The following is a 55,771-nucleotide window of genomic DNA, read 5'->3' on the forward strand; positions in this document are numbered from 1 at the left end:
CGTTGAGTCCAATTAAACCGCAGGCTCCTCCGGTTGTAGTGCTCCCCCGCCAATTCCTTTAAGTTTCATCCTTGCGGACGTACTTCCCAGGCGGCTCACTTCACGGCTTCCCTACGGCACAGCACTGGCTCGTAGCCAGTGCCACACCTAGTGAGCATCGTTTACAGCTGGGACTACCCGGGTATCTAATCCGGTTCGTGACCCCAGCTTTCGTCCCTCACTGTCGGATCCGTCTTCCTGAGGCGCTTTCGCCACCGGTGGTCCGTCCAGGATTACGGGATTTCACTCCTACCCCAGACGTACCCCTCAGGTCTTCCGGTCCCAAGCCGATTGGTTTCCGCCGGACGCCTGCTCGTTGAGCGAGCAGATTTCCCGACGGACCCTCTCGGCCAGCTACGGACGCTTTAGGCCCAATAATATCGGTCATCACTCGAGCTGCCGGTGTTACCGCGGCGGCTGGCACCGGTCTTGCCCAGCTCTTATTCCTGTACCACCCTACGGTACAGAAAAGCGAGGGCTCTATGCCCTCGCACTTGGAGTTCCCTTATCGCACTGTCGTGCAGTGTAAAGTTTTCGCGCCTGCTGCGCCCCGTAGGGCCCGGAATCTTGTCTCAGATTCCGTCTCCGGGCTCTTGCTCTCACAACCCGTACCGATTATTGGCACGGTGGGCCGTTACCCCACCGTCTACCTAATCGGCCGCAGCCACATCCTATGGCGCCGTAGCGTTTCGAGCTCAACCCAGTTCCAGGGAGAGAGCCGTATGAACTATTAGCCTCAGTTTCCCGAGGTTATCGTTCTCCATAGGGTAGTTTGGCCACGTGTTACTGAGCTATCTGCCACGAGTATGAACTCGTGCGACTAGCATGGCTAAATCGAACTCCAATAGCAATGACCTCCGGCAGGATCAACCGGAATGCTCCCAAGCGTAAGCTCGGGGGGCTTGGCGGGTGCACCGTGTGAACGGTGCATCCATATCACATTGCGTGGTCCGAGTCCGGTGAGCCAATCGGCGTGGCCGATCGAGCGTCACCGAACTACCAAGGCTAACATCAGATTCCATCGTGTACGGCGGACCGCAGGGGTGGAATCCTCATTTCCTTACGGACCTGAACGTTGTCGAGAAGGCCCCTTAAACCCATCGGAGTCGTTCTCCGAGGGCGGCCCCTCGAACGCCAGTCCGTGACTGAGGCACGAGTTGAACGTGCCCCAAATCGCGTCGTCTTTCGCGTTTGTATCCCAATGCCCTGTTACGTATAAGGGCGTCGGTTCGTGCCAACGCCGACGACCGTGTCGGCGGGCGGTTGCATTAGTATCGGAGGCCTCGAGTAGTACATAAGGCCTTCGAACCGAGTCGAACCGTCGCCCGGAGAGCATCGGAGAGTTCCTGCCTCCGAGCCGGATCGCGGCCAGAGGGAGTGGCGCGTCGCGCCACGTTGTTTGCATTCTATCGAAGAGGGATGATACACTTAAGGCCGTCGAACCGTCGGTAGCGTGTGAATAACGTGACGTGAGACGGACTCCCGTGCCGAACGCGCGACCCGCAGCTGGGCGAGAGTGGTACAGGAAGATGTCGCGCGGGCGGAGGCCGACCGGTCATCCCTCGCGTGTGCGTCCGGTCTGGTCGGGATAGTACCGCGCACTCGCCACTCGACGCTCCGGTCACAAACCCCTTTCGAGCCCGCAGGCGACCCGCTCACGAGACACGATAAATAGAGTAGCGTGGTTACGCACGTGCGAGCGCACGTGCGTGAAAGAAGCGATTCAGTCCTCGAGGTGCTCGATGCCCTTCTTCGAGACGTTCGCTTCCGTGATCTCTTCGGGCATCCAGTCCGGTTTGTCGTCCGGGGCCGTCTCGTTCCAGGCCCACCCATCGTAGATGTGGACCTTGTCGGTTCCTTTCTCGCGGAGCCGGATCTCGGTTCGATCCGCTGCATCCTCGCTCGACGCGGGGTCGAGACGACGGGCCGCCTTCAGTGCGGCCTGCCGTGGGGTGTTGCCTGAGAAGACGCTCTCCTCACCACTGTCCTCGCGCAGCGCAAAGTTTCGCTTACCATCTTCACGTACCATGATTGTCCCTCCATGCTCATTGAGCGCATGACCCACCATAAATATATCCCAAAAAACGGGGGACGGCGACGATGTGTTTATAAATCCCGTCCGATGCCGGGTGGATTCCGTCGGTCGAACCCCCCGATTTTCGGCGGTTTCGCGCCGTCGAAACTCTCGCCCGCGGTGCCCTCTGCCGCCAAGGCGTAGAAAACACTTAAGTATATCCTATGGCGAACACACGAGATAGACTACCGCGATGGTACGGAAAAAGAAGTTGAGTCCGAGTGGCGCCAAAGACGAGAACGGCGAATACCACAACGTCCACATCAATCTCCACGAGGACGAGCTCGCAGTCGCAGGCATGGATATCGGCGACGAAGTGTTCGTCCGCGTGCGCGAGGACAAGATAATCATCCAGAAGGCAGACCAAGACGAAGTCGAACACGAGTTCTAACGCCGTACCATCCCCGACGGTTGTTCCGAGAGATTTACCCGCAGCCGCGCCGCTTTGTCCCACATGGACGCGTACGACGTCGCGAGGCCACTCCTGTTCCGTCTTGACGCCGAGACCGCCCACGATATCGTCCACCGGGGCCTGTCGGCCGTCCAGCGGACGCCGGTCGAGCGGCTGCTCGCGCGCCGCTACACCGTCACCGACGACAGGCTCGCTGTCGACGCGTTCGGTCAGTCGTTCCCGAATCCCGTCGGCGTCGCCGCGGGGTTCGACAAGAACGCGGAGGTGCCACGCGCGGTGGCCGCGCTGGGCTTCGGCCACGTCGAGGTCGGGGGCGTCACCGCAGAGGCCCAGCCCGGGAACCCCCGGCCACGCATGTTCCGCCTGGCGAGCGACCGTGCCATAATCAACCGCATGGGCCTGAACAACCAGGGCGCGGACCGCGTCGGCCGCCGCCTCCGCGAGTCCGCCCTCCCCGACGTGCCCGTGGGCGTGAACCTCGCCAAGTCCGAGCACACGCCCACCGAGGAGGCGCCGGCGGACTACCGCTACACCTACGAGCGCGTCGCCGACGGAGCGGACTTCTTCGTGGTCAACGTCTCCTGCCCGAACTCGGAGGGCTTCCGCGACCTCCAGAACCGCGACGAGATGGCGGCCATCCTCGGCGAACTCGTCGACGCGGGCGCGGAGCCCCTCCTGGTCAAGCTCTCGCCGGACCTGCCCGAACCCGCCATCGAGACGGCGCTCGACCTCGTCGACGAACTCGACCTCGACGGCGTCGTCGCGACGAACACCACCACCGAGCGCCCGGACTCGCTCGCGCACCCGAGCGCGGGCGAGGCGGGCGGGCTCTCGGGCGCGCCCATCGAGGACCGCGCCACGGAGATGGTCCGGTTCGTCGCCGAGCGCGTGGACGTCCCCGTCGTCGGGGTCGGCGGCGTCGGCACCGCCGAGGACGCCTACCGGAAGATCCGTGCCGGCGCCTCCCTCGTCCAGCTCTACACCGCGCTCGTCTACGAGGGCCCGGCCCTCGCCCGCGACATCAACGAGGGTCTGCTCGAACTGCTGGAGCGCGACGGCTTCGACTCGGTGGAGGATGCCGTCGGTGCGGACCGGTGACGGTCGGCGGTCGGTGCCGCCCGGATATCAGTAGTCGTCCCTGACGAACGTCTTGACCGTCCGCGCGTTGTCGTCGGAGAACCGCTGTGCGATGCCCTCGATACCGTCACAGCTCGGGTAGATGTAGACGTCATCTTCCTCCTGTAGCATCAGGCTGGCCTTGCAGTCCGTCCCCTGCAGCTCCGCGTCACCGTGGCTAGCGCCGTGGAGGTGACCGAGTTCGTGCGCCATGATCTTGGGAACGGTCTTCGGACTCCAGTACGACGGGAGGTCCTGACAGGCGGCGGCATTCACGCTCGCCGTCTTGTTGTCCGTGCCGACCGCTCCGGGGGCGATTCCGGTGTTGCCGTCGTCCTCGTCCCAGTCGAGGACGACCGCGGCGTCGAGCAGGTCCCAGTTGATCTCGTTCTGGAGCCACTCGTTGAAGTCGGTGTTGCGGCCGTAGACGTCGGAGGCGTCCGACTCGGGGTTCTTGTACCTGTAGTTGAACTGCCAGTCGATCTGGATGTCCGAGCCGTTGACCGCCGTGTTGCTGATCTGCGTCTGGGGCCAGACGGTCTGGAGGTCGTCAGTGTGGTCGGAGAGTTTTCCGAGGTGTTTCCAGCCGTGCTCGTCGTAGTACGCCTGGCTGGCGAACGTCTCGACGGAGATGGTCTCCGACGTGTTCGTCGCGGAGACGCCGGACGACAGGAGGGCGACCGAGCCCAGGGTGCCGGCGCCCGTAGCGAGCAGTCGACGACGCGATACGTCCGTGGAGTGCTGTCGCTCGCGCATGGTGCACCCCCACCAACATATCCAATGGGTATAATTATTGGCTTTTGTCCGGGGCTGCGGAGAGGGCCGGGTGAGACGGGTGACAGCCGCTCGGGAGTACCGCCTCCTTCACCGAAGCGCCTCGAGCTCGAACTCGAACGCGACCACGGGCAGCTCCAGGTCGTGTTCGACGAGCACGGCGGGATGCAGCTCGCCGACCACGCCCACATCCTCGCCGTCCAGCACGACGCTCGCTGTCCGGCCGTCGATGAACGACGGATGGTCGGTCGGCGGCGTCTCCAGTTCGACGTCGAAGTCGCGTGCGAGCGACTGCAGGACGGCCTTGGCGTCCTCGTAGGAGGCGTCGTGGCGGGCGAGGGCCCCCGCGACCGTCTGGCGCTCGGCGACGTAGCTGTCCTCGTCGGCGTCGTACTCGGCGGCGAAGCCGACCTCGGCGATGTCCTGCGGGTACGAGCGGTGGGTGTTGTTCTCGAGCACCATCGCGAGCGACGGGAGCGCCCAGGACCGGATCATCGTGTAGTCCTCGCTGTAGGGCTCGGTGATGGTGACGGGCTCGCCCGCGCCGACGCAGTCGTGTTCGTCGGGGTCGACCCGCATGCGCTCGTAGTTCTCCGCCTCGTTGGTCATGTGGAAGTTGAGCAGGTCGGTGAAGCCCAGGCCCACGAGCTGGTCGCGCACGGCGTCCTCCAGGGTCGAGCGGGCGTGGCGGCCGCCGACCGTGCCCACCTCGGGGTACTGGGGGTCCAGCTCGTTGAAGCCGTAGGCGCGGCCCACGTCGTCGACGAGGTCGAGCGGGTGGAGCACGTCGACGCGGTACGGGGGCACGGCGACCCGGTACCTGAGCGCGCCGTCGTCGCTCTCGTCGGTGACGGCGTCGAGCCCGGAGCGTTCGAGTAGGTCGACGACCTCGTCGGGGTCGAGGTTGACGCCGAGCAGCCCCTCGATGCGGTCGTGGGCGACGTGCTTCTCGCTGGTCGAGAGGTCCGGACGGACGACGTCGACGCCGGGGTCGACGCGCTCGACGCTCTCGTCGGCGTAGACGGGGTCGTCGGGGTAGTCGACGGTGACCTCCTCGATGGTCGCGCCGCGGGCGTCGAGCGCGTAGCAGACGACGTTCAGCATCTTGTCGATGGTCCACTGGTCCGTCCCGGTCATCTCGACGAACAGGTCCCGCGAGTCGGTGCTGACCTCGGTCCGGCGGCCGTTGATGACCGGCGGGAACGAGAACAGCCCGATGTCGTCGTAGATGGCAGGGTAGCGCCCGTAGTCGGCGACGATGTCGGCGTACTCCCGGCCGGTCTGGTGCTCGGTGAGCACCTCGCCCGGGGTGAGCTCGCGGTCGCTGTCCAGCGGGACGAACCGGTCCTCGTCGGCCTCGACGCCGACGTACCGGATGCTGTTGCCGCGCTCGTCGCTGGCGAGCCGACCCTTGAGCATCGTCAGGTCGTGGATGCCGATGGCGCCCTTCACACGCTTGCGGCCCATCGTCGCGTGGAGCTTCTCCTGCAGCTGGATGAGCGAGTCGAGCGCGGCCTCGTCGAGGTTCACGTCCCGGACGACCGCGCCGGTGACGAACGGCCGCTCGTCTGGCACGGACGAGTCGACCTCGATGGTCCAGTCGGCGTCGTTCGTGTTCGGGACGTAGACGCCGCGGTCGTCGCCGTACTGGTAGCGCAGGCTGCGCGCGACGCCCTCGACGGAGAGCCGGTCGAGCCGGTCCGGTGCGAACTCGAGCTGGAACTCGCCGTCCTCGGTCTCGCCCTCGAACTCGAGTCCGAGACCGAACAGGTCCTGCTTCAGCTCCTCGTCGTCTTTCTCGTCGTGGCCGGTGAGCCGGCGCAGCGCGTCGGGGTCGACGTCGACGACGGGCATCAGTGGACCACCTCCTCGGTGCGGAGGAAATCAAGGTCGACGAGCGTCCCGTGGACGTCGCGGATGTCCTCGAAGCCGTGGGTGAGCATCAGCAGCCGCTCCAGCGCGAGCCCCCAGGCCATCACGTCGCAGTCGACGCCGAGCGGGCGGAGCACCTCCTCGCGGAAGATGCCCGAGTTGCCGATCTCGACGATCTCGCCCGTCTCGGGGTGCTCGCCGAACAGCTCGAAGCTCGGCTCCGTGTACGGGTTGTAGTGGGGCTTGAACTGCAGGTCGGTGATGCCGAACTGCTCGTAGAACTCCGTGAACGTGCCCATCAGGTCACGCACCGAGAGGTCCTCGGCCATCACCCAGCCCTCGATCTGGAAGAACTCCAGCAGGTGGGTCGCGTCGAGCGTGTCGTTCCGGTACACCTTCTCCACGCTGAAGTACCGCTGTGGCGGCTCCAGCTCGCCCTGGGCGTGCCCGGAGAGGTAGCGCATCGACAGCGACGTGGTGTGCCCGCGCAGGTCGACGCCGCGAGCCACGTCCTCGGTCCACGGCGAGTGGTAGCCGTCGCCGTCCGCGCCGACGCCGTTGCGGTGGGCGTCCTCGACCCGGTCGACGAGCTCCGCGGGGAGGTCCTGCATCGGCGGCACGTCCAGCGCGAACTGGTCCCAGTGCGTGCGCGCCGGGTGGTCCTGTGGCATGAACAGACAGTCGTTGATCCAGAACTCCGCGTCCGCGTGCGGGCCCTCCATCTCCTGGAAGCCCATCCCGACAAGCACGTCCTTCACGCGGTCCGCGGTCTGGCGCAGGATGTGCTTCTTGCCGCCGTAGCGCGTCTCAGCGTCGGCCTCGACGTTGTACTCGGTGAACTCGACGTCCTGCCACTCGCCGCTCGTGAGCAGTTCGGGCGTGAGCTGGCCGACCGTCTCGCTCTCCTCGACGCCCTCCATCAGCGCCGTCACGCCCTCGTCGGTCAGCGTGACTAGCCGCTCGGTCGACTCCGGAACGGTGACGAGGTCGCGGCTCACGAGCTGCTCGCGCACCGACGCCTCGATGTCGCCGGCGTCCACGCGCCCGTCGGCGAGTGCTGCCAGCACCGTCGCCTCCCCGTCCGCGTCGGGGTCGGCGTCCGGGTCCGCCGTCAGCTCGCCCGACTCGATGCTGCCGTAGCCCTTCCGGGCGTAGTTCGCCAGCGCGATGTCGACCGCGCCGCCTTCGAGGCCGGACGCACCGATGACCTGGCCCATCGAGACCGCGCCGTCGTCGGCCCCGGCCTCGACCGCGGCCCGGTACAGCCGGACCTCCGGCAGCCCCGACTCGACGTACGTCTCGCCCTCGTCGGTGAGTTCGACTCGCTCCTCGGTTCGCTCCTCGACCGTGAGGAGGCCGCTATCCGCCAGCTCGAACACCGCGCCGACGACCGTCTCGGGCTTCTCCCCGAGCTCGTCGGCCAGCGCCGTCACCGACGTCGCGTCGGTGGCGCTCGCGGCTTCGAGCACCGAAACCTGTGTCCCTGGTAGTTGCATTGGTAGTGGATGCTCGCGTCTCTCAGTTAGCTATTCCGGACGAGTGCGCGATTTCGTCGGCCGACAGCGGGTTCGTCGCCGTCTGCCGAGTCCGCCGCGCTCACGCCGACGCAAAAAAGCCGAACCCCAGGGTGTCGCGACGACCGCGCTTGCCTGCGATGCCTCGATGGCGGGATCCGGCTGCCATACCTGTGCTATTCTCTTGCCCCGGCAAAAGCCTTCGGTCGACGTGTGAGTTCGTGTGTGGTAGTCGCGCAGTACTTTGGGTTCGAGGTAACGACGACGACCAGAAACCCCCCTCCCGCTCGACCCGCCGCGACTTGCTGCGCTCCGCATCCGTCGTATGAGCGTCTGCTCGCGGGGCGCGCGCCACCCGGTTGGTCAGTCATCGCTGTGAACTCGAAAACTGCGGGGCGTGAGAACGAACGTGGTTACAGCCGGTCGAGCACGGCCTCGCGGTCGTACTCCAGCGTCAGCTCTCGCGAACGCCCCCGACCCTCGACCTCGGCGTACTCGGTCTCGACGATGCCGAGGTCGTCGAGCTTGTTGACGATCTCGGAGTACCGGGTGTAGCCGAGGCCGGTCCGCTCGTGGAACGTCTCGTAGACGTCGCCGGCGCGTTCTCCCTCGCACTCGGCGATGACCTCGACGAGCGCGAGTTCGGACTCGCTCAGGCCCTCCAGCGAGCGCCGGAGGTGGACGTACTTCGACTTCTCGTAGGCGGCTTTGACGTCCTCCCTCTCGACAGTTCGGGAGGCGCGCATCTCGGCGTGGAGGCCGGCCCGGCGGAGCAGGTCGATGCCGACGCGCAGGTCGCCGGTCTCGGCGGTGAAGTCGGCGACGAGGTCGAGGATCGGTGCCGGAATCACGTCGTCCTGGAAGCCGCGCTTGACGCGCTCGCGGAGTATCTCGACGATCTCGCCCTCGTCGTACGGTGGGAAGTAGATGTCCTCGGGGCGGAAGACGGACTGCACGCGGGAGTCGAGCTCGTCCATCACGTTCAGGTTCGGGTCCGAGGAGACGACGATGACGCCGATGCGCGCACCGGAGTGCTCCTCGTGAGCCCGGAGCAGCGAGTACAGCGTGTCGGAGGCCTCGCTCTCGTAGAACAGGTAGTTCACGTCGTCGAGCGCGACGACGAGCACCTCGTCCTCGTCGACGAGGCGTTCGGTCACCTGCGAGAACAGCTTCTTGAACGAGATACCCGAGGCGGGCGGCTCGTAGTCGAACATCCCCTCGAACAGCCGGGAGAACACCGAGTACCGCGTCGCGTTCATCTGGCAGTTCACCCGGACGGTTCGCACGTCGTTGGTCTCCGCCTGGAGCTCCGAGAAGAGCTTCTGGACGGCCGTGGTCTTCCCGGTGCCGGGCGGACCGCGGACGACGGCGTTGAGCGGACGGGACCCTCTGACGGCGGGACGAAGGACGTACTGCAGGCTCTGGGTCTGCGTCTCCCGATGTTTGAACGTCTCGGGGACGTAGTCGATCTCGAACACCCGCTCGTTGCGGAAGACCGACTCGTCCCACCCCAACATTCCCTCGTCTGGGGGGTCCTCAGCCATCACTTTCACCACGCTACGCCGAGTACTTAGTCCTTCGGCAGACTCGCGTCAGACGCACGAATTCGGCCGAGACGGCTGACGTGAGGTCGCCCCCTCGTCAGTGCAGCTCCGTCACGTTGCTCTCGATGTCGCCCTCGTCTTTCGAGTGTGCTTCGAACGAACAGTCCGCCAGGCTACATCGGAATGCGTTCGCCGTGGACGGGACGATGCGAGCCGGCCCCTCGGACAGACACGGCCGACCCGACCGGTAGCGCGCGCTGACCCGGACCGAAGGCCGATAAGCCGGGGATACCGTCGCCGTCCCTCTACTCGAACTTCTCCAGCAACCGGTCGTAGAACGTCGCCTCGGACTCGCCGGCGAGCTTCTCGACGATGAGTTCCGGCGTCGAGCGCGCGAGGTGGTCCTTCACGGGCGACCGGTTCACGACGAGCTCCCCGTCGACCAGCCCGACGGCCTCGATACCGTCGACAGTCACCTCGAAGTTCGCCGTCTCGCGTATCTCGCCCGCGAGGTGCGAGACGAACACCGCGGACGCGCCGTTCTCGTCGAGCGCCTCGAGGATGCCCGCGATTATCTTCGCCGACGCCCCCGGCTCCGTGATGGACTCCAGTTCGTCGACGAGCACCAGCGAGTCCGCGCCGCCGTCGGCGACATCGGCGAACTCCCGCACCGTCGACTCGAACGCGCCCGCGTCGAGTGTCCCCTGTGTCTTCGCGTGGTAGTGCAGCGACGAGAACCGCTGGAGCCGCACCGACTCCGCCGGCACCGGCAGCCCCATCTGCGCGAGGACGACCACGCTCGCGACGAGGTCGAGCGTCGACGTCTTCCCGCCGGAGTTCACCCCCGAGAGCAGCGCGACGCCCTCGATGCCGTAGTCCACCGGGTCGGCCTCGTCGTGGGGGACGTCGAGCAGGAGCGAGCGCCCGCCCTCGATGGCGACGCCCTCGTCCGCGAACGTCGGCAGCGTGCAGTCGTAGTCGTCCGCGAACCGCGCGACGGCGAGCGCCACGTCGAGTTCGAGCGCCGCACCGACCAGCGCCTCGGCGTCCCCGCGCCGGTCGGCCAGCTCGTCGGCCAGCTCCCGCTTCAGCCGGGTCTCGCGTCGTTCCTTCGCGGCCGTGAGGTCCTCGCGGAGCCGGGAGACGACGGACTCGTCGTGGTCCACCGGGTACGTCGGCTCGTCGCCGAACGCCCGCCGTGCGACCTCGGCCTCGCCCGTGTCGAGGTCGAGGCTCTCGACGAGATGGTCCCGCGCGGCGTCGACCGCGTCGGCGTACTCGTCGGCGAGTTCGCGCGAGAGCAGCGAGTCCACGCCAGCACCGCGTTCGACCAGCGAGAGCAGGTCCGCGCCCTCGATGGTCACGTCGCGCTCCTCGATGGCCTCGCGCAGCCGGTCGTTGGCGACGTTCTCGGCCATCCCGACGGCCGCGTCGAGGTCGTCGAGGGCAGTCGCGAGCCGGTCGACCTCCGCGTCGCCCGCGATGCCGCCGTCCCCGGTCAGCCCCGAGAGTGCGTCCTCGAGCGCGTCGAGGTCACACGGCGCGTCGAGGTCGGTCGCGCGGTGGACCGCGATGGCCGCCCGGATGCGGTCCCGGTTCGTCGCGAAGAACGCCAAGGCACGCTCCGGGACGACCTCCACGGGGTTCGACAGCGCGTTCGGTTCGACCCGCACGTCGCCATCGACCTCGACGCCGGCGAACGTCTCGTCCAGCGCGATGACCGTCGAGTACCCGCGCGCGAGGTCCGCCAGTCCCCGGGCGTCGTCGACGACCTCGACCGGCAGTTCCGGGATCGCCTCGCGAGCCGTCGCGTACGTCTCCCCGTTCGTCGTCGCCAGACAGCGGTCCCGAACCGACACGTCCCGTGGGTCGGTGAGCGGCTCGACGCCCGCCAGCGCGTCGAGCACCGCCTCCGAGACCGTCCGGTCCATCGCGCGCTCGGCGAACGTCCGCACCTCCTCGATGCGTGACTGCGCAGCGCTCGGGTAGAACGTCTCCATGCGCTTGGCCCCGTAGTCGGTGACGGTCCGGGCCTTGAGTTCGTCGAGCATCGCCCGGTACACCTCGCGGGCGCGGTCCGTCGCGAGGAAGCCGCCGGGGTCGTCGTGTTCGGTCCGGATGGCGGCCCGCGCGATGCGTGCGGCCCGCCCCTCGGAGACGCCCGGTGCGCGCGAGAGCGTCGCCACGTCACCCGCCCGCAACGCCGCTTCGGGGTCGTCGAGTTCGGCCAGCGCGTCGGCCGTCTTCGCGCCGACGCCCGGTATCGCCGACAGTTCCATTGCAGGGGTCTATCCGGGGCGAGGCGAAAAAGCTCCCGCCGTCGAGCGCCCGGTATCGTCGCGGCTCCTGCGAGCGAGGGGCGCGGTTTGGAGCGAACGGAAACTAGAACGTGAACGAATAGGCACGTCGAGTGTCGTGCGTGGAATAGTTAAAATATTATATTAAAAAAAATAAATTTCTGTCCAACCCCAGCGTTGACAGTTGTTTTAGATATCACCATTGGCTCCAAAAAGATTTCTTCTATTTCTAGACCCATGGATTATCAAACTTCGACGGGAACGTGTTCAATATTTATATTCCAATTAGTAGCAATTATAACCATAGCAAACCCCCACTATCTATATTCTTAAGTACCAACCCAAAATACAATATCGTTTAGATATATTAAATTGTCCAATATATAAAATTTTATATTTTGTGGTTCAGAATGACCATCCGCCCTCTCATGGATTCGAATAGAAGACGATTCATCCAGGCAATGGTTGCCACCGGCCTGGCAGTGACTGGACTCAGTTTCAGTAGTACCGCGACGAGAACTACCAGGGAGAATCCGACGCTGCTCGTCGGGTCTCTCTCAGACCCAATCAGCCAGTCGGAACGGCTCGAGGCGCGGAATTCCGTGCTCGAATCGACGGATTCCTCCGGTTCTGCCGTTGGATACGCGTCCAACGATGAACCGGTCGTCGCCTATGCGTTCGGTCTCAAAGATGGCGTGCCACAGGAATTCGTCGGAACCGCGAAAACTGAGGCCGAAGCGACCCATCAGATACGGGAAGCCCGGTCGTTCGTCGAAGAGTTCGACAGGCGAACTGTCTTGAACGCATCGGATAGTCCGGTTTCCGTCGAGACCGACGGCCAGTGGTCGTGGCTGTCGAACACCTACTCGTCAGCTGAGGGCAAGTACGGCTCCGTCGACTTCACAGCCCACTTCTGGCGACTGGATGTCGACACCGGGTTCACCGAAATCGCAACCGTAACCGAGGTCAAGGCTGGGGCTTGGCAGGGCTTTACCGACATTCCGTCCTACGCGAAACACGACTGGAACGACGGCACCGTCACCGCTCACTCACCGCATAGTTTTGACTCAGACGGAGCCGGCGAGACGTGGGAATCCAGCATGTACGTCGCCGCAGACGGCACTCAGCACGACATCGACTGGAACTACCAGACGAAGTGGAAGACGATCGAGCAGCAGTACAGTTCCAGTGAAATACAGAACAAGACCGCAACACGGTGGGAACTCAAAGATCGCTGGTCCAGCAACTTCTCCCCGGTTCACGCGACAGGCAGTATCTGTTCATTCGCGGACGAACCCAATAACGCCGAGGTAGTCGGTACAGTCAGTCACGACACCAAATTCCGCACCGGGTTCAGGACCGACCGTGTTCAGGACAACATCGAATTAGAATATTTCAACTACGAATAATGAGTGACGAGAACGAGGCCCCGGAGTTGCAGCGTCGAACCGCCCTCTCAGCAATCGCCGCGACGTCGAGTGCCGCCCTCGTCGGGACGGCGACCGCCAGCCGCGGAGTCACCAGCCGAACCGGCGTTGGTCAGGGCGACGTCGCCGTCTACGTCGACGAGGCGCTCTCGGTCTCCCTGCCCGGACGAGCCGTCACCACCGTTTCCTCGCTGGACGAGGCCGAGTTCGTCCTCCTGGCCACGGAGCCCGGCCTGGACCGGAGCGCGGTCCTCGACCAGCTGGCCGCCGGCACCCCGGTCGGGATGGCCGGTAACGACGCGAACGGTGGCCTGATCCGCTTGCTCTACGACGCCGACGAGGAGGTGGAGGCGATCTTCGACGCCGGGACGCCCCTGCCGGACGACGTGCCGGTCTCCGTCACACTCGGCTACTTCGGCCCGTCCCCCTTCGCGGTCATCGACCCGGTCGAGGACATCTCACAGATGCGTGAGTTCAGTCTCGAAGCGGTGACCGGGCGGCGTCTCGAGACCACTATCAGCACGCAGTACGGCGGCCCATCGGCGAACTTCGACCCTATCGAGGGCCCCTGCAGTGCGCTCGGACGGACCGCGTTCCCGGACGACTTCAACTGTCTCGGTGGCTACCAGATCGACTTCGCCTCGTGTCCGCACGGTGACGTTCGCGTCCGTGTCTTCTGTGGCTACGTCGACGACACCGACGGTAACCGGTACTTCGGCATCGACCAGCAAATAGATCTCTGGCCAGGGACCTCGAACGGCCGCAATGTCGGTGATGCCTGCGGGACGGACTGGCAGAACAACGAACTCGTTGCCTCTAACGACTACATAAATATCTCAAACGCTTCGGCCGAGGTAATTAAATCCAAGCCCCAGTCGACGGAGAGTACTGTCAGCAACGGTACGGAGCTCTCGCTGGGTGTATCCGGAGATGCGGGCGGGATCGGTGGCGAAGCGGCCGCGGCCTGGTCGAGAACCGTCACCGTCAGCGGTGTAAATGTGACCCGTTCCGACGGCAACGACTACTCTGAGCACACCGTGGAGTACAACTCCGGCGGCGACGTGACATCGTCCGCAAAGTTTGACCGGACTGATCTCATCCAGAGCGTAGGCACCGACCTCGGACAGGTGTACATGAGCTCCGACATCGATGTCGAGTTCAAAAAGCCCGGAGGTATCTTGCCGTGGGATGACCCATCCTACGAGACCTTCACCGAGAGCGGCGTCCTGAACTTCACCGTCTAATCGCCGCCGGATGACTCCGCGGGGGTTCCTGGCCGCAGCGTACGTCCCCCACGAAGTATTTCAACCTGGAACAGAAATTACCAATATCATCCCAACCGCCGTTGTTCACACCCATCCTCCGAACATATATGCCCGACGACAGTACACTTCTTACGACCCGACGAAAGCTCCTCGCTGGTAGCGCAGTCACCGCGGGTGCGGTCGCGCTCGGCGTCCGAGCGTCCGACGATGCCCCGCCCCGCTGTCGGGGAGACACCGATCCCCCACACTCCCGCATCGGACCGACGTACAGTACGAGCGGCTGTGGGCCCGCCTACACATTCGGAGAGGGCTGGGAGTGCCTCGTGAACGACAGGGCCGACCTCGGCTCGCGCCCAGACGCCGAGGCCACCCTGGCCACTGCGGTCGCACGCTACGCCGGTGAGTCCACGACGTACCTCGGGGTCGAACAGCAGCTCACCGTCTGGCCCGGGCCGGCCCGCAAACGAATCGCCGACCCGACCAGCGACTGGCCGCTCGACGCGTTCTCGCTCACCACGGAGCTCGGTGGCGACGCCGCGGATTCGACTCGTCTCGTCGCCCGGAACCCCGGAACGACGGGCTGCCGGACGACCTTCAGGACCTGGCTCGGGATCGGGGTCGTCGGCACCGCCGCCGACGCGTACGACGACCTTCCGCCCTGGCGCGGGAGCTACCGCTTCGACAAAGCGACGGTCACGCACACCCCGACCGAGACGGACCGACCCGGCTCGACCCTCGATGTGCGCGTGTACGGCGATGACTTCCGCCGGACCAATCGGACGGTCCGCTACTCGGCGCTGTTCGAGGCCACCGACGCAGCGGTCGAGACGGTCGAGGTCGACTCCGAACTCGTCGTCGACCTCGCGAAATCGGAGCTTGGGGGCCTCCGGACGGAGCGGAAGACCATGACCGACGGGGCGACCGTCACGGCCACGGTATCGAACTCGGACGCGGGCGAGCAGTGACGACCCGTCCCGGCCGGCGGTCACCGCGGGCCGTTCACACCCCGCCGGGACCGTTTTTGAGTGCCCGTCCGTCGGCCCGGGTATGACCGACGCCACCCGCGACACCGACGCCCTCGAAGCCCTCCTCGCCGCCGAACTCGCCACCGAGGCCACGGGCGTCGAGACGCTCTCGGACGGGCTCAACCTCGTGCTCGCGGTCGCGACGACCGACGGCGAGTACGTCGTCCGCCGGCCGAACAAGCTGCGGGACCGGCAGTACATCAACCCGCTCCGGGACGAGTACCGCGTGATGGAGCACCTGCACGAAACGGCGCTGCCGACGCCCGAGCCGACCCTGTACTGCGACGACGAGACCGTCCTCGACGGGGCATTCTTCGTCGTCCCGCGCGTGGACGGCGCGGTGGTCCCGCTGGGCTCGGACCTGCCGGAGCGGTTCCGGCACCCCGAGGCCCGGTGCGACCTGGCCCATCAACTGGTCGACACCCTCGCGGACGTCCACGCGCTCGACACCGGAGCGTTCGCGGCGTGCTGCGACCGCCGGACCCCGCGCGAGCAGGTCGCCGACGGCCTGCGACGGCTCGACGCCGCCGCCGAGGTGACCGGCCGCGAGTTCGCCCGCCTCCGCGCGGTCGGCGAGTGGCTCGTCGAGCACGCGCCCGAGGCCACCGAGACGACGCTCGTCCACGGCGACTACCGTCCCGGGAACGTCCTGTTCGCGGGCGACGAAGTTCCCGAGATAACCGGCGTCATCGACTGGGAGACCGCGCTGCTGGGCGACCCGCTCGTCGAACTCGGCTACCTGCTGCTGCGCTGGGGCGACCCCGACGACCGGCCGGTACCGCTCGACGGCATCGCGGCGCGCTACCCCGAGCACGGGGACGCGGTCGCGGAGCTGCGCGAGCGGAACGAGCGTGGCCTCGCGCCGTTCACGACCGACACCGGCAGCCCGAGCCGGCGGGCGCTGGTGGCACGGTACGAGGAGCAGACAGGGAGGGAATTCGACCACGAGCGGTTCTACCGAGCCAACGCGGCGTTCTCGCTCGCGTCGGTCTGGGTCGACCTGCATCGCCACCGGGTCGAACGGGGTGCGGACTCGGATCTCGAGCCGTACATCGACCACGTGACGCTGCTCGCGGAGCGAATCGTCGACGGGGAGCGGCCGCTGTGACTCAGACGGGGACCGTCGCGTCCGCGTCGGTCCCGTTCCACCGCGCCGAGCCGGTGGCGGGCCACGTCTCGGCGCTGCCGGCGAGCTCGTCGTGGTGCACCTCGTAGACGGTCACCTTGTCGTTCTCGAAGGCGACCGAAATGCCGTCGTGGTGGTGGAACTGCCGGATGTCGCCGCCGTACAGCTCGGTGGCCCGCGGTCCGACGTAGATGTACTGCACGTCGTGCTCGCGGAGGGCGGCGGTCGCGTTCGCCCAGGTGCCGGTGTAGATGTCGTCGACCTGCTCCATGCGGTGGAGGTACGCCTCGCCGCCGCGGTAGTTGACCTGGTGGTCCCAGCCGAGGACGGTCGGGAGCCCGGTCAGCGTGGCCGCCGGCGTGATCCAGTCGTACTCGACGTAGATGTCCTCGGGGTCGTCGGGCACCGGCGTGTCGACGGGTTCGACGATGACGGGGCGGCCCTCCCGGTCATCGAGCCAGTGGATGGCCGCGATCTCCTCGGCCTTCCAGCGCTCGTGGGTGCCGAGCCCGTCGATGGTCGCCGGTGCGCCCTCGTCGTAGGGTGACTTCACCTCGTCGGCGAACGCCAGCGCGACGAACGGCGTGCTCGTCAGGACCACACCGAGCGCGAGGACGGCGACGGCGAGCGTGGCGAGCGACGACCGTGCCCGGGAGCCGCCGTCGGTCGCCGCCGTGTCGACGTGGGTGTGCGGACCGGCGTCGTCGACGGCGGTCGTCTCCGGTGCGTCGGTGTCGGCTGTCGAGTCGCTCGCGAGCACGTCGAACGCCTCCGAGAGCACGAGCGCGGTGATGCCCCCGGCCCCGGCGGCGGCGAGCGTCCAGCCCTGCACCGCCACCTTCAGCGTCGTGTTCCAGCGCGGCAGGTCGTACGGCGCGACGCGGGCGTGGAGCACCTCGAACGAGAGCAGGAGCCCGACGCCCGCGACGACGAGGACGCCCTCGAAGCCCACGCGGTCGGTGCGGACGAGCCACCACATCCCGAGGAGGATGGGGCCGACGACCGCGAACACCGCGAAGTCGACGACGTGGACGAGCACCGCACCGACGACGAGCAGGGCGACCGCCCCGCCGGTGGACACCCAGGTCGACAACGCGCGGATTTCGGGCCAGCTCCGGTAGACGACGAACCCGGCGAACAGCGCCATGATGCCGCCGTAGATGACGAGGAACGGCGCGAGGCCCGTCCGCGGCGGGAGGAAGCCGATGCCGTCGTTCGTCGGGACGTGGCCGAATATCAGGAACGGCGAGGCGAGCGCGACGCCGACGACGCCGACGAGCGCCGCGAACACGCCGGCGAGGACGACCCGCCAGGTCTCGGCGGCGAGCCGACGGCCGACTGCGGCGCCGACCGCGGTGTCGGGCGCGGCGTCCTCCGGGACCGAGTCGTCGCTCGCACCTGCTGCCGTGGCCGGCTCGAACCGCAGTCGCTCGCCGAGTTCGCCGGGCAGCAGCGTCGCCGGGTGCGCGTCCGCGGCGGCCATCGCCAGCCACGCCAGCCCGACCGCCGTGGGCAGCGACCAGGTGTTCATGAAGCCGAAGACGCCCGCGATGAGGCCGATACCGCCGTAGACGAGGCCGACTCTGCGGAGCCGGTGCTCGGCGGGCGTGAGGTAGTACGCCAGCGCGAGCGCGGCGGCGACGAGGATGTAGCCGTTCGCGAGCGCGTGCCCGTGGAGGTCGGACTTGATGAACGAGTACAGCGGGAACTCCTGGAGCGTGCCGGGGACGACGTAGCGGGTGAACCACCAGCCCCAGCTCTCCAAGTGGCCGCCCTCCCGGACGGCGGCCCGCATCGCCTGGTCCATCGTCTCGATGCCGTCGTCGCCGAGGTAGAAGCGGCGGGCGACGAAGCCGAAGGCGGGCTGGCCGTACTCGACGGCCACGTCGATCGGGAGCGCACCCAGCACCAGCCGGACGAACGTCGTGAGCGCGCCCGCGACGGCGACGAAGAAGACGCCGAACGCACCGCCGAGGCGGTACGAGCGGTCACGCAGCGAGGTGACCGTGCCGACCAGCCCGTACGCGGCGACGACCAGCATCGCGTAGAACGCGGGGATGCCGAGGTTGAACGCGTAGCGGGCCGGCGTGTCGGTGAGGAGGGCCATCATCGCGACCTGGAGCTGCGTGCCGTAGTAGTACCGCAGCGGCTCGCCGGCGAACCAGAAGTCCTCCGGCGGGAGCGAGCCGGCCCGGAGCAGCGACTTCACCAGCCCGAAGTGGAGGAACTGCTCCCCGCCGACGGGCGTGATACCGGCGTTGTACGCGCGGAACGCGGTCAGGAACAGGAAGCCGAGCGCGAAGACGACGTAGCTGCCCGCCACGCCGCGCCAGTCCGGCTCGACCCCGCGGTAGAGGGCGAGCCCGGAGGCCACGACGACGACCAGCAGGCTCGCGTACACCGTCAGGAAGCCGAACGTCGCCTGGCCGAGCCAGAAGACGAGGAGGACTGTCGGGAGCAGTGCGGCGGGGATCGCGAACGCCGCCCCGCGTCGGGGGAACCGGCGGAAGACGACCGCCGCGAGGGGGGCACCGACGACGGCGAGGGCGGCGAACACGAGGAGCCACTTGGCGACGACGAACACCTCGAACATACCTACGAACCCGCCACTCGTCGGGCGTAAACTTTCTGGAGTGGGCCACGAACCGCGGTCGCCTACTCCGGATTCCTGGCGGCGGTCGCGCCCGACTCCCGGTAGGCCGTGTCGCCGTCGCAGACGACGACCGGGCCCTCGTCGGTCAGCCGGACCGTCGACACCGCACAGTTGCCCTGGTCGTGCTCGGTGAGTGCTGTGACGAGGTCCTGCCCGCGGAGGTGCCCGAGCAGGACGTACAGCGGCCCGCCGTGGGTGACCACCACCACCGTCTCGCCGTCGTCGAGGGCGGCGACGAGCCGGTTCCACGCGTCGAGCACCCGCTCGCGCGCCGCGAGCAGCGACTCGCCGCCTTCGGGCTCGGTCCGAGCGGCCTCGATACCGATTTCGTGGACCGCGAACTCGGGGTGCCTCTCGAACACCTCCTCGTAGGTGAGCCCCTGGTACACCCCGAAACTCCGCTCGCGCCAGCCGTGCTCGTACTCGACCGGGCAGTCGAGCAGCCGGGCGACGGGACGCGCCGTCTCGCGGGTCCGCCGGAGGTCGGAGGCGACCACCCGACCCACGTCGTAGGCGTCGGTGAGGTGGCGACCGAGTGCAGTTGCCTGTTCGCGTCCCGTGTCTGTCAGCGAGGTCGGTGCCCAGCCCTGGATGCGCCGCTCGCGGTTCCAGGTCGTCTCACCGTGGCGTGCTAGCACCACCGTCGCGTCGTGGAGACCAGACCCCATACGACACAGTTGTCGGGCGCGACAAAGTGTGTACCGCCTCGTCCGCAGGGGGTCTCAGGCGTCGCCGCCGTCCCCGTCGCTCCCGCCCCGCCAGCGAGCGACGAGCAGTCCGACCTCGAAGGCGGCGACGAGCCCGAGGGCCAGTCCGCCGGCCTCGACCTGCGTCAGCGACACCCGCTCGACGACCTCGACCGCACGCGGGTCGGGGGTGCCGAGGTAGCCGACGACGATGGCACCCAGCCACACCGGGACGCGCACCGCCTGGACGGCGTCCCACACCCGGAGGCTCCCGTAGTAGTTCTTGTTCACGTAGGCGGCCAGCTCGAACGCGAAGACGATGGCGGCCCCGAGCAGCAGCGACGTGGCGTCGCCGAGCCCGAGCGTCGCCAGCGTGTCGGTCACCGCGGGCGGCAGCTCGCCGTAGTAGCCCGTCGGGATGGGCCACGGCCCGAGCGCGTAGCCGACCAGTCCCGCCAGCACGTACACCTTCGGGCGGCTGTTCCCGAGCTCCTCGACCGTCGGCACGGGCGAGGTCTCGCGCGTCCACTTCAGCAGCAGCAGCGTCCCCTCGAACAGGCCGATCATCGACGCGGCGACGATGAACGGCGCGACACCCGTCGGGTCGGGCGAGAACAGGAACGAGATGCCCATGAACGCGCCCCAGAACAGCAGCCGCCGGTCCTGGAGCCACTGGCGGGTCGTGATGCCCATCATGATGGCGAGCATGATGAACAGCGGAATCTGGAAGACGATGGCCTGGAACGCCATCAGCGTGATGATGAGGTTGAACGTGTCGGAGAGCGCGAACGCGATGTTCGCCGAGCCCTCCGTGTAGTAGAGGAAGTACTCGAACAGCGCCGGGAGGACGAGGAAGTACGCGAAGGCCATCCCGGCCGCGGCGAGCACGAGGCTCACCGGGACCGAGGCGAGGTAGTAGCGGCGCTCCTTGGGGTAGAGCCCGGGTCGCATGAACAGGTAGGACTCGTAGACGAACAGCGGGAGCGCGACGAGGATGCCCGCCAGGCTCGCCACCTTGATCTTCGTCAGGATGAACTCGAGCGGCGAGTACACGTGCGGTCGGGTTATCTCCGTGGTCGCCGGCAGCAGGTCGTACCACATCGTCGTGATGATCTGCTCGGACGCCGGGATGCCGAGCGCGCTCGCCGCCGCCGCCGCGAGCAGGACGATACCCAGGCGGCGGACCATCTCCTCGATGTGGACCGCCAGCGGCAGCTCCTCGTCGTCTGGCGGCCCCTCGAACTCTTCGTCGTCCTCGTCGAACGGGTCGCTCGGCTCGCCCGCGGGCACGGATTCGCCCCCGATGGCCTCGCTGGGCCTGGTCGCGCCGGCAGCGTGGCCGACCGGGACCTCCTCCCCACCGTCGGCGTCCGCGATGGGCCCGTCATCGGTGTCGGCACGGCGTGGGCCTTCGACGTCTCCCGCCGACCCGTCTCCGGCCGGCGCGGGGTCGTGTGGCCCCATATGGATGTCATCGCCGGTCGCCGGGGACTCGACGGGAACGTCGGCCGTATCGTCGGCCGCGTCCGCCACCGCTCTGGCGGCTGCCTCCTCATCCGACACCTCGGGCTCGTCGCCCCCTGAGTCGGGGTCGTCCGTCGCGTCGGACAGCGACCTGGCGGCGGCCTCTTCCACCGACTCCGCGGAGTCGTCGGCCACGGGATCACCGGTGGAGTCGCCACCGGGGAGGTCGGGTTCGCGTGGCGGCTGCTCGTCGTCCTTCGAGAGCCCCGTGTCGTCCGAATCCTCCGGCATCTACCAGAGGTAGAAGCCGCGCGCGTTATAGACCTTTTCTTACCCCCGTCGGCACCTCGGAGAAGAAGATTGATGTGAAAGAGGTGGAAAGCTACCCCAACGAATGAGTTCCGTCATCGGTGAGGACACCGCCCGAAGCATCAACAGCGGGCGGGAGACAGCCGGCGTGATGCTTCGGGCGCTCCAGAAGCATCTCCAGAAGGTGTTCATCGTGTTCCTCGTCGGGATGCTCGGGACCATCTACTCGCTTCGACTGTTCGTCTGGGAGTTCCTCAGGCAGAACACTCAGCAGCGGATGCCTCCCGAGATCGCACTCCAGGTGGAGGTCATCGCCCGGACGCCCTTCGACGTCATCCTGCTCCAGTTCAAGATCGGGGTCATCGTCGGCGCGCTGCTCGCACTGCCGCTCCTGCTCTACTTCGCCAAGGACTCGCTGGCCCAGCGTGGCTTCCAGCCCGACATCTCGCTGTCGCGCTGGCAGGCCGGCGGTATCGTCGGCGCGATCCTCACGTTGTTCGTCCTCGGCATCATCTACGCGTACGTCGTCTTCTTCCCGTTCATGTTCGAGTTCCTGGCGACGAACGCGGTGAACGCGTCCATCAAGCCGAGCTACGACATCACGATGTGGACCGAGTTCATCGTGTTCCTCACGCTCTCGTTCGGGCTCGCGGCGCAGCTCCCCCTCGCGATGTCGTCGCTCTCCTACGTCGAGCTCGTCTCCTACGAGTTCTGGCGCGACAACTGGCGCTACGCGTTCCTCATCATCTTCGTCTTCGGCGCGATGTTCTCCCCGCCGGACCCGTTCACGCAGGTCATGTGGGCCATCCCGCTCATCTCGCTGTACGTGCTGAGCCTGGGCCTCGCGAAGGTTGTCACGAACCTGAACCGTGCGGGCGGCGCCGGGCCGAACGCCCCCGACCAGAACCTGCTCAAGAAGCGGCTGTACCAGTTCGTCGGCATCGCCGTCGCGAGCGCGGCCGGGACCGCCGCCTTCTTCGGCACCCGCGCGACCCGGGTCGTCTCCGAGCGGCTGTTCCCGGCCATCCCGTCGATGGTCCGGCCCGGCCCCCTGTTCCCGACGGGCGACCCACTCTCGCTGTTCGTCGTCGGGCTCCAGGGCGCGTTCGTCATCGCCGGCTCCGTGCTGGTCATCTACACCGTCCACATGCTCCGCCAGCCGGTCGTCCCGAAGGGCGGTACCCGGCCGGGAGACCCCGCGAGCATCGACATCTCGGGACTCGACGCCGCGGGCGTCCGGGCGGCCCCGCCCGAGGTGTTCGCGGAGATGAGCGAGGAGGAGGCCGTCGGCTACGCCCGCGAGGCGATGGACGCCGACCAGCCCGACAAGGCCGAGGCCGTCCTCGACCGCTTCGACGAGGCGGAGGCGGCCGCCGAGGCCGAGACGGCCGCCGAAGGGACCCCCCAGGAGGAGCCGAAGTCCCTCGCCGACCCCACCAGCATGGGGATGGAGCGCGAGAGCCACGAGGACCAGGTCGAGGACGAGGAGGAGGGCGGCTTCCTCTCGCGGACCACCGCCGGCATGGTCGACCCGTTCACCGAGGACGAGACGACCGAGGACGACATCGGCGGTTACTACTACGACGTGATGTTCATCTTCCAGTCCATCACGTCGAAGCTGTTCCGCGTCGTCGGCCTGTTCATGGCCGTCATGTTCGGCAGCTTCTACTGGCTGTACACGGGCGGCCTCGGAGACATCAAGCGGAACTTCATCAGCCAGGTGCCGCCGGCCGTCCGCGGCGACCCCGCGGCCGTCGGCTTCGACACGGCGTTCGAGGCAGGCAAGCCACTGATGGACGCGATGACCGTCGCGCCGGGCGTCTCGCAGGCTCCGTCGAGTGGCCCCACCAATCCGGGCGCCGTCGCCAGCGGCCAGCCCTACTCGGAGATCGTCGCCAGCATGGGCGGCCCGAGCGAGGTCGGCCTCATCGTCGCGCTGCATCCCGTCGAGGCGCTCATCTTCGAGGTGAAGGTGAGCTTCCTGCTCGGCGTCGCCGCCGCGCTCCCCGTGTTCATGTACTACGCCTGGCCCGCGATGAAGGAGCGCGGCATCGTCTCGACCGGCGAGAACTCGACGTTCCTGGTCTGGGGCGCAGCGCTGTTCGTCGGCTTCGCCATCGGGAGCGTCCTCGGCTACTTCCTCGTCGCGCCGACCATCATCTCCTACCTGGTCGCCGACGCCATCCAGGCCGACATGGTCATCTCCTACCGCCTGAAGAGCTTCTTCTGGCTCATCTTCTTCACCACCCTCGGCATCGGCATCTTCATCGACATCATCGTCACGATGCTGCTGTTCCACTGGGGGAACATCGTGAAGTACCGGACGATGCGCGAGTTCTGGCGGCCCATCGTGGTGAGCATCTTCCTCGCCGCGGCGCTCTTCTCGCCGAAGGGCGTCCTGACGATGCTCGTGCTCTCGGTACCCATCGCAATCGCGTACCTGCTCGGGCTGGGGCTGCTCGGCGTCGTCACGCTGCCCTGGCGGCTCCGCGGTGGCGGGGGCGGCGGCGAGGCCGAGGAGCCCGCCCCTGAGGAGGCGGCCTGAGTCAGTCGCGGGGCACCATCGGCGTCGAGCAGCGGAGACAGAGCGTGCTCCCGCCGGTCCAGTTCACGTCGGTCGACCCACAGTCCGGACAGCGGTGGCTCCCCTCCCCGTAGGCGGTCGTCCCGCGGGGCGCAGCCAGATGCCCGTCGTCGACCGCACGCTCGACAAGCCCCCGGAAGCGCTGTCGCTTGTGCTCCACGCGGTGGGCGAGGAACGCGCCGGGGTCGCCGGGGTCGGAGCCGTGGAGGTCGTCCCAGCCGACGGCTATCTCCCCGTTTGCGCCGCCGCGAGCGACCTGCTGGAGCGGCGTCGCAGCGGCCTCGAACAGGGGCGTCGTCGCCCACGCGCGCGGGTCGTCGACCGCAGCGGCGGCGTCCTCGTACCCGGCCGCCGCCTCGGCGTACACCGCGGCAGGGTCGTCCAGCGCGCCGACGACGTGGGCGTCGGCGACGAACTCGGTCAGACAGGCGGCCTGGACGGGGTGGTCGAGCGCGTTCCGCAGGTCACGCGCGACGGCGGCACACTCGACGCTCCGGTGTGTCGCGCGGTCGCCCCGACCCGCGACCCGGTAGGCCAGCGCGCCGGTGAGGAGGTACTGCAGGCCGGCCCCGACCCAGCCCTTCTCGTCGGCGTCGAACGGGGCCACTCCGGGGCGTGGCTCCGCGAGCGTCGCCCACGCTGCCCGGCCGTACTCGTCGCCCGCCAGCTCGTACTCGCGCCGTGCGAGCGCGGCGATAGCCGCGTCTCGGGCGTCGTCGGTGTCCATGGCATACGGTAGGGCCGACGCCGACGCGGCCGTTGCGGTCGGCGGGGCGCTGGCCGGAACCCGACCGTACTTCCGCGGGCAATGGAGTGCGCCGGCGACCGGCCCCGAACTGGTCAACTTATAAGTTCCCGATGGTGGTACGTTACGTGACATATGGTACCACTTCAGTTGGGGCTCGACCTGGGGCAGTACGTCGCACCGATCATCAGCGCCATCACGACCATCGTCATCTTCGTCTTCGTGTTCGTGGTGCTGTTCGTCGTCGGCCGACTCGTCGTGACCAGTGCGGTCGAGAAGAGTCTGCGACGCCGTGGCTTCGACGAGACCATCGTCGGCCTTGCCGAGAGCGCGACCATCGGCGTCGTGGCCGTGCTCTCCGTCGCGCTAGCCGCGACCATCGCCGGCTTCGGCGTCGTGCTCGCGGCCTTCGCGACGCTCGCCGGCGCGCTCGCGCTCGCGGTCGGCTTCGCCGCGCAGGACCTCATCGCCAACTTCGTCGCGGGCGTGTTCATCCTGCAGGACGAGCCGTTCACGACCGGTGACTGGATCGAGTGGGACGGTAACAGCGGCGTCGTTCGGGAGATAGAGCTCCGCGTGACGAAGCTCGACACGTTCGACAACGAGCTGGTGACGGTCCCGAACAGCGACCTCGCCAACGCCGCGGTGGTCAACAACGTCGCGAACGACGAGCGCCGGGTCTCCGTCGGCTTCGGAATCGGCTACGACGACGACATCGAGCAGGCACGCGAGGCCATCATCGACGAGGCATCGAACATCGAGGCCGCGTTCGACGACCCCGCGCCGTCGGCACCGGTCGTGTCGCTGGGTGACTCCGCCGTCGTGCTCTCCGGCCGGCTCTGGATCGACCCGCGCGAGCACGGCTACAAGCCGGTCCGTGCGGAGTTCCTGGAGGCGGTCAAGGAGCGCTTCGACGCGGAGGGCATCGACATGCCGTACCCGAACACCGAGCTGTCCGGCGACATCGAGGTCAGGAACGTCGACGGGGCGGTCGGGGACGACTGAGCGCGGCGGCTCGCCGTCGCCGACACCACCGGAATATTTACCGCGGATACACCAATCACGCCGCATGCCAAAGATCAGCGTCGAGATTCCGCAGGAGTTACTCGACGACCTCGACGACCACGTCGGCGAGGACGGGAAGTTCGTCAATCGCTCGGACGCCATCCGGTCGTCCATCCGGAAGAACCTCGACATCCTCGACGAGATAGACGCACGGCACGACCGCCTCGAGGACGACGACGAGTAAGAGACGGCAGAAAACCGGGAGAAACCCTACAGCGGCTCCGCGAAGCCGAACCTGGGCTTCACTTCGGTCACCTCGACCTCGACGGTCTCGCCCTCGTCGGCCCCGTCGACGAACAGCGTAAACCCCTCGACCTTGGCGATGCCGTCGCCCTCGCTGCCCACGTCCTCGATACTCACCTCGATGGTGTCGCCGGGACGGACCGGCGCTGTCAGGCGGTGCTTGGCGACGAGGTACACCTCGGAGGACTCGTCGCGGGAGGCCTCGGGCGTCGTGGTCCGGACGTACTGGAACTCGGCCTCGATGTCCTCGCGGAGGCGGTCGAGGTCCTTCCCCTCGAACACCTTCACGGCGAAGTCGCCGCCGGTGTCGAGCACGTCCAGCGCGGTCTCGAACGCCTGCCGCGCGAGGTGGACCGAGCGGGCGTGGTCGAGCTGGTACTCGCCGGTCATGTTCGGGGCCATGTCCGAGAGCACCACGTCGACCTCGTTCCCGGCGGCCTCGCGGACCTGCTCCTTCGTGTCCTCCTCGGTCATGTCGCCGCGGATCGTCTCTATCCAGTCGTCGTACTCCTCGTCGAAGTCCGTGATGCGCTGGAAGTCGACGCCGATGACCGTTCCCTCGGAGCCGACCTCCTCGGCGGCGACCTGGAGCCAGCCGCCGGGAGCGGCCCCGAGGTCGACGACCGTGTTTCCGGGGCCGAACAGCCCCTCCTTCCGGTCGAGCTGTTTCAGCTTGTACGACGCTCGCGTGCGGTACCCCTCCTGTTTCGACTTGTTGTACCAGTGGTCCTTGCGCGCCATAGGTGGTCAGTTGCCGGTATTAGCCGGCGAGCGCGGTTAGGGGCTTCGTTCCGTCGCCGCGACGTGCCGCCAACTCACCGCTACGAGATGCGCGGCGAGATGGAGTACTCGACCGATCCCGTCCCCGAGAACCAGTGGCTCCTCGGTCCCGAGTTCGAGCGTCACGTCGGTCCGCGGCGGGACCTCCCACGGTGACGAACTTCTGAGCGGCTGGCGACGGGCGATTCGCACGCGCTCGCGCGACCGAAAGGGTGTTTTTTTAGTGCCCGGTTTCGTAGCGTGATTCAACATGTTCAAGGCCATCGTGAGCGCCGAGACGCTCAAGACGACGCTCGACTCCGTGAGCGTCCTGGTGGACGAGTGTAAGGTCCACCTCGACGAAGACGGCATCGAGATACGCGCCGTCGACCCCGCCAACGTCGGCATGGTCGACCTGCGGCTCTCCGCCGAGGCGTTCGAGTCCTACGAGGCCGACGGCGGCGTCATCGGCGTCAACCTCTCCCGGCTCGAAGACATCGCCGGGATGGCCGACTCCGGACAGCTCGTCGAGCTCGAACTCGACGAGGAGACGCGCAAGCTCCACATCCAGATCGACGGGCTGGAGTATACGCTCGCGCTCATCGACCCCGACAGCATCCGCCAGGAGCCCGACATCCCTGACCTGGACCTCTCCGCCGAGGTCGTCATCGAGGGCAAGGACATCAACCGCGCCGTCAAGGCCTCCGACATGGTCTCGGACCACATCGCACTCGGCGTCGACGCGAGCGACGAGCTGTTCTACGTCGACGCGGAGGGCGACACCGACGACGTCCACCTCGAGCTCACGACCGAGCAGCTCATCGACCTCCAGGCCGGCGACGCCCGCTCGCTGTTCAGCCTCGACTACCTGAAGGACATGAACAAGGCCATCCCCGCCGACGCCGAGGTCACGCTCGAGCTCGGCGAGGAGTTCCCCCTCAAGATCAAGTTCCCGATCGCCGAGGGGCAGGGCTCGGTCCTGTTCGTGCTCGCGCCGCGCATCCAGAGCGACTGAGCGTCTCGCGCTCTCTTCTACAGAGAAACCAAGGGAGTGCCTCGGGGCTTGACCCCGAGGCGGTTCACGCTCGCTGCCACGCCGCGTGCCCGAGCGCCGCGGCCGGCAGGCAGACCATCGTCCCGAACAGGAACACCACCGCGGCGAGGTCGACGAGCGCGACGGCGCTCACGGCGACGACGACCGCGGTCATCGACCCGACGCCGAGCGCGACGTTCCGGTCACCGCGCCCGAGGGCGATGCCGACGACGAACGCGTGGGCCGCCGCCAGCCCGGTCGCGGCCATGGCGAGCGCCAGCGTCAGCTGCCCCGTGAGCGTGAAGTAGGCGAGAAACGGGACGAGCGAGACGAGTGCGACCGGCCAGTGCGCCGCGGTGACTTCGCCGACCACGTCCCGGTAGCCCGGCGACGATGCTGTCATGCGCCGGTGTTCGGTTCGCGTCGGCAAAAGGACAGCGTCGTCGCCCGGAAGGACGGGGAAGCGTCAGCGGGAACGAAGTAAGGCTCCATTAGCGAGAGCCGTGGCGGAGGTCGCCGTGGCGGCACGGCCGGTCGGGCGCGTCCCGGACCGGTTCCCAAACCGTTCCTGGGGAACGTACACCTGTGCCCTCGAACAGCGTATCTGGAGGTAGTTCTCGACCCGGAATTGAGGAGTCAGGGACCGTCACCTCGCACGAGAAGCAACAGCTATGGAAACACCGTTCACCACGATAGACGACCGACAGACGACGACTTCGGCATCTCGCGCCGCCGCGTACTCCCGAGCACCGCCCTGACGACCGGCGTCTTCGGTCTGGGACTGCCGCTGTCGACCACCGGCGTGCTCGCGCTCGACTACTCCGGTTCCATCGGCTCCGCCCTCTGGAGCGACATCGAGTCCGGTGCCGAGAGCTTCCCGTCGAACCGTGGCGGCGGCTCCCGGGCCCGGTAACACTGCCGGAGAACGGCCGCGTCATTTTTTCGAATCCTCACCGATAGCGGTCGATGACCGCCTTCGCCTCCCGCGCCGCCTGCTTCCAGCCGTAGCCCGCCTCGTAGACGTGCCGCTTCGCGTCGACCAGCTCCTCCGGTGAGTCCTCGGCGAAGCCGCCGCGCTCCCACGTGCCCGTCTCGTGCAGCCACTCGATGACCTGCTCTCTGGTCTCCGGCCACGACAGGCCCACCATCTCGTAGTAGGCGACCAGCGCGAACACGCTGTTGTCGTGACAGCCGGGCACCGAGCCGTACTCGTACACCGTCTTCACCGGCTCGTACTGGGGCGTCGTCAGCAGCTCGCGGTACTCGTCGGGCGAGCGCAGCTCCAGCCGGCCGTCGTGCTCGTCGACCCGCTGGACCGTCCGCAGGTGCTCCAGCGCGGCCTGCTGGAGCGCACCCCAGTCCGCCGCGACCGACGGCAGCTCGTCCTCGTGTTTGACCCCGCCCGACAGCGCCGCCAGCACGTCCGCGTACGCCTTCTCGACCGCGTGCCACTCGACGCCCGCGAACCGACACTCCGGGTCGTGGAGGTCGTTCGTGCTCCGACAGTCGGGACAGGGATACTCGAAGTGGCGCGCCACGTCCACAGTGAGGGCAGTGCTCGTCTAAGAGTGTACCGTTCCGTTATTGGTGTGGTCCGTTCGCGAGAGAGGTACCGGTAGAGAGACTGTAGCGGGAGCCGAGCCCGACACCAGCCACAAAGCCCCGTCTGTCGTGGGACTTGCTGCAACCACAAACAGCTAGAAAGCCCCGGCGTGCTACGCTCCCGCGGCTCGCTGTCGTTCGAAAGAGCGCGGAGCGCTCTTTCGTGATGACGAAAGACGCCGGAGGCGTCTTTCGAACCACGCTCCTCGTTCCTGCGGTGCTTGCTTCGCCGGAGTTCGCGTAGCCCGCCGCCCCTTTCAGTCCCGCCCACCGCAACCGCGAACGCACCGCACCAGCCCTCCCCCTCGACAACCACGCGCCTAGCGGCACGGGTTGTCTTGGCCGTGTGGCTGGTGGCGGCGTAGTCGAGTCGTTCAGAGTTTACAAGTGTTGTAAACTTTCACCGTGGCGCGCGACTGGCGAGCGTGCCGAACGGAGTGAGGCCGCGAGCCATTCCGCGCGAGAGCTTCGCTCTCGCGAGTCTGAACGCGTAGCGCTCAGGCACCGCAGGGAGCGCAAGCGACTGAGGAGCGTAAGAGGCTGGGGAGGTTCGAGGTGCGGTCGCGGTCAGGTGGGACTGAAAGGGGCGAGTCGCTGGAGGAAGGCGGGCGACGCAAGGACCGCAGGTACGAGGACCGCAGCGAGCCCCCCGACTCCAGCGACTCGGGGCTTTCTGGCTGTTCTCGCCAGCAGCAGTTGGTAGCGAACGAACGAACGAGAACCGAGGCGCACTAGCCTCATTCGGAGACTTTACACCGGCCCGAAGCCACGGACTGTACAGAGTGGACCCGTCGCGAATCTTCGAGGAGTTCCCCGCGCCCTCCTACCGTGGAGCCCAGGAGCAGGCGCTGAGAGACATCCAGCGGGCGTTCGACGCGGGCAACGAGGTCGTCCTCGTCCGCGCACCGACGGGGAGCGGAAAATCCCTGCTGGCGAGAGCAATCGCGGGCTGTGCGGCGGCGGTGGACGAGGTGGCCCCGAGCGAGGCCAGCGGAGCGTACTACACGACCCCGCAGGTATCACAGCTGGACGACGTGGCCGCCGACTCGCTGCTGGAGGACCTGAACGTCATCCGGGGGAAGTCGAACTACGACTGCATCCTCCCGGGGGAACGGGACACCCCGGTCAACCGAGCGCCGTGCGTCCGTGAGTCGGGCTACGACTGCTCGGTCCGCCATCGGTGTCCGTACTTCTCGGACCGGGCCATCGCGTCGAACCGCGAGATCGCGGCGATGACGCTGGCGTACTTCATGCAGACCGCGGGCTCGGAGGTGTTCAGAACGCGGGACGTGGTCGTGGTCGACGAGGCGCACGGGCTGGCGGAGTGGGCGGAGATGTACGCGACCATCGAGCTGAGCCCGCAGACGCTGCCGAACTGGGACGACCTGCGCGTGCCCGAAGTCGACTCCCCGGACAGGGCCGTCGACTACGCCGACGCGCTGCTGGGCACGCTGAAGCGGCGGAAGGACGAGCTGCTCGGCAGGCCGGAGCTGTCGGCGGCGGAGGTGTCGCTGCGGGACCGGCTGCAGGAGCGCATCGGCGAGCTGGACTGGTTCGTCAGCGACTACCGCGACCCCGAGAGCGCGACGGAGTGGCTGGTCGACCAGGAGCCCGACGACGGCTCCAACGACGGCGACGGCGGCCCGCTGACCATCAAGCCGATGAACCCCGAGAAGTACCTGAAACACACCGTCTGGGACCGGGGGAACCGCTTCGCGCTGCTGTCGGCGACCATCCTGAACAAGGACGCGTTCTGCCGGCAGGTCGGGCTCCCGCCGGAGCGCACCGCACTCGTCGACGTCGAGCACACCTTCCCCGTGGAGCACCGGCCGCTGTACGACGTGACCCAGGGGAAGATGACCTACGAGCACAGGGACGAGACGCTGCCGAAGGTCGCCCGCGTCGTCACGCGGGTGATGCAGCACCACCCCGGCGAGAAGGGGCTGGTCCACTGCCACTCCTACGGCATCCAGGAGCGACTCGCCGAGTTGCTCCGGGACTTCGGCGTCGGCGCGCGGGTCCGCACCCACTCGCGGGACAACCGCGACGGCGAGCTCGACAGCTGGAAGGCCACCGACGAGCCGGAGGTGTTCCTCTCGGTGAAGATGGAGGAGGCGCTCGATCTGAAGGGCGACCTCTGTCGCTGGCAGGTGCTCTGCAAGGCCCCGTTCCTGAACACCGGCGACTCCCGTGTCGCCCACCGCCTCGAACAGGGGCAGTGGGCGTGGTACTACCGCTCGGCGCTCCGGACGGTCATCCAGGCCTGCGGCCGGGTCGTCCGTGCCCCCGACGACTGGGGCCACACCTACCTCGCGGATTCGAGCCTCGTCGACCTGTTCGACCGGGCGAGGAGCGACACGCCGCCGTGGTTCACCGAGCAGGTCACCCGACTCTCGACGCCGGACCTCCCGACCTTCGACCCGAGCGCCGCACTCGCGGAGATGGACGAGGGCGCCGCGGCGGGCCGGCGGTACCAGCGCGGAAGTGGGAGCGAGAGCAACGGTGGCGACGGCGGGTCCAGTGGAAGCGGCGGGGGGAGCGGCTACAGCCGGTCCCGCAGCGGCCGCAGCGGTCGCTCGGGGTCGTCGAAGTCACCGATGGCCGACGTGTGGGACACCGACGGCTGAGGGAGGGTCGACCCCGCCGAGACGACGGCGGTCAGAACGCGGCGAGGACGCCGACGACCGACGAGCCGATCATCAGCACGACGAAGAATATCGCGATGATCTGCTGGCGGTTGAACTCGGGCATACCCCCGTGTTCTGCCTCCGGAGGCTTCAAACTCTCGGCTGACGGCCAGCGTGTCGCCGCGCCTCCTCGACCGTCTCGTCGCCGCCATCCCGACCTTTTTGCCAGTTCCACCCGAAGCTCGGGCATGACGAACGCGCCATCCCCGCTCGCGCTCTGGTCCCGCCTCGCCCGCCCGGTCGGCGCGCTGCTCTCGCTCGCCGGACTGGTCCACCTGCTCGTCCCGGCCCGACTGCTCTCGCTCGCCAGCACCGGCTACGACATCGCACTCGACGTGGCGTTCTCACCACGCGACGGCGCGACGACGCGGGTTCGACTCCTCGGGCTGGCGATGCTCGCGACGGGGGCGCACCTGCTCTACTACGGCGGCGTGTTGCCGACCCGGGAGTGAAGGTGCGTGTCAGGCCGTCGCGCGGCGGACGACGTACGCACCGAGCGCGAACAGGCCGGTCCAGCGGACGACCGCCGTCGCCAGATCGACCCCGTCAAGGAGCAGTCCGTAGAGCTCGTACGACAGGGCGAGCCCGAGCCCGTGGACGAACACCGACTCGAAGATGTCGAGGAGGAGGTGGCCGACCGTCTCGACGAACCAGGTCGCGGTCAGCACCGCCAGCACGCCGAGCAGTATCCGGGGCAGTTCACCGAGCAGCCAGCGGCGGTCCGCGTCGCGTGTGGAGGGCATTCACCGGAGTGGTCCACCCGACGGGAAAGTGTCTTCTGATTCGGAACACGCCGACGGCCCGATGCGGAACCCGGCGATGACCCCTATCAGTCCACCCGCGCGTCGACGACGACGTGGACGACGCCCTCGCTGTGGCTCTTGACCTCGCGACGGTCCAGCACCGTCACGTCGCGGCCGTGGTCGTCGGCGACGGCCTCCAGCCGGGCGACGGGGTGGCTCCAGGGGTCGTCGGCGGGTTCGGTCGCGTGGACGTGGAGCGTTCCACCCGAAACGGCGGCGTCGAAGGCGGCGTCGAGGTAGCTCCGCCCACCACCGTCGGCGTCCGGGTCGCCGCTGTCCGCGTCGCCAGGTGCCGGCTCGACCGCGTCGTAGTAGCCCATGACGACCCGGTCGGCCGTCGCCTCGACGTCGCGGCAGTCGCCGAGGACGAGCTCCATCCGGTCGAGGACCGCGTTGTTCACGGCGTTCTCGCCGAGGTAGCGGAACGCGTCGGGGTTCTTCTCGACGGCCGTGACGGTCGCCCCGGCGCGGGCCATCGGCAGCGCGAAGTAGCCGATGCCGGCGAACATGTCGAGCACGCGCTCGCCCTCGTCGGTGACCTCGCCCATGTGGACGCGCTCGGCCTGGTTGCCGGGCGAGAACATGACTCGCGAGAGGTCCAGCGCGTACCGGGTGCCGTGTTCGACGTGGACCGTCTCGGTGTCGCCGAGGCCGGCGACGACGCGCACGTCCGGCTCGCGGAGTTCGCCGTCGACGCCCTCCCGGGCGCAGACGGTGTCGGCCTCGCCGTGGAGTTCGAGCAGCGCCTCGCCGACGGCTTCCGCCTCGTCCTCGTCGAGGTCGGTCAGCGAGACGAGGACGACGGCACCCACGACGGCCCACGACGACGGCGCGCGCTCGACCGCCTCGTCGTCCCAGCCGCGTTCGCGCAGGAGCGTCGCGAGGTCGGGCGCACGGGGCTCGGGGTCGGTCTGGCGCACGACGCGGCGGACATCCGTCTCAGTCGGCGGTGCCGTCACTGGGAGCGCGACCAGTCCATCGGGGAACGGTTTGACCCGTCGGTCGTCGTCGTAGACGCCCTCGGCGCGCAGGCTGGCGATGGCGACCTCGGCGCGGTCCTGGGAGACGACGGCGGCGAGTGGACCGTCGGCCGTGGCGTCGGCGACCTCGGGGAGATGCGTCTCCGGCTGGTCGTCGCCAGGTCCCGTCATCGCGTCACCACCAGTCGTCCTCGTCGTCCTCCTCGGGCGGGAGGACGTGCAGGCCGGCACGGCTCTTCAGCACCCGGACCGTGTCGCCGTCGCCCTCGAAGTAGTCCGGGCGGGCGATGGTCTTGGCCTGGTAGGTCTCGGGGTCGAGCACCTGCACCGAGTGCTCGTCCTCGACGGTGACCAGCGAGGTCTCGACGCCGTCGTCGACGGTGCCGAGCTTCCTGGCGTCCGGGGCGTCCCCCTCCTCGTAGCTGGCCTCGTAGCGCTCGCCGGTCGTCACGCGCACCCCCTTCAGGTTGCCGCGGGCGCTGCTGACGAGTATCGGCCCGTCGTCGTCCTCCTCGTCGTCGAGTTCGATGACGTCGCCGGGGCGGTACGGCGGCAGGCGGACGGCGTAGGTGACGCGGTACACCTCGTTGCCGTCCTCGTCCTCGGTGACCAGCGTCTCGTGGTCGGTCCAGCCCCCGCCGAACTCCTCGACCACCTTCGCGGCGATCTGCTTGCCGATGTTGTTCGTCGAGACCTTCACGTCGAGTCCGTCGTCGGTCTCGCCCATCTCGGTGACGAACGCGTTCCGGTCGCCCGTCGCCTCCATCCGGTCGACGACCATGTTCGATATCTCCTTGGCACGCTCGATCTCCTCGCTGTCGGGGGTCCGGTCGAGCGCCCGGACCTGCACGATGGAGGCGTAGTAGTCGCCCGCGATGCGGCCACACCGGGTGCAGGTCTGTCGGGCGATGCGAACCGGCACCGTGACCTCCGACTCGCGGTACTGGCCGCGTACGACGCCCGAGAACAGGCAGTGCATCCGGATGTTGTTCTGGTCGACCTGCTCGGGTTGGACCTGCCACGACACGTCCTCGGCGTCGACGTGGACCGCGAGCGCCTCGGACACCTCCTCTATCGCCACGTCGGTGTAGTCCTCGGCGCCGACGTCGACCCAGCGACGGCCCCGGAAGACGGCACCGCAGGTCGCACAGACGCGCACCTCGATGCGCTCGGGCGCGTCGACGAGTTCGAACTGGTCGAAGTAGCAGTCGTCGCAGACGCCCACGTCGGATTTGCCCAGCGGGTCGCTGGCGGCCGCGTCGGACATCGCCTCCCCGCAGCGGGGGCAGAACGAGCGCTGGTCGGTCATGGCCGACTCGTAGGCCGTTCTGCCGTATAAAGCGCAGGATTCGACGGAGGTGACAGAACAGACAGTAAATCGACTGGTCAGCAGAAAGTTAATTTCGGGGGGCCGCCTACTCGACGACATGGGCCTGCAACGACTCGTCCCGCTGTTCGTCAGGTACACGCTCGTCGGTGGCGCCCTCTGCACCGCCCTCCTGCTCGGTGGAACGGCCGCCATCGTCGCGAACAACGGCGGCGACGTCACCGCGACGCTCCCGAACGTCGCCCTCGCGTCGGCGGCCATCGGAATCAGCCTCGGCGCTATCAGCTTCTCGACGAGCAACAGCGGCACCGAGACCATCGAGGCCGGCGTAGCGGGGGGCTTCGACGTGACCGACCCCTCGCTGTTCCGGGCCAGTACGAGCGGGCTGCCGAGACGGTTCCGGTTGGGGGCGCTCTCCCTCGGCGTCGGGCTGTTCTCGGCCGCCTTCCTCGCCGCCGTGTCGACGTTCGGGTGACCACCGGACGGCGACGAACTTTAGACCGCTCGACCCCTCCGTGCGAATATGCAATGGAAAGCGGACTGGGGGCTCCGGCTCCGCATGTTCGTCACGATGTTCCTGTTGACAGCGGTGTATCTCATCTTCATCGGGGCGCTGTCGGTGTACCTGGGGATCGGGTTCACCGGCATCGTCCTCATGTTCGCGCTGTTCTCCGGCGCGCAGTGGTTCTTCAGCGACAAGCTCACGCTGTGGAGCATGGGCGCGAAGGAGGTGAGCGAGGACGAGTACCCCGAGCTGCACGGGATGGTCCGCCGGCTCTCCCAGCAGGCGGACGTGCCGACGCCGAAGGTCGCGGTCGTCGACTCGCAGGTGCCCAACGCGTTCGCGACCGGGCGCTCGCAGAAACACTCGGCCGTCGCCGTGACGACCGGGCTGATGCGAACGCTGAACCGGGAGGAGCTGGAGGGCGTCATCGCCCACGAACTCGCTCACGTGAAGAACCGTGACGTGATGGTCATGACCATCGCGTCGTTCCTCTCGACCATCGCGTTCCTCGTCGTCCGCTTCGGCTTCTTCTTCGGCGGGGGCCGCGACCGGAACAACGGTGGCGTCTTCGTCGCCATCGCCGTCTCGCTGGTCGTCTGGGTCATCTCCTACCTGCTCATCCGGGCGCTCTCGCGCTACCGCGAGTTCGCCGCCGACCGCGGCGCTGCCGTCATCACCGGCAAGCCCGCTGCGCTGGCGTCCGCGCTCAACAGCATCTCCGGCGGGATGGACCGGGCCCCGAAGGAGGACATGCGCGAGCAGGCCGAGATGAACGCGTTCTTCATCTTCCCGGTCAGCGGCGGCACCATCACCCGCCTGTTCAGCACGCACCCCTCGATGGAGCGCCGCATCGAGCGTCTCCAGCAGCTCGAACGCGAGATGGAGGCGACCTGAACCGATGGACCGGGCCCGCGTCGGGGCGGTACTGCTCGTCGTCGGCCTCCTCGTCGCGGCCCACCCGGTCTACCTCGACCTGAATCCGGGTGACACGACCGTCGAGGTGGCCGCCGAACCCGCGGACGGGGGGATCGCCGAGGACGAGGTGACGAACGCCTCGAGCCTCGACGAACCTGCCAAGACGACACTGCAGGAGGCTGCAGACGGCGACCGGGCGACGCGCTGGCGCGGGGCAGACAGCGCCGCCGTCGTCCCGCTCATCGAGGCGGACTGCGTCCGGCTCGACGGCCAGGTGTACCGCGTCCAGGTGTTCCCCACCCAGGGCCTGTTCGACCGCGTCGACACCGTCGTCTCGCCGTTCGTCGCCCTCGTCGGCGTCCTCGCGGCGCTCATCGGCGGGCGGACCATCTGGGACGTCGGCGTGCCGACGACGGGACGCCGCGATAGGGAGGCCTAAGGCGGTCCCGGCCGTCCCGTCGGGTATGGGGCTGTTCGATTCTATCCGCGAGATGCTCGGCACCCGCGCCGAGGCCGACGCCGCCAGCGACGCCGACCCCGAGGACCTGTTCGGGATGAGCACGGCGTACATCACGATGGCCACCGAACTCGGCTACTCGTCGACCGGCGACGCGGCGCTCTGTTTCTCCGGCGTCGACAGCACGGACTTCGCCGACGCCGTCCGCGAGGTCGAGGACATCCTCCACGCCGGCTCGGAGGAGACCGGCACCGACTTCGACCTGCGCGAGGACGACCACGGCTACCAGTGGGTCGTCCTCCACGACGACGACCCCGAGGACCTCGTCACCAGCATCCACTTCGCCGCCGACACGTTCATCGAGCGCGACTACGGCTCCCGGCTGCTCGCCGCCGTCTTCGGGTTCTCGAACGACGACCGCACGGCCTACTGGATCTACTCGTTCCGCCGCGGTGCGTACTACCCGTTCGTCCCCCGCAGCGGGCAGGAGCGCGACGACGCCCTGGAGTTCAAGCTGGAGAGCAACCTCGACGGCGAGCTCGACATCGAGAACGACAAGCAGTACTGGTACCCGCTGTGGCCGAGCAGTCGCGGGACGCACCCCTGGGAGTGAGACGCATCGGATGACTGGTCACGGCCCTCGGCGGCCGTGACACCGACGGGACCCCGGACACTTTTCTCGCCTCGTCGTGTCACTCCGACCCACGATGCGACGCGACGCCCTCCACCCGACCGACCCGTGGCGCTACCTCGCCGCCCGGCTCGCCGTCGCCGCGACCAGCCTGTGCGCCGCCGTGGGGCTGTCCGTCGGTGCCCTCTGGTTCGGGCCGCTGGATACGATCGGCGGACTCCCAGCGATCCCGCTCGCCAGAGTCCGAAACGAACTCGGCATCACCGCCTCGATCGGCGAGCAGTACGTCCGCACCGTCCAACGGGTCCTCTCGTTCGACTTCGGACAGTCGTGGGTCGTCGGTCCCGGGTTTCCAGCACCAGTACGCCCGCTCGTCGTCGAGGCCGCTCCGTACACGCTGCTCGTCGCCGTCGGGACGCTCTGTCTCGTCACCGTCGTCGCGGTACCGGTCGGTCTCGTCGTCGGCCACCTCGACGGCCGTCTCGGTGACGGACTGGAGGAGTTCGCGACGGTCGGCCGTGCGGTCCCTACGTTCCTGCTGGCCGCCGTCGGGTTCGCCGTGGTCTGGTCGGGGACGGCAACGGCGACCAGCAAGTTACTGGCGGTGGCCGTCCTCGCGGCCGCTCCAGCGCTCGTCGGCAGCCGAATCAGGACCGTCGCACGCGCCGTGCGCAGGGCGAGGCGCGACGGCCACGTCGACGCCGCCCGCGCGAAGGGGCTCTCCAGGCGCACCGTGTTCTGGCGGCACCTCGCCCCCGTCGCACTGCTGGCCCACCTCCGTCAGGTCGCCGACGACGTGGCGTACGTCGCCGGCGCGGTCGTCGTCGTCGAGATGGTGGTCCCGGTCGCACCCAACGTCGAAAAAACCGGGCTCGGGTATCTGTTCTACCAGGCCATCGTCCAGAGCGACCTGCCACTGGTCGCGACCCTCGTCGGGTTGTTCGCGACGGGCGTCGTCGCCGTCCGCCTGCTCGGCGACCTCGTGCTCGCACTGGTCGACCCCCGCGTCGGGCCGCGAGCCGGCCGTCGGTAGCCCGACATTTTTGTCCGAGGACTGCGAGTTCCTCGCACGATGCACCGCGACGCCCTCCACCCCACCGGCCCGTGGCGCTACCTCGCCGCTCGAATCGCCGTCGCCGCGCTCGGGCTCCTCACGGCCGTGAGTATCTGCTTCGCCGCGTTCCGGCTCGGGCCGCTCTCCACCGCCCAGGCCATCGTCGGCCCGGTCGACCTCGGGCCCGTCCGCAGGCAGCGGTACCACCGGCTGCTCGGCGTCGACGACGACCCCGTCGAGGCGTTCCTGACCTACGTCGACGGCCCCCTCACGTTCGACCTCGGCAAGGCGTGGGTGCTCGACCGGGGCCCCGCCGGCCCGCTCCTCGCCGACGCGCTTCCGAACACCGCGCTGGTCGCCGTCGGGGCGTTCTGCCTCGTCACCGTCGTCGCCGTTCCGGTCGGTCTCGCCGCGGGCCTGCGCGACGGTCGCCTCGGGGCCGCCGTCGAGTACGGCTCGGTCCTCGGTCGGAGCAGCTCGAACCTCGTACCCGCTGTCCTCGCGGTGGCACTGCTCTGGCCCGGCGGGGAACCGGCGCGGCCCCCGGTGCTCGTGCTCACCACCGTCGTCGTCGCGTCAACGCTGGTCGGCACCCGCATCAGGGCCGTCTCGCGCGCGGTGCGCGAGGCGAGGCACGACGGTCACGTTGACGCTGCCCGCGCGAAAGGAATCTCTCGAAGCGCCGTGTTCTGGCGACACCTCGCGCCCGTCGCGCTGCTGACTCACCTCCGGCGGGTCGCCGACGACGCGGCGTACCTCGTGGGCGCGGTCGTCGTCGTCGAGGCAGTGCTCCCGCGAGCCACCCCTCCTGTCGGGGAGGCGTACGGGCTCGGCCGGCTGTTCTTCCAGGCGAGCATCCAGGGCGACTTCCCACTCGCGGCGACGCTGGTGGTACTGTTCACCGCGGCCGTCCTCGCCGTCCGCCTGCTCGGCGACCTCGTGCTCGCACTGGTCGACCCCCGCGTCGGGCCGCGAGCCGGCCGTCGGTAACCCGACCTTTTTGCTCGCGGCGTGCGACTGTCCCACACGATGCGACGCGACGCCCTCCACCCGACTGACCCGTGGCGCTACCTCGCCGCCCGCTTCGCCGTCGCCGGGCTGGGCCTCTTCACCGTCGTCACCGTCTGCTTCGCGGCGATTCGACTCGGGCCGAACGAGCCAGCAGCGCTCGTCGCCGGTCCGGGCCTGCCGCCGGTTCCGCTCCCCGAGATTCGCGCCGAACTGGGCACCAACGCCCCGCTCGGCGAGCAGTACGTCCGCTACGTCGGCGACCTGCTCGCGCTCGAGTTCGGCCGGACGTGGGTGCTCGGTCCCGAGTTCCCGTCGCCAGCACGCCCGCTCCTCGTCGAGGCCGCACCGTTCACCCTGGCCGTCGCCGTCGGCGTGCTCTGTCTCGTCACCGCGGTGGCCGTTCCGGTCGGCCTCGCCGCCGGTCACCTCGACGGCCGTCGTGGCACCGGAGTGGAAGCCCTCGCGACCCTCGGCAGGGCCGTCCCGAACTTCTGGCTGGCCCTCGTCCTCGTCGCGCTCCTCGGAGCCAGCAGGGTCACCTCGACCCGGGCTCTGCTCCTGCTGTCGGTCGTGGCAGTCGCGGCCACCCTCGTCGCCTCGCGGGTCAGGACCGTCTCACGGGCGGTTCGCGAGGCCCGGCAGGACGGCCACGTCGACGCCGCCCGCGCGAAGGGGCTCTCCAGGAGCACCGTGTTCTGGCGGCACCTCGCCCCCGTCGCACTGCTGGCCCACCTCCGACGGATAGCGGACGACGTGACCTACGTCGCCGGCGCGGTCGTCGTCGTCGAGACGGTCGTGCTCATCCGGTCCGACGTGACGGACGCGGGCCTCGGCGACCTGTTCTTCCAGGCTGCCGTGCAAGGTGACCTCCCACTCGCCGCGACGCTGGTGGTACTGTTCACGGCGGCGGTCGTCGCCGTCCGCCTGCTCGGCGACCTCGTGCTCGCACTGGTCGACCCCCGCGTCGGGTCGCGAGCCGGCCGTCACTGACCAGCTCGCCGCCCGTCTTCCGGTTTAATACCTCGCTCCGCCAACGGTTCCACCCCGCCGCCACGCTCCACTTTCACTTTCACTCCCCTGTTTACGGGGCTTTATACCCCATCGGGACTCACGGACTGGTATGGCAGACGTAGACCTCGAGAAACTCCCCGGCGTGGGACCGGCAACGGCAGACAAGCTCCGCGACGCAGGCTTCGACTCCTTCCAGGGCATCGCGGTCGCCTCCCCCTCGGAACTATCGAACACGGCGGACGTCGGCGAGTCCAGCGCGGCCGACATCGTCCAGGCCGCCCGCGAGGAGGCCGACATCGGCGGCTTCGAGACCGGCTCGCAGGTGCTCGAACGACGCAACGAGATCGGCAAGCTCAGCTGGCAGATCGACGAGGTGGACGACCTCCTCGGCGGCGGCATCGAGACCCAGTCCATCAGCGAGGTGTACGGCGAGTTCGGGGCCGGCAAGTCCCAGGTCACACACCAGCTCTCCGTGAACGTCCAGCTTCCCAAGGAGGTCGGCGGGCTGCGGGGCTCGACCATCTTCATCGACACCGAGGACACGTTCCGTCCCGAGCGCGTCGACGACATGGTCCGGGGACTCCCCGAGGAGGCCATCGAGGCCACCCTCGACGACCGCGGCATCGAGGGCTCGGCCGACGACGAGGAGACGATGGACGAACTCGTCGACGACGTCCTCGACAAGATCCACGTCGCGAAGGGGTTCAACTCCAACCACCAGATGCTGCTGGCCGAGAAGGCCCAGGAGCTCGCCGGCGAGAACGAGGACGGCGAGTGGCCCGTCCGCCTGCTCTGTGTCGACTCGCTGACCGCCCACTTCCGTGCCGAGTACGTCGGCCGTGGCGAGCTCGCAGAGCGCCAGCAGAAGCTCAACAAGCACCTCCACGACCTCGACAAGGTCGGCAACCTGTTCAACTGCGCCGTCGTCGTGACGAACCAGGTCGCCTCGAACCCCGACTCGTTCTTCGGCGACCCCACCCAGCCCATCGGGGGCAACATCCTCGGCCACAAGTCCACCTTCCGGATGTACCTCCGCAAGTCCAAGGGTGACAAGCGTATCGTCCGCCTCGTGGACGCGCCGAACCTCGCCGACGGCGAGGCCGTGATGCGCGTGCAGGACGGCGGCCTGCGCCCCGAGTAACGCCGCCTCCACCGCGACGCTGGCTTTTCCTTTCGACTCCTGCCCGCGTACTGACGAGTATGAACTGGCGACGCCGCCTTCGCGTACGTCTTCCTCGGCAGCTGTGTCCCGCGGTACGGGCACTTCCTCGACGGGGTCGGCCTCCGGGGCCAACTCGTCGCCAGCGTCGTGCTCGCGGTGGTGCTCGTGGGCCAGTTCGGGACGCGGCAGCGGCTGTCGGCGGACTGAGGACCCGAGCGCGCCCCGGAGACGTGCAGCAAGCTGTTTCCCATAGTCTTGGAATTGCAGTGCAATACTATATCCGTCGCTGGCGAACCCTCAACTGTGAAGACATCATGAACGGCTATGCACTCGTCATCGCGACGGACGAATTCGAGAAGATCACCGCAGCGAGCATCATCGGCTCCATCGCCGCAGCCTCGGAGATCCCGGTCGACGTGTTCGTGACGATGAACGGGCTCCGCCCGTTCGAACACGAGGTCGTCGAGACGCGGGACTTCGCGACGGGACCGCTCGGCGAGGCGATGCTGACGAGCGAGGAGACGGAGATCCCCCTGTTCACGGAGCAGTTCCGTGACGCCAAGGAGATGGGCCCGATGAACCTCTACGCCTGCACGATGGCCATGGAGATGTGGGGCCACGAGCTCGACGACTACGTCGACATCTTCGACGGCGAACTCGGCGTCTCCGGCTTCCTGACGAAGGCCAGCGACAAGCAGGTGATATTCGTCTGAGCCAGCCCGGTCGCCAGCCGCATCGCCAACCGAACACCACGACACGACGACGAGACATCCAACAATGAGCGAACAACTCACCGCCGACGTAACGATCGATTCCCGCGGTGCCGGCTGCCCCGGCCCCCTGATGGACCTCATCGGGAAGGTCAAGACGGCAGACAGCGGCACCGTCTTCGAACTACAGACCTCCGACCGTGGCTCGGTCACGGACGTCCCCGAGTGGGTCGAGAAGGCCGGCCACGAGCTGGTCGAGACCGTCGAGCACGACGACTACTGGAGCATCTACGTCCAGAAGTCCTGAACCATGACCCGAATCGTCATCGTCGGGGGCGGCACCGGCGGCACCGTACTGGCCAACCGGCTCGTCGAGAACCTCGAACACGAGGTCGACGCCGGCGAGGTCGAGGTGACGCTGGTCAACGACTCCCCCGACCACGTCTACAAGCCGACGTACCTGTACGTCCCGTTCGGGAAGAAGACCGCCGAGGACGCGGTCCGCCCGCTCGCGGACCTCGTCGACCGGCGGGTCGACCTGGAGATCAACCGCGTCCTCGACATCGACACGGACGGGGAGACCATCGAGCTGCAGGACGGCCACGACAAGCTGTCGTACGACCACCTCGTGCTCGCGACCGGGGCGAAGCTGGTCCCAGAGGAAGTGCCCGGGCTCGTCGAGGGCGGGCACCACTTCTACGGCCGCGAGGGTGCCGAACAGCTCCGTGACGCGCTCGCCGACTTCGACGGAGGCCACCTCGTGCTGAGCGTCGTCGGCGTCCCGCACATGTGCCCGGCCGCACCGGTCGAGTTCACGCTCATGGCCGACGAGTGGTTCCGCCAGCGCGGCATCCGCGACGAGGTCGAGATCACGTACACCTACCCGATTATGCGCCTGCACGGGCTCGAACCCGTCTCCGACTGGATGGAGCCCCGGTTCGCGGAGCGGGACATCAACACGGAGACGTTCTTCAACGCCGAGGCGGTCGACCCCGAAGCGGGCGTCGTCAGGTCGATGGAGGGCGAGGCGCTCGACTACGACCTGCTCGTCGCCATCCCGCCCCACGCGGGCGACGACCTCGTCGCCGACTCCGGCCTCGGCGACGACGGCTGGGTCGCCGTCGACAGGTACACCCTCGAAGCCGACCACGCCGAGAACGTGTACGCGATGGGTGACGCCGCCGACGTGCCGACCAGCAAGGCCGGCTCCGTCGCCCACTACGAGGCCGACGTCATCGCGGACCGCATCGCCAGCGAGGTCCGCGGTCAGCCCCCGACGGCGACGTTCGACGGGAAGACCGTCTGCTTCATCGAGGCTGGCATGGACGAGGCGACGTTCATCGAGTTCGACTACGAGCACTCGCCGGCGATGCGCGACGAGTCGCGTCCCGTCCACTGGGCCAAGCTCGCGTACAACGAGACCTACTGGCTGACCGCCAGGGGGCTGCTCTGAGGTGAGAGAGATGGCAGAATCCCCACAGGAGCTCGAGGCCGAGGAGCTCACCGACGCCATCGAACAGAACCCCGAGGCCGTCGCCGAGTTCGTCAGCCGGCTCGACCGGGTGAACGAGCTGCTCGACGTGCTCGAACTCGGGACGAGCGCGATGGACGACGAGATGGTGATGCGCCTCGCCGGCACCGGCTCGACGCTCGCCGAGTCCGCCGACGCGATGGCGACCGACGAGACCGTCCGGCTCGCCGAGGCGGTCGGCCGCGACGGCGACGAACTCGCCGACGCCATGGCCACGGTCGCGGAGCTCCAGCGCGACGGCACGCTCGACGACCTCGCCGCGCTGTCGGACCTGCTCGCGCTCGCGAACGGCGCGCTCGACGACGAGATGGTGATGCGCCTCGCCGGCACCGGCACCGCGCTGGGCGAGGTCGCCGACACCGCCGCAGAGCCCGACACGGTCCGCGGCCTGGACCGCATGCTGAACGCGGTCGGCGACGCCAGCACCGAGGACGCAGACCCCGTCGGCGCGCTCGGGCTCGTGAAGGCGACGCGGGACCCCGAGGTGAAGCGCGGACTGGGCTATCTGGTCGCCATCGCGCGGGCGCTGGGGTCCGCGTGAAAACGAGTCCTGCGGTCGCCGGTACGCTTCTACGGTTCCTGTCGTTCCAACGTCGAGGACTCGTGCGCTACGCTTACTCGCCCTCGCTCTCTCCCGCCTCGACGGGTCGTCCCTCCCCGCCTCGGTTTCGAGGACTCGTGCGCTACGCTTACTCGTCCTCGCTGTCCTCTTCCGTCGTCGTCTTCTCCAGGTCGAGTTCGCCGCGGTAGATGTCGGCCCCGTCCTGTGCCACCTTCTCCGCGAGCACCGCACACTTGACACGCATCGGCGAGATGTCCACGCCGAGCATGTCGATCACGTCGTCCCGGTCCATCTCCGCGAGTTCGTCGAGGGTCTTCCCGCGGAGCTCCTGCGAGAACATGCTCGCGGCGGCCTGCGAGATGGCGCAGCCGTCGCCGCGGAAGGCCGCGCCCGCGATGGTCTCCTCGTCGTCCTCGAGCTTCACGTCGATTCGGATCTCGTCGCCGCACATCGGGTTCTCGCCGACGTGCGAGAACGTCGCGTCCTCGATCTCCCCGTAGTTCCGGGGGTTCTTGTAGTGGTCGAGGATCTGCTGTCGGTACATGTCCGAGCCAGGTCCCATTGTCGTCCCCGAATAGGGGAGTTCGGTGGAAAAGGGTTCCGCAGCGGGCCAGGAGAGTCAAACGCGTGTTTGAGGCTGGGGCACACACTTGGGGCCGTCGGCTGTCTGTGCACGTATGGTCCTCCACCCGACCGACGACTCCGCCGACCGCGTCGGCCGTCGTGGCGTCCTCGCCGGCCTGGCTGGCGTCGCTGCCGCCGGCGTCGCCGGGACGACCGTGACCGCGTCGCGACCGACCGAGCGGGCGACATCGCTCGAACCGACCGCAGAACTCGCCATCGAGGGCCTCTGCGAGGCCGTCGTGAGCGAGGACGGCGAGACGGTGTTCGCGGCGACCCGCGACGGCTTCGCGACCGTCGACGTGAGCGACCCCGCGAACCCGGCACTGCTGTACGAGGAACGCGGACTCACCCACGACGGACAGGGGCCGATGCAGCGGGTCTACGACGTGAAGTACGCCGACGACCGGCTCGTCGTCGCCGGGCCGAACGCCGGCGGCCGCGGCGAACTCTCCGGGTTCTTCCTCTACGACGTGGAGGACCCCGCCAACCCCGAGCGGCTCGCCTTCCAGCCGACGAACCACGCCATCCACAACTGCTTCTTCGACGGCACGCACGCCTACCTCACCGGCAGCGGCGTGCCGAACGAGCCGACGATGATCTACGACGTGACCGGCGACGCGCCGGAGCAGGTCGGCGAGTGGACCGCCGTCGACGAGGACGACGCGTGGCGCGACGCCGGCCGGAACTACCTCTCGTGTCACGACGTGTACGTGCAGGACGACAGGCTGTACGTCGCCTACTGGGACGCGGGCACCTGGGTCGTCGACATTGCCGACCGCGCGAACCCGACCGCGGTCGCGAAGCTCGGCGGCCACACCGCCGAGTACCTGGCGGGGGTCGAGAACGGGTTCACCGCCGAGTTCGTCGAGCTGCCCGGGAACTCGCACTACGTCCAGCCGAACGCCGACGCCTCGGCGGTGTACGTCGGCAAGGAGGCCTGGGACCGCGAGGACACGTCCGACCACGACGGCGGCCCCGGCGGCATCGAGCTCTGGTCGATGGGCGACGAGCCGACCCGCGAGACCATCCTCGCACCCCCTGAGGACAACGACGGGGCGACCTCGCACAACTTCGGCGTCCGCGACGACCGGCTCTACACCTCCTGGTACGGCGGCGGGGTCCAGGTGTACGACGTTGCCGACCGCACCGCACCGCGACTCCTCGGCGGCTGGCGCGCGGACGAGACGACGAGCTTCTGGACGGCCGAGCCCATCCACGAAGGGTTCGTCGGCGCGAGCTACCAGAACCCCGAGAACGACCGCGAGGAGCGCCGGCAGGGCGTCGGTGCGCGCCTGCTGCTGTTCCCGGAACCCGAGGGCGAGGGCGAGCCCGCACCGACGATGGAGCCCCGACCGGTGCCCGAAACGGGCTCGGCCGGCGACACCGACACGCCGACTACTCGCCCGCCGGACTCCGGCGGCAGTGAGGGCGGGACGGCGGGGCGGACCACGACGACCGGGAACGACGACACGGCCGGAACCACCGACGGCGGCTCGCCCGGGTTCGGCGTGCTCGCGGCGCTCGCGGGCGTCGGCGCGGCGGCGGGGCTGGCGAGGCGGCGACCGCAGGAAGAGGAGTAGCTGGCGGTTGGATGGCCGCCGGTGATGGCCTCACCGCTCGCCGGCGACCTCCCCCTCGAACTGCTCGACGAACGTCTCGAGGAACGCGTGGCGGTCGGCCGCCAGCGCCCGACCGGCGTCCGTGTACATCCGGTCCTGGATGCGGAGCAGCTTCTTGTGGACGTGGTTGAACGACGTCTCGCCAGCGGGCGAGTCGTCGGCCTCGGGGGGCAGCTCGGGGTCGTGGAGCGTTCGGCCGTGCTCGCCGGCGTAGGCGAACGTCCGTGCGAGCCCGACCGCGCCGATGGCGTCGAGGTTGTCCGCGTCGGCGAGCAGCTTCGCCTCGCGGCTCTCCGGCTCGACGTCGTTCGAGAACCGATGGGCGCGGATGCAGTGCGCGACCGCGTCGGCGGTCTCCGGGTCGGTCCCCTCCGCCTCGAGGATACGTCGAGCCTCCGCGGCACCCCACTCGGCGTGGTCCGCTATCTCGCCGTCGCTCTCGCGCTTGCGTCCGATGTCGTGGAGCCAGGCAGCCGCCAGGAGCACGTCCTCGTCGACCGCCGGCTCGGTTCGGTCGGCGAGCGTCTCGGCGTTCTCGACCATGCGCTCGACGTGGTGCCAGTCGTGCGTCGGTGCGAGTCCGCCGAAGTACGTCTCGGCGCGCTCGCTGAGGGCGGGGACGTCCATGGGTGCTGGCACCGATGCCAGTCGCAAAAACGGTTCGGAGCTACGCGAACAGCTCCCGCGCGTCGTCGATGGCGTCGACGAGCACGTCGATCTCGGCCTCGGTGTTGTAGACGTAGAACGACGCGCGGGCGGAGGCAGCGACGCCCAGCGTGTCGTGCAGCGGCTGGGTGCAGTGGTCGCCGGCACGGATGGCGACGCCGTAGTCGTTGACGATGCTCGCCAGGTCGTGGGCGTGGACGCTCCCGACGTTGAACGCGACGAGCCCGCCGCGGCCCTGGTCCGGCGACGGGCCGTATATCTCGACGTCGTCGAACTCGCTCAGGCGCTCGTAGGCGTAGCGCGAGAGGCGCTCCTCGTGGCGCTGCACCCGCTCCATCCCGATGTCCTCGAGGTAGTCGATAGCCGCGTCGAGCCCGACTGCCTGCGCGATGAGGGGAGTGCCCGCCTCGAACTTCCAGGGCAGGTCGTTCCACGTCGAGTCCTCGAACGTCACCTTCCGTATCATGTCGCCGCCGTAGAGGTACGGCTGCATCGCCTCGAGGATGTGCTCCTTGCCGTAGAGCACGCCGATGCCGGTCGGCCCGGCCATCTTGTGCCCCGAGAAGGCGTAGAAGTCGGCGTCGATGTCGCCCACGTCGACCGGCCGGGTCGGCACCGCCTGCGCGCCGTCGATGAACGCGTAGGCGTCGTGCTCGTGGGCCAGGTCCGCCAGTTCGGAGACGGGGTTGACGGTCCCGAGCGTGTTCGAGACGTGGACCGCGCTGACCATCTTCGTGTCGTCGGTGACGAGGTCGCCCGCGGCGTCCATGTCCAGCTGGCCGTCCCCGTCGATGGGGATGTACTCCACCGTCGCGCCGGTGCGCTTGGCGACCTGCTGCCAGGTGACCAGCGAGGCGTGGTGCTCCATCTCGGTGAGGACGACCTCGTCGCCCGGCCCCAGCTCCGCGAGGCCCCAGGCGTAGGCGACGAGGTTCATCGCCTCGGTCGTGTTCTTCGTGAAGACGATCTCCTCGCGCCCGTCCGCGCCGATGAACTCCGCGACGCGGTCGTGGGCCTCCTCGTAGGCGATCGAGGCTTCCTGGCTCAGCTGGTGCACGCCACGGTGGACGTTCGCGTTGTAGCCGTGGTAGTAGTCGACGATGGCGTCGACGACCTGTTCGGGTGTCTGGCTCGTCGCCCCGTTGTCGAGGTAGACCAGCGGGACGTCGTCGCCGACGGTCCGCTCGAGGATCGGGAAGTCCTCGCGGATGCGCTCGATGTCGAGTGGTTCGATGTCCTGCGTGCTCATTACGTTGTTTTGGGTGCCCTAGACCCAATTGTCCTTCGGTCGTGGCGATTCACCTGCCGTTCGAACGCGACGTTCGACCCCGGGTTCAGAGCACGGCGACGGCACCGATGCCGACGAAGAAGAGGGCGAGGACGGTCACGCTGGGACCGTCGTACGACGACTGCGGGAGCATCCCGTACAGCTGGAGGGAGAGCGCGAGCAGCACCGCGGCGAGGACGAACACCGAGACCGTATCGAGTGCCACGAACGAGAGCGCACCGAGAGCGAGGATACCGAGGACGACGAGGACATCCCCGAACTGGCCGTCGAAGCGGGCTCCTATCAAGCCGACCGCCGACTGTTCGGACTCCATGTCCGGCCGTGCGATCGGCATCGCCATAGGTACTTCGGTCCGGCTATCGCGACCGGAGAGAACACGTGCCCGGACGTGGAGACGGCCTCCGCCCCCTCCGTGGCGACCGTGCAGCACCGCGAGACCACCGAGACGCACGCTGCCGAAGTCTTAAACGCGTCCACGTGCTACGCCGTTCTATGCAGCAGCACGTGAAGATTCCGCAGGACCGCATCGGCGTGCTGATCGGCGAGGGCGGTGAGACGATGCGACGGATCGAGAATCGAGCCGGTGTCAGGCTGGACATCGACTCCGAGAACGGCTCCGTCGCGATCGAGCAGGTCGGTGACCCCGTAGACGCGCTGAAGGGGCCCGACATCGTCCAGGCGATCGGCCGCGGCTTCCCCCCGGAGGATGCCCTGACGCTACTCGACGACGAGATGCGGATGTTCGACCTCATCGACATCGACGCGGCGGCGCGCAACAAGCGCGACCGCAAGCGAAAGAAGGGTCGCCTCATCGGCGAGGACGGTCGGACCAGAGAGCTGATGGAGGAGCTGACGGGCGCGAGCGTCGTCATCTACGGCTCCACGCTCGGGGTCATCGGCGGGCCGGAGCAGGTCCAGATCGTCCGGGAGGCCGCGGAGCGACTCCTCGACGGTGCACCGCACGGGTCGGTGTACGCCTTCCTCGAACGCAAGCACAACGAGCTGAAGCGCAAGGGCATGGACTACCACCGCTACCCCGGCGGGACGTAGGGCAGCGACGACAGTCACCGACCGTTTCTTCGGTCTCGACAGCGCCGAGCGACGGGTCCGTTCCCCCGCCGAGTTGGTATATAAACCACCAGCCATGACAACGTTTACCAATCCCGTAGAGGGTAGCGTCTTGCGGTTTTGAGAACAGCCAACAAAAGCTTTATATAGAATGCCAATCAATCATTCAGACGACCATGGCTCAGCAAATGGGTAATCAGCCCCTCATCGTTCTCTCCGAGGACAGTCAGCGAACGTCCGGTAAGGACGCGCAGTCGATGAACATCACGGCCGGGAAGGCCGTCGCCGAGTCCGTACGCACCACACTCGGACCGAAAGGGATGGACAAGATGCTCGTCGACTCGACGGGCGGCGTCGTCGTCACGAACGACGGCGTGACCATCCTGAAGGAGATGGACATCGAGCACCCGGCGGCCAACATGATCGTCGAGGTCGCCCAGACCCAGGAGGACGAGGTCGGCGACGGCACGACGAGCGCCGTCGTCGTCTCCGGTGAGCTCCTGAAGAAGGCCGAGGACCTCCTCGAACAGGACGTCCACGCGACGACCATCGCGAACGGCTACCGCCAGGCCGCAGAGAAGGCCAAGGAACTCCTCGAGGACGCCGCCATCGACGTCGACGAGGACGACCGCGACTACCTCGAGCAGATCGCCGCGACCGCGATGACCGGCAAGGGCGCGGAGTCCTCGAAGGAGCTCCTCGCCGAGCTCGTCGTCGACGCCGTCCTCGCGGTCCAGGACGACGACGGCATCGACGCCGAGAACATCAAGATCGAGAAGATCGTCGGCGGCTCCGTCGACGACTCCGAGCTCGTTGACGGCGTCCTCCTCGACAAGGTCCGCGCACACGACAACATGCCGTTCTTCGTCGAGGACGCGAACGTCGCCGTCATCGACGACGCACTCGAGGTCCGCGAGACCGAGATCGACGCCGAGGTCAACGTCACGGACCCCGACCAGCTCCAGCAGTTCCTCGACCAGGAGGAGAAGCAGCTCAAGGAGATGGTCGACACGCTCGTCGAGGCCGGCACTGACGCCGTCTTCGTCGACGACGGCATCGACGACATGGCCCAGCACTACCTCGCACAGGAGGGCATCCTCGCGGTCCGCCGCGTGAAGGACTCCGACGCGAAGCGCATCGCCCGCGCGACCGGCGCTCGCGTCGTCGCCAACGTCGACGACGTCGAGGAGGACGACCTCGGCTTCGCCGGCCGCATCAGCCAGCAGGACGTCGGCGGCGACGAGCAGATCCTCATCGAGGACGTCGAGGACGCCAAGTCCGTCACGCTCCTCCTCCGCGGCGGCACCGAGCACGTCGTCGACGAGGTCGAGCGCGCCATCGACGACTCGCTCGGCGTGGTCCGCGCGACCATCGAGGACGGCACCGTCCTCCCCGGCGGCGGCGCACCCGAGGTCGAGGTCGCCCTCGCCCTGCGCGACTTCGCCGACTCCGTCGGCGGCCGCGAGCAGCTGGCCGTCGAGGCCTTCGCCGACGCACTGGAAGTCATCCCGCGCACGCTCGCCGAGAACGCGGGTCTCGACTCCATCGACAGCCTCGTCGAGCTCCGCTCCCGCCACGACGGCGGCGAGTACGCGGCCGGTCTCGACGCCTACACCGGCGACGTCATCGACATGGAGGATGAAGGCGTCGTCGAGCCGCTCCGCGTGAAGACCCAGGCCATCGAGAGCGCCACCGAGGCGGCCGTCATGCTCCTTCGCATCGACGACGTCATCGCCGCGGGCGACCTCTCCGGTGGTCAGGTCGACCCCGACGACGGCGGCGACGCCGGCGGCCCGCCCGCAGGCGGCGGCATGGGCGGCGGCATGGGCGGCATGGGCGGCATGGGTGGCATGGGCGGCGCGATGTAAGCCCGGCCGACGCCACACCATCCACCGTCTGACCCAGGTACCGCCTCCCGACCGAACTCCCGATTTCTTTCGACGCATCGCCCGTAGCTGCCGCTACACGGACGACACGGCACTCGGTCGATAGCCGAACGTTACTTGCCACCACATACTCGATGTTCGGCCATGCAGGTCCGCGAGATCATGTCCAACCACCCGGTCAGCGTCGACGAGGACGAGCCGGTGCGGACCGCAGTCGAGCTGATGGTCGACGGACACATCGGGAGCGTCGTCGTGACCCGCCAGGGGGACGCAAAGCCCTACAAGGTCGGCATCCTCACGCGGAGCGACGTGCTCGCACTCGAGTGCGAGGACCTCGACGAGCCAGCACCGAGTGGCGCTCTCACGCGGTTGGTCGACCGCCTTCGGAGTTCGAGCCGGTCGCAGCTGGACGAGGTGACCGTTGGCGAGGTGATGAGCTCGCCGCTCGTGACCGTCTCGCCGAAGACCGCCGTGGAGGAGGCGATACGGCTGATGGAGGCCGAGGACGTCCGCCACGTCGTCGTCACCGAGCAGCTCCGGGCCATCGGCGTCGTGACGCCGACGGACGTCATGGAGCACCACCCGGAGGCCGTCGAGCTTGCACGCCGCCACGGCGCGCGCGGGCCGGAGTGGGACGACCGGTGAACTCGTCGCCGGTTTCCGCCGGTGGTCGGGTTCCGATTTAACTAAGTGTAGCGGTTCAGTAGCGCTACGCATGCACACACTCCTTCTTGGGAGCGACGACGTCGACGAGAACGCGCAGATGCCGGACGTCATCGGCGCGGTCGAAGACGCATTCGCGGCCTACGAACACGGGAACGCACAGATGCCGGCGAAATCGTACATCGACCTCCCGCAGTACAACGGCGACTTCCGGTCGATGCCGGCGTACCTCAACGCCGAGTCGTGGGACGCGGCGGGCATCAAGTGGGTGAACGTGCACCCGGACAACCCCGACGACCACGACCTCCCGACAGTGATGGGGACCATGATCTACTCCGACCCCGAGACCGCCTTCCCCCTCGCCATCATGGACGGCACCGAGCTGACGATGAAGCGCACGGGCGCGGCCGCCGCCGTCGCCACCGACTACCTCGCCGTCGAGGACGCGACGAGCCTCGGCATCGTCGGCGCCGGCGTCCAGTCCTACACGCAGCTCGACGCTATCGCCGAGGTCCGCCCCATCGAGGAGGTCGTCGTCAGCGACGTGCGCGACGAGGCCGTCGAACGGTTCATCGACCGGTACGACGACGAGTTCGACGTCCGCGGCGGCTCCATCAGCGAGGCCGGCCACTGCGACGTGCTCTCCACCGTGACCCCGGTCGAGGACCCGCTCGTCTCCGCCGACGACCTCGGCGAGCACACCCACATCAACGCCATGGGTGCCGACGCCGAGGGCAAGCACGAGATAGCCGACGAGGTGCTGCTGGCCGCCAAGCTCGTCATCGACGACTACAAGCAGTGCACCCACTCCGGCGAGATCAACGTCCCGTGGCACGAGGGCGTCCTCGACGACGACGACATCGACGGCGAAATCGGCCAGATCGTGGCGGGCGAGCGTCCGGGCCGCACCGACGACGACGGCGTCACCGTCTTCGACTCCACCGGCCTCGCCATCCAGGACGTCGCGACCGCCCACGTCGTGTTCGAGCACGCCGACGAGAACGACAACGGCACGCCCTTCGACCTGCTCGGCCTCGGGAACTAATCCTCGGCCGCGTACGCTTCTAGCGTCTCCATCTCCACCGTCTCAAGCACCGCCTCGTTCGTCGCCGACAGGTCCACCGGCGGGGCGACGCCCTCCTCCTTCGCCTCCAGCCACCGGCCGATGCAGAGACACCAGCGGTCGCCGGGATGGAGCCCCGGGAACTCCAGTTCCGGGCGGGGCGTCACGAGGTCGTTACCCTGCTCGCGGCTGTACTCCAGGAACTCCTGCGTGACGACCGCACAGACCTCGTGCCGGCCCAGGTCCTCCTCGACGTGGCGACAGCAGCCGTCGCGCAGGTAGCCCGTCGGCGGTTCCGAACAGCAGGGCGAGAGCGGTTCGCCGCGGACGTTCCGGTCGTCGTGGTCGTCGCTCATACCCGGGCTTCGGACGGGAGGGAGAAAGGCCTGTTCGACGGCGGCCGCGACTACTCGATGTGGACGGCCGGCCGGAACGGGATCGCCTGTCCCGCCTTCCCGCCGGGGTCGACCACGTCCTCGTCGTCCTCGCGGTAGAGCTCGACGGTGGCGTCGTACTCTCGTTCGAGGGCGTCGAGCGCCTCGGCGTACACCGCCGCCTCGTCCAGGGTCACGAGCGTCTCGAGGGTCTCGTCGTCGCGCTCGCGGACGACCCCGACGAGGTCCTGTACGAGGTCGTTGACCGCGTCGCCCCGCTCGCGGAGGTCCGGGTCGGACATGACCTGGCCCATCACCGCGCCCACGTCCGGGCCGGTCTCGACGACCTGCTCGAACACCCGGTGCTTCCAGTCGGCGGCGACGTAGACGCGGACGGTCTCCGGGTCCGTCTCGGTGACGTCGACGATGTCGCGCACGTCGTCGGTGAGGTCAGCGACCAGGGACTCCTCGACCTCGACCTGCGGATCGACCAGGGCCGCGTCGACTTCGGGCCACGGCGCGTCCTCGGCGGGCTCGCCGGTCAGCTGCTCGTGCAGGTCGTTCGCCATGTAGGGGACGAACGGGGCGAGCATCCGCAGGCGGGCCTCGAGCACCGTCCGGAGGGTGCGCCGTGCGCCCTCGCGCCCGGTGTCGGTGCGCCGGCGGTACCAGCGCAGATTCTCCTGGAAGTCGTAGAACGCGGCCTGGCTCGCCGACCGCGTCTCGAAGTTCTCCATCGCCTCGGTGACGGTCCCGATGGTGTCCTGCAGCTTCGAGAGCAGCCAGCGGTCGACCCGCTGGAGGTCGTCGGCGTCGTCCGCGCCGACGGGGTCGGGCACGTCGCCGTCGCCGACGAGCTCCTCGGCGCGTCGCCAGAAGCGGTCGAGCTGGTCGCGCGTGCTCGTCACCTGGTCGGCGCGCCAGTCGAAGTCCTGCCACGGCTCCGCGGAGTTCATCAGGAAGAACCGGACGGTGTCCGCACCGTAGCGGTCGATGGCCTCGCCCGGGAGGACGACGTGGCCCTTCGAGGAGGACATCTTCTCGCCCTCCAGCAGTCCCATCCCCATGACGGTGATTCCCTGGGGCCACTTGGGCTGGTCGAACAGCTCCGCGTGGTGGAACAGGTAGAACGTCAGGTGGTTGTTCACCAGGTCGTTCGCCGAGCAGCGGTAGTCGACGGGGTACCAGTAGTCCCACTCCTCGCGCAGGGAGAGGGCGGTCTCGTCGGGGTCGTCGACGGCCTCGGGGCCGTAGAACAGCGTGTCGAAGAACTCCCGGTCCATCGCCTCGGGGTCGACCTCGTCGATGCGGTGGGCGATGGTGTAGTACGACATGTACAGCGTCGAGTCCGACAGCGGCTCGATGACGAAGTCCTGGTCCCACGGCAGCCGCGTTCCCAGCCCGTAGTTCCGGATGCAGGGCCACTCGTTGAGCCAGTCGATGGTGTGGTCGTACTGCTCGCTGGTGTTCTCGGGGATGGCGTCGAGGTTCGCGACCGCCTCGTGGGTCGTCTCCTTCCAGTCGGGGTCGTTGTAGCGGAGGAACC

At 68.2% G+C, this 55,771-nt stretch carries 53 protein-coding genes and 1 rRNA gene (1 of these 54 cut by a window edge); 31 read left to right on the forward strand and 23 right to left on the reverse strand.

Going from position 1 to position 55,771, the window contains the following annotated elements:
- Positions 1–916 (reverse strand): 16S ribosomal RNA (locus tag BLT27_RS00005); the annotation flags it as partial.
- Positions 917–1,762: 846 nt separating this feature from the next.
- Complete coding sequence (locus BLT27_RS00010) at positions 1,763–2,068, reverse strand: non-histone chromosomal MC1 family protein (RefSeq protein WP_089730977.1); 306 nt, start codon at positions 2,066–2,068, stop codon at positions 1,763–1,765.
- Positions 2,069–2,306: 238 nt separating this feature from the next.
- On the opposite strand from BLT27_RS00010, the gene BLT27_RS00015 reads away from it, so the two are divergent.
- Positions 2,307–2,504, forward strand: coding sequence for a hypothetical protein (locus BLT27_RS00015; RefSeq protein ID WP_089730978.1), 198 nt, complete (start codon positions 2,307–2,309; stop codon positions 2,502–2,504).
- A gap of 63 nt (positions 2,505–2,567) precedes the next feature.
- Positions 2,568–3,623, forward strand: a complete 1,056-nt coding sequence (locus BLT27_RS00020) for a quinone-dependent dihydroorotate dehydrogenase (protein WP_089730979.1) — start codon at positions 2,568–2,570, stop codon at positions 3,621–3,623.
- Positions 3,624–3,650: 27 nt separating this feature from the next.
- Here the strand turns inward: BLT27_RS00020 and BLT27_RS00025 are convergent, their stop codons facing one another.
- From BLT27_RS00025 to BLT27_RS00045, 5 genes are all read right to left on the reverse strand, one after another.
- Entirely contained in the window at positions 3,651–4,397 is a 747-nt protein-coding gene (locus BLT27_RS00025) for a zinc-dependent metalloprotease family protein (protein WP_089730980.1), read from the reverse strand.
- 108 nt (positions 4,398–4,505) lie between these two features.
- Positions 4,506–6,269 carry a phenylalanine--tRNA ligase subunit beta gene (gene pheT, locus BLT27_RS00030; RefSeq protein WP_089730981.1) on the reverse strand — a complete coding sequence of 588 codons (1,764 nt, stop codon included), beginning with the start codon at positions 6,267–6,269 and terminating at the stop codon, positions 4,506–4,508.
- Positions 6,269–7,783 (reverse strand): phenylalanine--tRNA ligase subunit alpha, encoded by a 1,515-nt coding sequence (pheS, locus tag BLT27_RS00035; RefSeq protein WP_089730982.1) that lies wholly within the window; start codon positions 7,781–7,783, stop codon positions 6,269–6,271. Before pheS ends, pheT begins: the two co-directional genes overlap by 1 nt.
- Positions 7,784–8,214: 431 nt before the next feature.
- Entirely contained in the window at positions 8,215–9,345 is a 1,131-nt protein-coding gene (locus tag BLT27_RS00040) for an ORC1-type DNA replication protein (RefSeq protein ID WP_089730983.1), read from the reverse strand.
- 305 nt (positions 9,346–9,650) lie between these two features.
- Positions 9,651–11,624 (reverse strand): MutS-related protein, encoded by a 1,974-nt coding sequence (locus tag BLT27_RS00045; RefSeq protein ID WP_089730984.1) that lies wholly within the window; start codon positions 11,622–11,624, stop codon positions 9,651–9,653.
- 428 nt (positions 11,625–12,052) lie between these two features.
- On the opposite strand from BLT27_RS00045, the gene BLT27_RS00050 reads away from it, so the two are divergent.
- The 4 genes from BLT27_RS00050 (at position 12,053) to BLT27_RS00065 (ending at position 16,467) form a co-directional block, all read left to right on the forward strand.
- Positions 12,053–13,051, forward strand: a complete 999-nt coding sequence (locus BLT27_RS00050) for a hypothetical protein (RefSeq protein ID WP_089730985.1) — start codon at positions 12,053–12,055, stop codon at positions 13,049–13,051.
- Positions 13,051–14,313: a hypothetical protein gene (locus BLT27_RS00055; RefSeq protein ID WP_089730986.1), complete on the forward strand. Its 1,263-nt coding sequence runs from the start codon at positions 13,051–13,053 to the stop codon at positions 14,311–14,313. The genes BLT27_RS00050 and BLT27_RS00055 overlap by 1 nt, the downstream gene beginning before the upstream one ends.
- Positions 14,314–14,657: 344 nt before the next feature.
- On the forward strand, positions 14,658–15,299 hold the full coding sequence (locus BLT27_RS00060; protein WP_089730987.1) for a hypothetical protein: 642 nt from the start codon (positions 14,658–14,660) through the stop codon (positions 15,297–15,299).
- Between the two features lie 82 nt (positions 15,300–15,381).
- Positions 15,382–16,467, forward strand: coding sequence for a phosphotransferase family protein (locus BLT27_RS00065; RefSeq protein ID WP_089730988.1), 1,086 nt, complete (start codon positions 15,382–15,384; stop codon positions 16,465–16,467).
- A 1-nt stretch (position 16,468) separates the two neighbouring features.
- On the opposite strand, the gene BLT27_RS00070 is transcribed toward BLT27_RS00065, so the two are convergent.
- From BLT27_RS00070 to BLT27_RS00080, 3 genes are all read right to left on the reverse strand, one after another.
- Positions 16,469–19,078: a DUF2298 domain-containing protein gene (locus tag BLT27_RS00070; RefSeq protein WP_089730989.1), complete on the reverse strand. Its 2,610-nt coding sequence runs from the start codon at positions 19,076–19,078 to the stop codon at positions 16,469–16,471.
- Positions 19,079–19,140: 62 nt separating this feature from the next.
- Entirely contained in the window at positions 19,141–19,806 is a 666-nt protein-coding gene (locus tag BLT27_RS00075; RefSeq protein ID WP_089730990.1) for a histidine phosphatase family protein, read from the reverse strand.
- A gap of 54 nt (positions 19,807–19,860) precedes the next feature.
- Positions 19,861–21,579 carry a twin-arginine translocase subunit TatC gene (locus tag BLT27_RS00080; protein WP_089730991.1) on the reverse strand — a complete coding sequence of 573 codons (1,719 nt, stop codon included), beginning with the start codon at positions 21,577–21,579 and terminating at the stop codon, positions 19,861–19,863.
- 103 nt (positions 21,580–21,682) lie between these two features.
- Between BLT27_RS00080 and BLT27_RS00085 the strand changes: the two genes are divergently transcribed.
- A complete protein-coding gene (locus BLT27_RS00085; RefSeq protein WP_089730992.1) occupies positions 21,683–24,142 on the forward strand; it encodes a twin-arginine translocase subunit TatC in 2,460 nt (819 codons plus the stop codon).
- A 1-nt stretch (position 24,143) separates the two neighbouring features.
- On the opposite strand, the gene BLT27_RS00090 is transcribed toward BLT27_RS00085, so the two are convergent.
- Positions 24,144–24,908: a hypothetical protein gene (locus tag BLT27_RS00090; protein ID WP_089730993.1), complete on the reverse strand. Its 765-nt coding sequence runs from the start codon at positions 24,906–24,908 to the stop codon at positions 24,144–24,146.
- Between BLT27_RS00090 and BLT27_RS20320 the strand changes: the two genes are divergently transcribed.
- The 3 genes from BLT27_RS20320 to BLT27_RS00100 all read left to right on the forward strand — a co-directional run bounded on the left by BLT27_RS20320 (position 24,907) and on the right by BLT27_RS00100 (position 26,175).
- Positions 24,907–25,032, forward strand: a complete 126-nt coding sequence (locus BLT27_RS20320) for a hypothetical protein (RefSeq protein WP_281241438.1) — start codon at positions 24,907–24,909, stop codon at positions 25,030–25,032. The two genes, BLT27_RS00090 and BLT27_RS20320, sit on opposite strands and share 2 nt — an antisense overlap.
- A 29-nt stretch (positions 25,033–25,061) precedes the next feature.
- Entirely contained in the window at positions 25,062–25,931 is an 870-nt protein-coding gene (locus tag BLT27_RS00095; protein WP_089730994.1) for a mechanosensitive ion channel family protein, read from the forward strand.
- Between the two features lie 64 nt (positions 25,932–25,995).
- Entirely contained in the window at positions 25,996–26,175 is a 180-nt protein-coding gene (locus BLT27_RS00100) for a ribbon-helix-helix domain-containing protein (RefSeq protein WP_089730995.1), read from the forward strand.
- Between the two features lie 26 nt (positions 26,176–26,201).
- Here BLT27_RS00100 and BLT27_RS00105 read toward each other — a convergent pair whose 3' ends face one another.
- Positions 26,202–26,975: a 23S rRNA (uridine(2552)-2'-O)-methyltransferase gene (locus tag BLT27_RS00105; protein WP_089730996.1), complete on the reverse strand. Its 774-nt coding sequence runs from the start codon at positions 26,973–26,975 to the stop codon at positions 26,202–26,204.
- Between the two features lie 63 nt (positions 26,976–27,038).
- Here BLT27_RS00105 and BLT27_RS20325 point away from each other — a divergent pair, with 63 nt between their 5' ends.
- Both BLT27_RS20325 and BLT27_RS00110 read left to right on the forward strand, forming a co-directional pair.
- Positions 27,039–27,170, forward strand: coding sequence for a hypothetical protein (locus BLT27_RS20325; protein ID WP_281241439.1), 132 nt, complete (start codon positions 27,039–27,041; stop codon positions 27,168–27,170).
- Between the two features lie 94 nt (positions 27,171–27,264).
- On the forward strand, positions 27,265–28,008 hold the full coding sequence (locus BLT27_RS00110) for a DNA polymerase sliding clamp (RefSeq protein WP_089730997.1): 744 nt from the start codon (positions 27,265–27,267) through the stop codon (positions 28,006–28,008).
- A gap of 64 nt (positions 28,009–28,072) precedes the next feature.
- Here the strand turns inward: BLT27_RS00110 and BLT27_RS00115 are convergent, their stop codons facing one another.
- Positions 28,073–28,429: a hypothetical protein gene (locus BLT27_RS00115; protein WP_089730998.1), complete on the reverse strand. Its 357-nt coding sequence runs from the start codon at positions 28,427–28,429 to the stop codon at positions 28,073–28,075.
- Between the two features lie 547 nt (positions 28,430–28,976).
- The gene (locus tag BLT27_RS00120) at positions 28,977–29,564 is read right to left on the reverse strand and encodes a DUF7474 family protein (RefSeq protein ID WP_089730999.1); all 588 of its coding nucleotides are present in this window, start codon (positions 29,562–29,564) and stop codon (positions 28,977–28,979) included.
- An 846-nt stretch (positions 29,565–30,410) separates the two neighbouring features.
- Here BLT27_RS00120 and BLT27_RS00125 point away from each other — a divergent pair.
- Complete coding sequence (locus tag BLT27_RS00125; protein WP_089731000.1) at positions 30,411–32,255, forward strand: helicase C-terminal domain-containing protein; 1,845 nt, start codon at positions 30,411–30,413, stop codon at positions 32,253–32,255.
- 248 nt (positions 32,256–32,503) lie between these two features.
- The gene (locus BLT27_RS00130) at positions 32,504–32,767 is read left to right on the forward strand and encodes a hypothetical protein (RefSeq protein WP_245707561.1); all 264 of its coding nucleotides are present in this window, start codon (positions 32,504–32,506) and stop codon (positions 32,765–32,767) included.
- A gap of 9 nt (positions 32,768–32,776) precedes the next feature.
- Here the strand turns inward: BLT27_RS00130 and BLT27_RS00135 are convergent, their stop codons facing one another.
- The 3 genes from BLT27_RS00135 to BLT27_RS00145 all read right to left on the reverse strand — a co-directional run bounded on the left by BLT27_RS00135 (position 32,777) and on the right by BLT27_RS00145 (position 35,407).
- Positions 32,777–33,058 (reverse strand): hypothetical protein, encoded by a 282-nt coding sequence (locus BLT27_RS00135; protein ID WP_089731001.1) that lies wholly within the window; start codon positions 33,056–33,058, stop codon positions 32,777–32,779.
- 86 nt (positions 33,059–33,144) lie between these two features.
- Entirely contained in the window at positions 33,145–34,269 is a 1,125-nt protein-coding gene (locus BLT27_RS00140; RefSeq protein WP_089731002.1) for a class I SAM-dependent methyltransferase, read from the reverse strand.
- Positions 34,270–34,273: 4 nt separating this feature from the next.
- Positions 34,274–35,407, reverse strand: coding sequence for a 60S ribosomal export protein NMD3 (locus tag BLT27_RS00145; protein ID WP_089731003.1), 1,134 nt, complete (start codon positions 35,405–35,407; stop codon positions 34,274–34,276).
- Between the two features lie 118 nt (positions 35,408–35,525).
- Here BLT27_RS00145 and BLT27_RS00150 point away from each other — a divergent pair, with 118 nt between their 5' ends.
- From BLT27_RS00150 to BLT27_RS00205, 12 genes are all read left to right on the forward strand, one after another.
- A complete protein-coding gene (locus BLT27_RS00150) occupies positions 35,526–35,900 on the forward strand; it encodes a hypothetical protein (RefSeq protein ID WP_089731004.1) in 375 nt (124 codons plus the stop codon).
- A gap of 48 nt (positions 35,901–35,948) precedes the next feature.
- The gene (htpX, locus tag BLT27_RS00155; RefSeq protein ID WP_089731005.1) at positions 35,949–36,824 is read left to right on the forward strand and encodes a zinc metalloprotease HtpX; all 876 of its coding nucleotides are present in this window, start codon (positions 35,949–35,951) and stop codon (positions 36,822–36,824) included.
- Between the two features lie 4 nt (positions 36,825–36,828).
- On the forward strand, positions 36,829–37,284 hold the full coding sequence (locus BLT27_RS00160) for a hypothetical protein (RefSeq protein ID WP_089731006.1): 456 nt from the start codon (positions 36,829–36,831) through the stop codon (positions 37,282–37,284).
- Positions 37,285–37,309: 25 nt separating this feature from the next.
- Positions 37,310–37,915 carry a PspA-associated protein PspAB gene (pspAB, locus tag BLT27_RS00165; RefSeq protein ID WP_089731007.1) on the forward strand — a complete coding sequence of 202 codons (606 nt, stop codon included), beginning with the start codon at positions 37,310–37,312 and terminating at the stop codon, positions 37,913–37,915.
- Between the two features lie 94 nt (positions 37,916–38,009).
- Positions 38,010–38,966 (forward strand): ABC transporter permease subunit, encoded by a 957-nt coding sequence (locus BLT27_RS00170; protein WP_089731008.1) that lies wholly within the window; start codon positions 38,010–38,012, stop codon positions 38,964–38,966.
- A gap of 39 nt (positions 38,967–39,005) precedes the next feature.
- Positions 39,006–39,977 (forward strand): ABC transporter permease subunit, encoded by a 972-nt coding sequence (locus BLT27_RS00175; RefSeq protein ID WP_089731009.1) that lies wholly within the window; start codon positions 39,006–39,008, stop codon positions 39,975–39,977.
- 39 nt (positions 39,978–40,016) lie between these two features.
- A complete protein-coding gene (locus BLT27_RS00180) occupies positions 40,017–40,988 on the forward strand; it encodes an ABC transporter permease subunit (RefSeq protein WP_089731010.1) in 972 nt (323 codons plus the stop codon).
- A 130-nt stretch (positions 40,989–41,118) separates the two neighbouring features.
- Positions 41,119–42,150: a DNA repair and recombination protein RadA gene (radA, locus tag BLT27_RS00185; protein ID WP_089731011.1), complete on the forward strand. Its 1,032-nt coding sequence runs from the start codon at positions 41,119–41,121 to the stop codon at positions 42,148–42,150.
- A 335-nt stretch (positions 42,151–42,485) separates the two neighbouring features.
- Positions 42,486–42,884 (forward strand): DsrE family protein, encoded by a 399-nt coding sequence (locus tag BLT27_RS00190; RefSeq protein ID WP_089731012.1) that lies wholly within the window; start codon positions 42,486–42,488, stop codon positions 42,882–42,884.
- 64 nt (positions 42,885–42,948) lie between these two features.
- Positions 42,949–43,188 carry a sulfurtransferase TusA family protein gene (locus BLT27_RS00195; RefSeq protein ID WP_089731013.1) on the forward strand — a complete coding sequence of 80 codons (240 nt, stop codon included), beginning with the start codon at positions 42,949–42,951 and terminating at the stop codon, positions 43,186–43,188.
- Positions 43,189–43,191: 3 nt separating this feature from the next.
- The gene (locus BLT27_RS00200; protein WP_089731014.1) at positions 43,192–44,334 is read left to right on the forward strand and encodes an NAD(P)/FAD-dependent oxidoreductase; all 1,143 of its coding nucleotides are present in this window, start codon (positions 43,192–43,194) and stop codon (positions 44,332–44,334) included.
- A gap of 10 nt (positions 44,335–44,344) precedes the next feature.
- On the forward strand, positions 44,345–44,953 hold the full coding sequence (locus BLT27_RS00205) for a helical membrane plugin domain-containing protein (RefSeq protein ID WP_089731015.1): 609 nt from the start codon (positions 44,345–44,347) through the stop codon (positions 44,951–44,953).
- A 148-nt stretch (positions 44,954–45,101) separates the two neighbouring features.
- Here the strand turns inward: BLT27_RS00205 and sufU are convergent, their stop codons facing one another.
- Positions 45,102–45,536: a Fe-S cluster assembly sulfur transfer protein SufU gene (gene sufU, locus BLT27_RS00210; RefSeq protein ID WP_089731016.1), complete on the reverse strand. Its 435-nt coding sequence runs from the start codon at positions 45,534–45,536 to the stop codon at positions 45,102–45,104.
- A 115-nt stretch (positions 45,537–45,651) separates the two neighbouring features.
- Here sufU and BLT27_RS00215 point away from each other — a divergent pair, with 115 nt between their 5' ends.
- Positions 45,652–47,178, forward strand: coding sequence for an LVIVD repeat-containing protein (locus tag BLT27_RS00215; protein ID WP_089731017.1), 1,527 nt, complete (start codon positions 45,652–45,654; stop codon positions 47,176–47,178).
- 30 nt (positions 47,179–47,208) lie between these two features.
- On the opposite strand, the gene BLT27_RS00220 is transcribed toward BLT27_RS00215, so the two are convergent.
- From BLT27_RS00220 to BLT27_RS00230, 3 genes are all read right to left on the reverse strand, one after another.
- On the reverse strand, positions 47,209–47,844 hold the full coding sequence (locus tag BLT27_RS00220) for an HD domain-containing protein (RefSeq protein ID WP_089731018.1): 636 nt from the start codon (positions 47,842–47,844) through the stop codon (positions 47,209–47,211).
- A gap of 40 nt (positions 47,845–47,884) precedes the next feature.
- Complete coding sequence (locus BLT27_RS00225) at positions 47,885–49,132, reverse strand: aminotransferase class V-fold PLP-dependent enzyme (protein WP_089731019.1); 1,248 nt, start codon at positions 49,130–49,132, stop codon at positions 47,885–47,887.
- Positions 49,133–49,217: 85 nt separating this feature from the next.
- Positions 49,218–49,484 (reverse strand): hypothetical protein, encoded by a 267-nt coding sequence (locus BLT27_RS00230; protein WP_139172219.1) that lies wholly within the window; start codon positions 49,482–49,484, stop codon positions 49,218–49,220.
- Between the two features lie 179 nt (positions 49,485–49,663).
- On the opposite strand from BLT27_RS00230, the gene BLT27_RS00235 reads away from it, so the two are divergent.
- The 4 genes from BLT27_RS00235 (at position 49,664) to BLT27_RS00250 (ending at position 53,833) form a co-directional block, all read left to right on the forward strand.
- Entirely contained in the window at positions 49,664–50,221 is a 558-nt protein-coding gene (locus tag BLT27_RS00235; RefSeq protein WP_089731021.1) for a KH domain-containing protein, read from the forward strand.
- 206 nt (positions 50,222–50,427) lie between these two features.
- Positions 50,428–52,107: a thermosome subunit alpha gene (thsA, locus tag BLT27_RS00240; RefSeq protein WP_089731022.1), complete on the forward strand. Its 1,680-nt coding sequence runs from the start codon at positions 50,428–50,430 to the stop codon at positions 52,105–52,107.
- Between the two features lie 162 nt (positions 52,108–52,269).
- The gene (locus tag BLT27_RS00245; protein ID WP_089731023.1) at positions 52,270–52,770 is read left to right on the forward strand and encodes a CBS domain-containing protein; all 501 of its coding nucleotides are present in this window, start codon (positions 52,270–52,272) and stop codon (positions 52,768–52,770) included.
- A 70-nt stretch (positions 52,771–52,840) separates the two neighbouring features.
- Complete coding sequence (locus BLT27_RS00250) at positions 52,841–53,833, forward strand: ornithine cyclodeaminase family protein (protein ID WP_089731024.1); 993 nt, start codon at positions 52,841–52,843, stop codon at positions 53,831–53,833.
- Here the strand turns inward: BLT27_RS00250 and BLT27_RS00255 are convergent.
- Together BLT27_RS00255 and leuS are read right to left on the reverse strand one after the other, a co-directional pair.
- Positions 53,830–54,207, reverse strand: coding sequence for a DUF2237 family protein (locus BLT27_RS00255; protein ID WP_089731025.1), 378 nt, complete (start codon positions 54,205–54,207; stop codon positions 53,830–53,832). The two genes, BLT27_RS00250 and BLT27_RS00255, sit on opposite strands and share 4 nt — an antisense overlap.
- A gap of 50 nt (positions 54,208–54,257) precedes the next feature.
- Positions 54,258–55,771 carry the 3' portion of a leucine--tRNA ligase gene (leuS, locus tag BLT27_RS00260; protein ID WP_089731026.1) on the reverse strand. Its footprint extends 1,369 nt past the window's final position, so 1,514 of the gene's 2,883 nt are visible here — the last part of the coding sequence; the start codon falls outside the window, past its right edge; its stop codon occupies positions 54,258–54,260.

The sequence above is a fragment of the Haloarchaeobius iranensis genome (assembly GCF_900103505.1).
Classification (GTDB): Archaea; Halobacteriota; Halobacteria; order Halobacteriales; family Natrialbaceae; genus Haloarchaeobius; species Haloarchaeobius iranensis.

Bases quoted from the DNA above. Each gene is read 5' to 3' on its own strand.
- BLT27_RS00220 (WP_089731018.1), bottom strand. From the start codon at position 47,844: ATGGACGTCCCCGCCCTCAGCGAGCGCGCCGAGACGTACTTCGGCGGA.
- BLT27_RS00045 (WP_089730984.1), bottom strand. From the start codon at position 11,624: ATGGAACTGTCGGCGATACCGGGCGTCGGCGCGAAGACGGCCGACGCG.
- BLT27_RS00190 (WP_089731012.1), top strand. From the start codon at position 42,486: ATGAACGGCTATGCACTCGTCATCGCGACGGACGAATTCGAGAAGATC.
- BLT27_RS00080 (WP_089730991.1), bottom strand. From the start codon at position 21,579: ATGCCGGAGGATTCGGACGACACGGGGCTCTCGAAGGACGACGAGCAG.
- BLT27_RS00160 (WP_089731006.1), top strand. From the start codon at position 36,829: ATGGACCGGGCCCGCGTCGGGGCGGTACTGCTCGTCGTCGGCCTCCTC.
- BLT27_RS00180 (WP_089731010.1), top strand. From the start codon at position 40,017: ATGCGACGCGACGCCCTCCACCCGACTGACCCGTGGCGCTACCTCGCC.
- BLT27_RS00015 (WP_089730978.1), top strand. From the start codon at position 2,307: ATGGTACGGAAAAAGAAGTTGAGTCCGAGTGGCGCCAAAGACGAGAAC.
- BLT27_RS00070 (WP_089730989.1), bottom strand. From the start codon at position 19,078: ATGTTCGAGGTGTTCGTCGTCGCCAAGTGGCTCCTCGTGTTCGCCGCC.
- BLT27_RS00195 (WP_089731013.1), top strand. From the start codon at position 42,949: ATGAGCGAACAACTCACCGCCGACGTAACGATCGATTCCCGCGGTGCC.
- BLT27_RS00050 (WP_089730985.1), top strand. From the start codon at position 12,053: ATGACCATCCGCCCTCTCATGGATTCGAATAGAAGACGATTCATCCAG.
- BLT27_RS00055 (WP_089730986.1), top strand. From the start codon at position 13,051: ATGAGTGACGAGAACGAGGCCCCGGAGTTGCAGCGTCGAACCGCCCTC.
- BLT27_RS00225 (WP_089731019.1), bottom strand. From the start codon at position 49,132: ATGAGCACGCAGGACATCGAACCACTCGACATCGAGCGCATCCGCGAG.
- BLT27_RS00075 (WP_089730990.1), bottom strand. From the start codon at position 19,806: ATGGGGTCTGGTCTCCACGACGCGACGGTGGTGCTAGCACGCCACGGT.
- BLT27_RS00170 (WP_089731008.1), top strand. From the start codon at position 38,010: ATGCGACGCGACGCCCTCCACCCGACCGACCCGTGGCGCTACCTCGCC.
- pheT (WP_089730981.1), bottom strand. From the start codon at position 6,269: ATGCCCGTCGTCGACGTCGACCCCGACGCGCTGCGCCGGCTCACCGGC.
- BLT27_RS00085 (WP_089730992.1), top strand. From the start codon at position 21,683: ATGAGTTCCGTCATCGGTGAGGACACCGCCCGAAGCATCAACAGCGGG.
- BLT27_RS00245 (WP_089731023.1), top strand. From the start codon at position 52,270: ATGCAGGTCCGCGAGATCATGTCCAACCACCCGGTCAGCGTCGACGAG.
- pheS (WP_089730982.1), bottom strand. From the start codon at position 7,783: ATGCAACTACCAGGGACACAGGTTTCGGTGCTCGAAGCCGCGAGCGCC.
- BLT27_RS00040 (WP_089730983.1), bottom strand. From the start codon at position 9,345: ATGGCTGAGGACCCCCCAGACGAGGGAATGTTGGGGTGGGACGAGTCG.
- BLT27_RS00010 (WP_089730977.1), bottom strand. From the start codon at position 2,068: ATGGTACGTGAAGATGGTAAGCGAAACTTTGCGCTGCGCGAGGACAGT.
- BLT27_RS00175 (WP_089731009.1), top strand. From the start codon at position 39,006: ATGCACCGCGACGCCCTCCACCCCACCGGCCCGTGGCGCTACCTCGCC.
- BLT27_RS00255 (WP_089731025.1), bottom strand. From the start codon at position 54,207: ATGAGCGACGACCACGACGACCGGAACGTCCGCGGCGAACCGCTCTCG.
- BLT27_RS00135 (WP_089731001.1), bottom strand. From the start codon at position 33,058: ATGCCCTCCACACGCGACGCGGACCGCCGCTGGCTGCTCGGTGAACTG.
- BLT27_RS00105 (WP_089730996.1), bottom strand. From the start codon at position 26,975: ATGGCGCGCAAGGACCACTGGTACAACAAGTCGAAACAGGAGGGGTAC.
- BLT27_RS00020 (WP_089730979.1), top strand. From the start codon at position 2,568: ATGGACGCGTACGACGTCGCGAGGCCACTCCTGTTCCGTCTTGACGCC.
- BLT27_RS00145 (WP_089731003.1), bottom strand. From the start codon at position 35,407: ATGACCGACCAGCGCTCGTTCTGCCCCCGCTGCGGGGAGGCGATGTCC.
- BLT27_RS00130 (WP_245707561.1), top strand. From the start codon at position 32,504: ATGACGAACGCGCCATCCCCGCTCGCGCTCTGGTCCCGCCTCGCCCGC.
- BLT27_RS00095 (WP_089730994.1), top strand. From the start codon at position 25,062: ATGGTACCACTTCAGTTGGGGCTCGACCTGGGGCAGTACGTCGCACCG.
- BLT27_RS00025 (WP_089730980.1), bottom strand. From the start codon at position 4,397: ATGCGCGAGCGACAGCACTCCACGGACGTATCGCGTCGTCGACTGCTC.
- radA (WP_089731011.1), top strand. From the start codon at position 41,119: ATGGCAGACGTAGACCTCGAGAAACTCCCCGGCGTGGGACCGGCAACG.
- BLT27_RS00230 (WP_139172219.1), bottom strand. From the start codon at position 49,484: ATGGAGTCCGAACAGTCGGCGGTCGGCTTGATAGGAGCCCGCTTCGAC.
- BLT27_RS00110 (WP_089730997.1), top strand. From the start codon at position 27,265: ATGTTCAAGGCCATCGTGAGCGCCGAGACGCTCAAGACGACGCTCGAC.
- BLT27_RS00065 (WP_089730988.1), top strand. From the start codon at position 15,382: ATGACCGACGCCACCCGCGACACCGACGCCCTCGAAGCCCTCCTCGCC.
- BLT27_RS00200 (WP_089731014.1), top strand. From the start codon at position 43,192: ATGACCCGAATCGTCATCGTCGGGGGCGGCACCGGCGGCACCGTACTG.
- htpX (WP_089731005.1), top strand. From the start codon at position 35,949: ATGCAATGGAAAGCGGACTGGGGGCTCCGGCTCCGCATGTTCGTCACG.
- BLT27_RS00250 (WP_089731024.1), top strand. From the start codon at position 52,841: ATGCACACACTCCTTCTTGGGAGCGACGACGTCGACGAGAACGCGCAG.
- sufU (WP_089731016.1), bottom strand. From the start codon at position 45,536: ATGGGACCTGGCTCGGACATGTACCGACAGCAGATCCTCGACCACTAC.
- BLT27_RS00150 (WP_089731004.1), top strand. From the start codon at position 35,526: ATGGGCCTGCAACGACTCGTCCCGCTGTTCGTCAGGTACACGCTCGTC.
- BLT27_RS00215 (WP_089731017.1), top strand. From the start codon at position 45,652: ATGGTCCTCCACCCGACCGACGACTCCGCCGACCGCGTCGGCCGTCGT.
- BLT27_RS00235 (WP_089731021.1), top strand. From the start codon at position 49,664: ATGCAGCAGCACGTGAAGATTCCGCAGGACCGCATCGGCGTGCTGATC.
- BLT27_RS00205 (WP_089731015.1), top strand. From the start codon at position 44,345: ATGGCAGAATCCCCACAGGAGCTCGAGGCCGAGGAGCTCACCGACGCC.
- BLT27_RS00140 (WP_089731002.1), bottom strand. From the start codon at position 34,269: ATGACGGGACCTGGCGACGACCAGCCGGAGACGCATCTCCCCGAGGTC.
- BLT27_RS00090 (WP_089730993.1), bottom strand. From the start codon at position 24,908: ATGGACACCGACGACGCCCGAGACGCGGCTATCGCCGCGCTCGCACGG.
- BLT27_RS00115 (WP_089730998.1), bottom strand. From the start codon at position 28,429: ATGACAGCATCGTCGCCGGGCTACCGGGACGTGGTCGGCGAAGTCACC.
- BLT27_RS20320 (WP_281241438.1), top strand. From the start codon at position 24,907: ATGGCATACGGTAGGGCCGACGCCGACGCGGCCGTTGCGGTCGGCGGG.
- pspAB (WP_089731007.1), top strand. From the start codon at position 37,310: ATGGGGCTGTTCGATTCTATCCGCGAGATGCTCGGCACCCGCGCCGAG.
- BLT27_RS00100 (WP_089730995.1), top strand. From the start codon at position 25,996: ATGCCAAAGATCAGCGTCGAGATTCCGCAGGAGTTACTCGACGACCTC.
- thsA (WP_089731022.1), top strand. From the start codon at position 50,428: ATGGGTAATCAGCCCCTCATCGTTCTCTCCGAGGACAGTCAGCGAACG.